We start from the raw sequence: 57671 nt of genomic DNA, 5'->3' as shown, positions 1-57671 counted from the left end.
CGACCGCGGAGGCAAGGGCGCGCAGCAGGACTTCGCCGTCCTGCGCGTGCAGCCGGAGGACAAGAGCGGCGGCAAGTCGCTGCAGGAGACCGTGGACGGGTCGGCGTTGAAGGTCAACTTCGGTACGCCGCGCGTGAAGTCGCTCAGCAACCTCACCGCCGTCGGCTACCCGGCCTCGCCCCCGTTCGACGGCGCGAAGATGTTCAACTGCACGGACAAGCCGGGACGCCTGACGCTCGACACCGCGCAGCCCACGATGTACCGGATCGGCTGCTCCATGACGGCCGGCGCCTCGGGCGGCCCCTGGCGCGACGCGAGCGGGAAGTGGCTGCTCTCGGTGACCTCGATCGGCCCCGTCACCGGTGACTGGCTCGCCGGCCCGCGGCTCGGCAAGGAGGCCAAGGGCGTCCTCGACGCCGTCAGCCGGGCCGGCTGACCCACAGGGCTGCGTTCTCCCGGGTGGGGACGCAGCCCCGTCGCGCCTCGAACTCTTCGGAAACAGAAGGAAAATCATTCATGCCACACACTTACGGGGGACGCGGTTCGCGGGGCTTCAGGCCCACGCTGACGGCGGCGGTGCTCGTGGCGGCGCTCGCCGTCACGGTGACCGGGTGCGGCTCGGACGACGAGCCGGAGGCGTCGGACGCGGGCGCCTCGGAGCAGCCGGCGAAGAACGGCAAGGGGGCCGGCGACGAGGACCTGGGGGTACCGGACAAGCTTCCGGAGAGCCTCCCCACCTCCATGGAGGACCTCGACGCATGGCGGGACGGGGCCTGGAAGGAGTGGGACCGCGACGAGTGGCTCAGGGAGGCGGCCGACTTCGTCAACCCGTACATCGAGGACCACTGGAAGCCGTCCCGGATGAGGAAGGCCGAGGAGAACGAGAAGCGCGTCGCCAAGGACGTCGCCTCGACCTCGGCTCAGGGCAAAACGGACCCCGAGCCGCGCGCCACACGCGCCGTGGGCGTCTCGGCGCCGTACACGAGGAACGCGGCGCCCACGGGCAAGATCTTCATGGAGACGCCGAAGGGGCCGATGGTCTGCTCGGGCACCGTCGTGCAGGACCCGCGGAACCCGGGCAGGTCCAACCTGGTCGCCACCGCGGGACACTGCGTCCACTCCGGCAAGAGCGGCGGCTGGCTGCGGAACATCTCGTTCGTCCCCGCTTACAACGACCGCGGGCTCTCCGCCGCCGAACTGCGTACGGCGCAGCCCGAGCAGGTCGCGCCGTACGGTGAGTACTGGGCCGAGTGGGCGCAGACCACGGCGTACTGGATCAAGAACGGGGCCGCGGTCGGCGGAGGCGGCTCGCAGCAGGACTTCGCGGTGCTCCAGGTGAAGTCGGTCGGCCAGGACGGCAAGTCCCTCGAGGAGACGGTCGGCGCCGCTGTCGCGGTCAACTTCCAGGCGCCCGACGCCGATCGGGTCAAGGGCGTCAGCGCGTACGGCTACCCGGCGGCGCGGCCGTACGACGGCACCAAGCTGTACCGATGCACCGATCGGCCCGGCCGGCTCACCATCGACCCGTCGCAGGCGCCGCTGCACCGCATCGGCTGCACCATGACGGGCGGCTCCTCCGGCGGCGGCTGGCTGATCAACGGCAAGCGCGGCAAACCGGAGTTGGTCTCCGTCACCTCCATAGGGCCGAACCCGGCGCGATGGCTCGCCGGGCCGCGCCTGGGCGAGGAGGCGAAAGGCGCTTTCGAGGCGATCAGCAAGCGGTATGCCGGCAGGAACTGACCTTCCGCGCGACAGAAGGGGCCGCCCTCCCGGGCGGCCCCTTCTTTGTCGCTCGTCAGCCCACCGGCTCGAACTTCCGCAGCTCCGCGGCGAGTTCCTCGTGCACCCTCGCCTTCAGCTCGGTGCCGTGCTCCGTGTGCTCCTCGGAGAGGACCTCCCCCTCGCCGTGGACGCGGGAGACGAGTCCGCCCTCGCTGTAGGGCAGCAGCACCTCCACCTCGACGGCAGGGTGCGGGAGTTCGGCGTCGATCAGGGTCTGCAGCCGCTCGACGCCCTCTCCGGTGCGCGCGGAGACGACCACCGCGTGCTTCTCGGCGCGCAGCAGCCGCTGCACCACGAGCGGGTCCGCGGCGTCCGCCTTGTTGATGGCGACGATCTCGGGCACCGACTCGGCGCCCACGTCGCGGATCACCTCGCGGACCGAGGCGAGCTGCTCCTCGGGTGCCGGGTGCGAACCGTCGACGACGTGCACGATCAGGTCGGAGTCCCCGACCTCCTCCATCGTCGAGCGGAACGCCTCCACCAGGTGGTGCGGCAGGTGCCGGACGAAGCCGACGGTGTCGGCGAGGGTGTAGGCGCGGCCCGACGGGGTCTCGGCGCGGCGGACCGTCGGGTCCAGGGTGGCGAAGAGGGAGTTCTCCACCAGCACCCCGGCGCCCGTGAGGCGGTTGAGGAGCGAGGACTTGCCGGCGTTGGTGTACCCGGCGATCGCGACCGACGGGACCTTGTGCCTCCGGCGGTCGCGGCGCTGGACGTCGCGGCCCGTCTTCATGTCGGCGATCTCGCGCCGCATCTTCGCCATCCGCTCGCGGATGCGCCGGCGGTCCGTCTCGATCTTGGTCTCACCGGGACCGCGCGTCGCCATGCCGCCGGAGCCGCCACCGCCCATCTGCCGCGAGAGCGACTGCCCCCAGCCGCGCAGCCGCGGCATCATGTACTGCATCTGTGCCAGCGCCACCTGTGCCTTGCCCTCACGGGACTTGGCGTGCTGCGCGAAGATGTCGAGGATGAGCGCGGTGCGGTCGACGACCTTCACCTTGACGATGTCCTCGAGGTGGATCAACTGCGAGGGGCTCAACTCGCCGTCGCAGACGACGGTGTCGGCTCCTGTGCCCAGGACCACCTCGCGGAGCTCGTCGGCCTTGCCCGAGCCGATGTAGGTCGCCGGGTCGGGCTTGTCACGCCGCTGGATGACGCCGTCGAGGACGTGCGCGCCGGCGGTCTCCGCCAGCGCGGCGAGCTCGGCGAGGCTGTTCTCGGCGTCCCGCACGGTGCCCGAGGTCCAGACACCGACGAGCACCACGCGCTCCAGGCGCAACTGGCGGTACTCGACCTCGGTGACGTCCTCCAGCTCGGTGGAGAGCCCTGCGACGCGGCGGAGCGCGCTGCGCTCGGAGCGGTCGAGCTGCTCGCCGTCCCGCTCGCCGTCGAGGTCATAGCTCCAGGCGACGTCCTCTTCCATCAGGGCGTCGGCTCGGCGTTGCTGGTCGGCGAGGCGCTGGCCGTGCTGTGGAAGGGAGGGGTTCGTCAAGTGGAGATCCTTAATCTCGTCGAGAGACGCCCGGCGGCTCCGGCCGAGCGATACGGCGGTGACCGTCGGCGGGCACCACCCCGTGCTACAGGAACGCCCGAGCGGGCGGGATGATTCCCCGCGCCGGCCGCTCCTGCCGCCCCTGGGGCGGCCCGACCGATGGTGGCACGTCGCCTCCGCGGAGTCACCCGGATTTGCACGGCCCTGCCCCGTACGCGCGCTCAGCGGTCGGCCGGAGTGGGGGCGGCCCGCGAGACGTCGTAGACGCCCGGGACCCGGCGCATCGCGCGCATCAGCTCCGGAAGCTCTGCGGCGTCGGGGAGTTGCAGCGTGTAGGTGTGGCGCACGCGCTGCTCGCGCGGGGGCTCGACCTCGGCGGCGAGGACACGGGCACCCGCGGCCGCGATCACCTCGGTGAGGTCGGCGAGGAGGTGCGCGCGGCCGAACGATTCGGCACGGAGCGTGACCCGGCACCCGGCCGCCCCCCTGCGCCAGCGGACGGGGAAGGCGGAGCGCCCGGCCGAGGTCATGCGCACCGCGGCCTGGCAGCTCTCGCGGTGGACGGTGAACCCGCCGCCGCGGACGGCGAAACCGGTGACGGCGTCGGCCGGCACCGGGGTGCAGCACCCCGCGAGCCGTACCGGTGCCTCGGGGCGGTCCGCGATCTCGGGGGCGTCCTCCGCCTCGAGTTCGGCCGCGGGCGTCGGCTGCGGAGTGATGCCCTCAGGAGAGGTCGCGGGGAGCGGTTCCGCGCTCGGGCCGTGCGTCGACAGCCACTGACGGATGGCGATGCGCGCCCCGGGGGTGCGGGCATGGTGCAGCCACTCGGGGGAGGGTCCTGAGGCGGTGTGGGCCTCGGAGTGGTCGGTCTCCAGGATCGGTTGCACGGCGTCGCCGTCCTGGAGAACCGTATGGAGCGGCGCCAGGCGGCCGTTGACGCGGGCGCCGATGCACCGGTGCGCGGCCTCACCGAGCGCCGCGTAGGCGGCGTCGACGCAGCTCGCCCCCTCCGGAAGGGGGAGTCCGCCGGCGAGCTCCAGCGGACCGTCGGCGCTCTGGGGGACGCAGTAGACGGTGATCTCGCGGTCCTGTGCGAGCTCCTCGCGCAGCTCGTCCCAGAAGGTGTCGGGGTCGGGGGCGTGGCTCTGCCATTCCAGCAACCGGCGCAGCCAGCCTGGCCGCGTCGGGTCGGCGCGCTCGGCCCCTTCGCCGTCCTCCGCCGCGGGCTCGGTGTCCGGGTCCCCGAGCGCGACGACGCCTGCCTCGGCCACGCGGTGCATCCGCCGGGTGCGTACGAGGGCCTCGACGACCCGGCCGCACTCGTCGGCGAACGCGGTGTGCAGGGACTGGTAGAGGTTGAACTTCGGCGCCGCGATGAAGTCCTTGAACTCACTGATCAGCGGCGTGAAACAGGTGTGCAGCTCGCCCAGGACGGCGTAGCAGTCGGCGTCCTCCTCCACGAGCACCAGCAGGCGCGCGAGGTCGCACTCGCCCAACTCGCCCCGCTTGCGCACCAACCGGTGGACCGAGACGGTGTGGCGCGGTCTGATCAGCACCTGCGCCGCCACTCCGGCCTCGCCGAGCACCCGGCGCACCGCGGACGCGATGCCGGTGAGCGGGTCGGGGCGCTCCGTGTGCGTCTCGATCAACTCGCGGGCTCGCGCGTACTCCTCGGGGTGGAGGACCTTGAAGACGAGGTCCTCCAGCTCGCTCTTGAGCGCCTGCACTCCGAGCCGCTCGGCGAGCGGGATGAGGACGTCCCTGGTGACCGTGGCGATCCGGGCCTGCTTCTCCGGGCGCATCACGCCGAGGGTGCGCATGTTGTGGAGGCGGTCGGCGAGCTTGATCGACATGACGCGCACGTCGCTGCCGCTGGCGACCAGCATCTTGCGGAAGGTCTCCGACTCGGCGGCCGAGCCGTAGTCGACCTTCTTCAACTTCGTGACGCCGTCGACGAGGTGGCCCACCTCCGCGCCGAACTCCTCTCGCACCTGGTCGAGTGTCAGCTCGGTGTCCTCGACGGTGTCGTGGAGCAGCGACGCCGTCAACGTCGTCGTACCGGCGCCGAGTTGGGCGAGGAGGAGGGTGACGGCGAGCGGGTGGGTGATGTACGGCTCGCCGCTCTTGCGCATCTGGCCGCGGTGGGAGGACTCGGCGAGGAGGTAGGCGCGGCGGAGCGGGTCGAGATCGGCTCGGGGATGGTGCGCCCTGTGGACCTTCGCCACGTGCTCCAAGGCGTCGGGCAGCGTTCCCTTCGCGGTGCCGGCGAGCACCGCAAGCCTGCCGATCCTCCGCAGTCCGCGTACCGCACTCATCGGCACCTCCGCTTGCAGACTCCCCCGTGCTGGTGCCGCTCGATGCTACCCGCCCGGCGGTATGCGCTCGGCCGTCCTCCGAGGTCGGACAGCAAGTCGTCACCCCAACGTGGGACGGCGCATGGACGCTCGTACGAGACGCTCAGCGTGCGGCGGCGAGCCACTCGGCGTCGAGCGCCCCCTCAGCGACGAGCACTGCGGGCCCGGTCATCTCCACGGTGCCGTCGGGGAATTCGGAGATGACGAGGCGGCCGCCCGGCACGTCGACCGTGTACGTCGCGGTCGAGCCGTCGCGCACCGGGTCCGCGCCGTCCCTGCGGGCTGCGGCGACCATCACGGCGCAGGCGCCCGTGCCGCAGGAGCGCGTCTCCCCCGAACCCCGCTCGTGCACCCGCAGGGCGACGTGGCGGGGGCCGCGGTCGACGACGAACTCCACGTTGACGCCCTCGGGGTAGGCAGCCGCCGGCTCCACGACGGGCGGCTCGGTGAGCGGGCCGGCCTGCGCCAGGTCGTCGACGAAGGCGACCGCGTGCGGATTGCCCATTCCGACCTTGTGTGCGGGCCACTCGCGCTCGCCGACCCGCACACGCACGCCCGGCTCCTCGGGAAGCTCCGCACGCCCCATCGCGACGGTGACCTCGCCTGCGTCCTTGCCGAGGCGGACCCGGCGCACCCCGGCGCGCGTGGCGACGGCGACGCCGCCCTCGCCGACGAAGCCGGCGCGGTAGAGGTAGTGCGCAAAGACGCGGACGCCGTTCCCGCACATCTCGGCGACGGAGCCGTCGGCGTTGCGGTAGTCCATGAACCACTCGGCCTCGCCCGCGAGTTCGGCAGCCTCTGGGTCGGCGGCCGAGCGGACGACGCGGAGCAAGCCGTCGCCACCGATTCCGGCACGGCGATCGCAGAGCAGCCGCACCTGCGCGGCGGTCGGCTGCCACTCGCCTTCCGGGTCGGGGATGATGACGAAGTCGTTCTCGGTGCCGTGCCCCTTGAGGAACGGAACGCCCTGCGCAGTGCTCACGCGTCCGATCGTAGGACACGGCCGGAGGTCAGCGAAGCCGGGCGATCCGGAGCACCGCGAGCGCGACGACGGTGCAGAAGAGGAGCGCGTACAGCGCCACCGCCCGCCAGTCGGCGCGCTCGGGCCCACCGCCTCCGGGCATCCCCGGCCACCGGTGCCCCACCCGGCGCGCGGCGACGAGCGCACCGCCGGCGGCGCAGCCGCACAGCAGCAGCCCCAGCATCGAGACGACGGCGCCCGAGCTGCCGCCCGGCTCGAAGGCGAGCGGGAAGGCGAACATCAGGGAGCCGAGTGCCGCGAAGACGACTATCGGCGCAAGCTGCCAGACGCGGAGCTTGCGGCGTGGGCGGAGCTCCTGCGGCTCCAGCTCCTCGGCGTCCTGCCCGCCCTCCGGCTCGGCCGACAGGGGTTCGGGGGCTGCGTCGCCGAGACGCGGCTGCTCGGGGAGGCCCCGCCGGGAGTAATCCGTACCGGGCCCGCCGGCGCCCGCCCCACGGGGGCGGTCCGTGCGGGCCTCGCCGTTGTCACGAGGGCCGGCCACCATCGCCACACGCCCTCCCAACTGCGGCTGCCCAACCTGGAACCAGCTCGATGATGGCACGCCTGAACAGCTGTCCTTGACGCCCGGAGCGTCCCGATGCCATGACGTGATCAGGCTGTGACCGCCGCTGAGAGAAGTGCGGCCGCACGGCCGAAGAGTTGTGCGCGATCCTGCTCCGCGCCGCTGAGCCAGTGCACGCGGGGGTCGCGGCGGAACCAGGAGTCCTGGCGCCGTGCGAACCGCTTGGTGGCGCGTACGGTCTCCGCGCGTGCCTCCTCCTCGGTGCACGCCCCGGCGAGCGCGGCGAGGACCTGCTGATAGCCGAGCGCGCGGGAGGCGGTGCGTCCCTCGCGCAGGCCACGCCGCTCCAGCTCGCGCACCTCCGCCACGAGGCCCGCCTCCCACATCCGGTCGACGCGCGCCGCGATGCGCGCATCGAGCTCGGGACGCGGGACGTCGACGCCGAGTTGGACCGTCTCGTAGACGGACTCGTGGCCCGGCAGGTTGGCGGTGAACGGCCGGCCGGTGATCTCGATGACCTCCAGCGCACGGACGATTCGCCGCCCGTTGCTCGGGAGGATGGCGCGGGCCGCTTCCGGGTCAGCGGCGGCGAGGCGCGCATGCAGCGGTCCGCTGCCGCTCTCGGCCAACTCCCCCTCCAGACGGGCGCGCACCTGCGGGTCGGTCCCGGGAAACTCCATCGCGTCGATCGCCCCGCGTACGTAGAGACCGGAGCCACCGACGAGCACGGGCACCCTGCCGGCCGCACGCAACCTGTCGATCTCCATGCGGGCGAGGCGCTGGTACTCGGCGACGCTCGCGGTCTCGGTGACCTCCCAGACGTCGAGGAGGTGGTGCGGGACCTCGCGGCGCTCCGGGGCCGTGAGCTTCGCCGTGCCGATGTCCATGCCGCGGTAGAGCTGCATCGAGTCCGCGTTCACCACCTCGCCGCCGAAGCGGAGGGCGAGCTCCGTCGCCAGGTCGGACTTTCCTGCTGCCGTCGGGCCCACTACGGCTACGACGGGCGGTGCGGGGCGGTTCTGCTTCACGGCGGCGTTCACACAATAAAGTCTCGCAAACTTCACCCGCCGCCGTGGCCGAGCGGCCGATCGCTACGGAAACCTGACGCCAACTGGAGAAGCGGAGGGCGCGACCAGTCCGTACATTGTCTTCGGAAGGTGCACGACCAACGCACGCAACGACAGCGAGGGGACCCGCCGTGGGCTTCATGGACAAGGTGAAGAGCGCGCTTCAGCAGCACGGGGACAAGGTCCAGCAGGGCGTCGACAAGGCTGCCGACATGGCCGACTCACGCACCCAGGGCAAGTACAGCGACCAGATCAAATCCGGTGCGCAGAAGGCCAAGGACGCCGCGGGCAAGTACGCGGACGAGGGTAAGGACGGGCAGTCCGGCGGCGAGCGGGGCAAGGAAGGGGAAGCCCAGCGCGGCACCGACGGGGAGCAGAGCGGGGGCGAGCGCCGGGGCGACGGCGCCTGAACCACCGCCCCGGCACCGCCTTCACGACCAGGAGGCGACGAAGTACCCCACGCCGTACGGCGCTTCGTCGTGGAGCAGCCGCCCCGAGAGGTCGGCGCCCTGTGCCGCGCCGGCGAGCACCTGCCAGCTCGAGCGCCCCGACGCGCCCAGCTCGTAGGCGAGTTCGGCGTCGAGAGCGAGAACGGAGGCCGGGTCGGCGTCGCCGAGGGCGCGGGCGGCGTCGGCGTCGAAGGCGGCGGCCCGCTCGTCGAAGTAGCCGGGGGCCTTGACGGTGCGGCAGTTGGAGCCGTCGCCCAGGACGAGGAGCGCGAGGCGGTCCCCCGCGCCCGAGCCGACGAGGTCCTGCCCTGCGGCTGCGCACCGCTCCGGGGCGAGCGGCTCACCGACCCCGAGCCCCTCGACAGGTGCCGCACTCCACTCCGTCCGCTCCAGCAGCCAGGCGCCGACGGCGAGCGACGGCGGCAGCTCCCTGCCCTCCGCCGCGCCCTTGCCGAGCCGGACGTCCAGGTCGACGCCGAACCCGCGGAACGAGCCGGGAGCGCCCTGCGGGTAGCTGCCCCGCGCGAACTGCTCGGCGGGGCCGAGGACGACGAGGCGGTCGGGCCGCGCGGCGGCGAGCACCGCGAGGGCGTCGTAGCAGGCGGCACGGGCCGCGTCCATCTCGTGGGCGGCGCCTGCGGCGACCTCGGGCACGAGGAGCGGCGGGCACGGGCATACGGCGGCAGCGACAAGCATGGCGGGCAGCTTAGAGGCAGCGCGTCCCGCGGCCCACACGCCGGGAGCGGCATTTCCCGTGCCCGGCGACGGCGAACGCCGGGCGCGGCAAGGGCGAACGGCTCCGGTGGCAAGCGGCTCCCCGTCCCCCTGTCGTGTGAGGCAGCGGGAGCGCGCCTTACCTCGAAGGGTTATCCGTACGATTTGCGACGGCACGCAGCACCCCGTCGCCACCAACTGCCGGGCGTGCGACGGGGCTCAGCGCTTCAGTGGGTGGTGCAGCAGCCCTCCGCCGCCGGCAGGGGCTCGGGGACGCCGACCTTCGGCAGCCCGAGGAGCACCCCGCGCCCGTCGTCCTCCGGGCCTGCCTGGCGCCGCTCCCAGGCGTCGCCCGCGCGGGTGCGACGGACCGGTCCCACCGTGCCCTCGGCGAGGAGGTGGTGCGGCGCCGCGTAGGTGATCTCGGCGGTGACCATGTCCCCTGGGCGCACGGGTTCTTCGGGGCGGGTGAAGTGGACGAGCCGGTTGTCGGGGGCTCGTCCGGAGAGGCGGTGCGTGGTGTCGTCCTTGCGGCCCTCGCCCTCCGCGACGAGCAGTTCGACGGTGCGGCCGACCTGCTTGCGGTTCTCCTCCCAGGAGATCTCCTCCTGGAGCGCGACGAGTCGCTCGTACCGCTCCTGGACCACCTCCTTGGGGACCTGCCCGTCCATCTCGGCCGCCGGCGTCCCCGGCCGCTTGCTGTACTGGAAGGTGAAGGCCTGCGCGAAACGGGACTCGCGGACGACGTGGAGGGTCTCCTCGAAGTCCTCCTCCGTCTCGCCGGGAAAGCCGACGATGATGTCGGTGGAGAGCGCGGCGTGCGGCATCGCGTCGCGGACCTTCTCGATGATGCCGAGGAAGCGCTCCTGACGGTAGGAACGGCGCATCGCCTTCAGCACGCGTGAGGAGCCCGACTGGAGCGGCATGTGGAGCTGCGGCATGACGTTGGGGGTCTCGGCCATCGCCGCGATGACGTCGTCGGTGAAGTCGCGGGGGTGCGGCGAGGTGAAACGCACGCGCTCCAGCCCCTCGATGCGGCCGCAGGCGCGGAGCAGCTTGCCGAACGCCTCGCGGTCGCCGATGTCCTGGCCGTACGCGTTGACGTTCTGACCGAGGAGGGTGATCTCCGTGACCCCCTCGGCGACGAGTGCCTCGACCTCCGCGAGGATGTCGCCCGGCCTGCGGTCCTTCTCCTTGCCACGGAGCTGCGGAACGATGCAGAAGGTGCAGGTGTTGTTGCACCCGACGGAGACGGAGACCCAGGCCGCGTAGGCGCTCTCCCGGCGGGTGGGAAGGGTCGAGGGGAACGCCTCGAGCGACTCCGCGAGTTCGACCTGCGCCTCCTCCTGCACCCGTGCGCGCTCCAGCAGGACCGGCAGCTTGCCCACGTTGTGGGTGCCGAAGACGACGTCGACCCACGGCGCCTTGCGCACGATGGTCTCGCGGTCCTTCTGCGCCAGGCAGCCGCCGACGGCGATCTGCATGCCGGGCCGTGCCGCCTTCTTCGGCGCGAGCTGGCCGAGGTTGCCGTAGAGGCGGTTGTCGGCGTTCTCGCGTACCGCGCAGGTGTTGAAGACGACGACGTCTGCGCCGTCCGCATTCTCGGGTGCGCGCACGTACCCCGCGTCCTCCAGCAGGCCGGCCATCCGCTCGCTGTCGTGCACGTTCATCTGGCAGCCGAACGTGCGCAGCTCATAAGTCTTCGCAGTCATCTCAGTCGACAGGGTACGCGGTGCGAGCGGCCCTCAGGTCCCCGTCCTGCGGACCGGTGCGGGCGGTCGGCAGAAGCAGGCGTTTCCCTTCGGTCGCCGGGCTGGCAGTATCCGTTGGCATGATCGATCTCCGCCGCCCCGGGCGCTCCGCGCCGCCCGTACCGCGCACCCGCCGCCCGCGGCGTGCGCTGTGGGTGTGCGCCGTCGGCGCCGTGGTGCTCGGGGTCGTCGGCTGGCTGCTGCTGCCGGCGCGGGAGGCAGGGCCGAGCGGCACCGTCACCTTCGCCACCGGCGTGCGGACCGGCGTCTACGAGAAGTACGGCAAGCTCCTGCGCGACCGGCTCGACAAGGACCTCCCCGACGTCGACCTCCGGCTCGTCCACACCCAGGGCTCGGTGCAGAACCTGGAGAGCGTGGCCACGGGCGACACCGAGTTCACCGTCGCGGCCGCCGACGCCGTCGCCACCTACCGGGACGAGGAGCGGCCGGGCGCCGAGCGGTTGCGGGCGTGCGCACGGCTCTACGACGACTACATGCAGCTCGTCGTCCCCGCGGACTCGAAGGTGGAGAGCGCCAAAGACCTCGGGGGCCTGCGGGTCGGCGTCGGCGAGGAGCGGTCGGGCGTGAACCTCGTGGCGGGGCGGCTGCTGCGCGCCGCGGGGCTCGCGGGCGAGGAGGACCTGACGAGGGTGCACACGGGGATCGACCGGATGCCGGGGCTCCTCGCGGCGGGAGAGCTCGACGCGTTCTTCTGGTCGGGCGGCCTGCCGACCGACGCCGTCCGGCGGCTCGCCGACCGCACGGACATACGCCTCGTCCAACTCGGCGACCTCGTCCCGAGGTTGCACCAGCAAGAGCCGGAGACGCGGCACTACAGGTCGGCCGTGATGCCGCCGGACGCCTATCCCGAGGTGCAGCAGGGCGAGTCGGTGAAGACCGTCGCCATCGCCAACCTGCTGGTGACGACGGACCGCAGCGACCAGTCGCTCACCGAGGGGCTCACGCACGCCGTCCTGCGCAACCGCGACGAGATAGGCAAGCAGGTGCACGCGGCGCAGAAGGTGGATCTGCGCACCGCCATCTACACCGATCCGCTGCCACTCCACGAGGGGGCGCAGCGGTACTACCGCTCCGTGAAGCCGTGAGCCGGAGGACGCCTGCCGGGGCGCAAGTCGGCGGCGGGGCCTGCGGTTGCCCGGGAGTCCGCTGGGAAGACTGGGCGGAGCCGTAGCGGAGGAGCTCACTCATGCACGACGACCGCACCACCGTCGAGGCCCGGTTGACGCGCGTGCTCGACGAGCGGCTGAGGCCGGCCGTCCACGCCAGAGCCTGCGCGCTGGAGGTGGCGCGGTGGGAGGCGCCCGGCGAACCGGTGCCCGTGGCCGAGGCGTTGGAGGCGGTGTACGAGCCGGACGCTGCCGGCTCCGCGTGGGGGCCGGCCTGGGGCACGACGTGGTTCCGGGTGCGGGGGCGCGTGCCGCGGGAGTGGGCGGGGCTGCCCGTCGAGGCGGTGCTCGACCTGGGGTTCGAGCGTGAGATGCCGGGCTTCCAGTGCGAGGGGCTCGTCTATCGGCGTGCGGAGGGCGGCGGCGCCGCGCCGGTGAAGGGACTCCATCCGAAGAACTCCCATGTGCGGGTGGCCGATTCGGCCGTGGGCGGGGAGGAGATCGAGCTCTACGTCGAGGCGGCCTCGAACCCCGTCGTCAACTCCCCGCACACGCCCACCTACGAGGGCGACAGGCTTACGGCGAGCCACCGGCCGCTCTACCGGCTGGGGCGGATGGACCTCGCCGTCTTCGCGGCCGAGGTCTGGGAGCTCGTCCTCGACCTGGAGGTCGCCGACTCGCTCATGCGGTCCCTTCCGGTGGCGGACGCCCGTCGCTGGGAGCTGCTGCGCGCGGCCGAACGCGCCCTCGACGCCGTCGACTTGGCGGACGTCGCAGGCTCCGCGCCCGCGGCGCGCGCCGAGCTCGCAGAGGTGCTATCCGCGCCAGCGCGCGCCTCCGCGCACCGGATCAGTGCCGTGGGCCATGCGCACATCGACTCGGCATGGCTGTGGCCGCTGCGCGAGACGGTGCGGAAGGTCGCGCGTACGGCGTCGAACGTGGTCGCGCTGATGGAGGAGGACCCTGGGTTCGTCTTCGCGATGTCGCAGGCCCAGCAGTTCGCCTGGCTGAGGGAGCACCGCCCGGAGGTCTACGCGCGGGTGCGCCGGCAGGTGGAGAACGGACGCTTCGTGCCCGTCGGCGGCATGTGGGTGGAGTCGGACACCAACATGGTCGGCGGCGAGGCGATGGCCCGCCAGTTCCTCTACGGAAAACGGTTCTTCCTCGACGAGTTCGGCATCGAGACACGCGAGGTGTGGCTCCCGGACTCCTTCGGCTACACGGCCGCGCTGCCGCAGCTCGTGCGCCTCTCGGGCGCCGACTGGTTCCTCACGCAGAAGATCTCCTGGAACCGCACCAACCCCTTCCCCCACCACACCTTCTGGTGGGAAGGGATCGACGGCACCAGGGTCTTCACCCACTTCCCGCCCATCGACACCTACAACGCCGAGCTCACGGGCGACGAACTCGCCCACGCCGCAGCCAACTTCCGCGAGAAGGGCGCCGCCGGCCGCTCCCTCGCCCCGTTCGGCCACGGCGACGGCGGTGGCGGTCCGACCCGCGAGATGCTCGCCCGCGCCGCGCGGCTGCGGAACCTGGAGGGCTCGCCCAAGGTCGAGGTGGAGAAGCCTGCGGCGTTCTTCGAGGAGGCGTACGCGGAGTACCCGGGCGCCCCCGTCTGGCAGGGCGAGCTCTACCTGGAGCTGCACCGCGGCACGTACACCTCGCAGGCGAAGACGAAGCAGGGCAACCGCCGGAGCGAGTCGCTGCTCCGCGAGGCGGAGCTGTGGGCGGCGACGGCCGCCGTGCGCACGTCCGAATACGCCTACCCGTACGAAGAATTGGAGCAGTTGTGGAAGACGGTACTGCTCCACCAGTTCCACGACATCCTCCCCGGCTCCTCGATCGCCTGGGTCCACCGGGAGGCGCGCGCGACGTACGCGCGGGTCCACGCCGAGCTGGAGGAGATCGTCGCCGGCGCGCAGTCGGCGCTCGCCGGGCAGGGTGACCGCACCCTCGTCTTCAACGGTTCACCCCACCTCCGCCACGGCGTCGCGGCCGGAGGCGCCGCGCCGCGCTCCGGCGCGCGGGGCGCGGTGGAGGCCGCCCGGCGGGCGGACGGCGGTTGGGTTCTCGACAACGGGCCGATCCGCGTCGAGATCGACGCACGCGGGCTCGTGGTCTCCGTCGTCTCCGACGCGGACACCCCCGCGTCCCGCGAGGCGCTCGCCCCGGGAAGCCCGGCCAACCTCCTCCAACTCCACCCCGACTTCCCCACGTTCTACGACGCCTGGGACGTCGAGGAGTACTACCGCAACCGGGTCGCGGACCTGACCCTCGCCGACGCGGTCGAACTGGTCGAGGACGGGCCCGAGCGCGCTGAGGTGCGCGTGGAGCGCTCGTTCGGTGGTTCGCGCGTGGTGCAGACGATCGCGCTGGGCGCGGAGGAGTGCGCCGTCGAGTTCACCGCCGAGATCGACTGGCACGAGAGCGAGACCTTCCTCAAGGCCGCCTTCCCCCTCGACGTGAAGGCCGAACGCTCCGCTTCCGAGACCCAGTTCGGCCATGTCTTCCGCCCGACCCACACCAACACCTCCTGGGACGCCGCGCAGTTCGAGATCTGCGCACACCGCTGGCTCCACGTCGAGGAGCCCGGCTGGGGCGCGGCACTCGTCAACGACTCGACGTACGGGCACGACGTCACCCGCGAGGTGCGCGCCGACGGCGGCCACACGACCACCCTGCGCCTCTCGCTGCTCCGCGCCCCGCGCTACCCGGACCCCGAGACCGACCAGGGCAGCCACCGCCTCGCCTACGCGCTCGTCCCGGGCGCCTCGCTCGGGGACGCCGTCCGCGAAGGGCACTGGGCGAACCTGCCGGAGCGGAGGGTGGTCGGCGAGGGGGCGCCGGTCGAGCCGTTGGTGGCGCTCGGAGCCGCGGCGGGCAGTCCCGGCGAGGTCGTCGCCGAGGCGGTGAAGCTCGCGGAAGACCGCAGCGGCGACGTCGTCGTGCGCCTCTACGAGGCGCGCGGCGGGCGCGCGGCGGCGGAGCTCACGCCGGGGTTCGAGGTCGCGGAGGCGTACGCTGCCGATCTGCTGGAGCGGCCGCTCGGAGCGGCTCCCGACGCACCGGGGTGCGAACTCACCGATGGACGTGTGCGGTTGACGCTGCGCCCCTTCCAGATCGTCACGCTCCGGTTGGTGCGTTCCGCGGCAGGCTGAGGCGTACGAGGAGGCCCGGACGCTCGGCTGCGTCGGCTGTGCCGGCCTGGTCGGCTGTGTCGTCCGCGGAGTGCGGCGACCGCTCTCCGTCCGCGTGTTCGTCACCGCACGGCGCGGGGAGCCCCTCGCGGGCCGGGCCGAACTCGATGCCGGCCCCGCCCGCCGCGAGCAGGGCGCGCGCGATGGAGAGGCCGAGGCCCGAGCCGGAGACGTTCTGGTGACGGCCGCTGCGCCAGAACCGGTCGCCTATGCGTTCCAGTTCGTCCGCGTCGAGTCCCGGGCCCTCGTCGGTGACGTCGATCCGCACCCGGTCGCCGTCCGTCTCGGTGCGGACCGTGACCGTCCCGCCCTCGGGCGTGAACTTCACCGCGTTGTCGATCACCGCGTCGAGTGCGCTGGAGAGCGCCACCGGGTCCGCCCACCCCGTCGCGGCCCGCTGCCCCGCGGTGCGCAGCCGCACCCCCTTGCTCTCGGCGACGGGCAGCCAGCCGGCCGCGCGCTCCGCCGCCTGCTCGGCGACGTCGGTGAGGCGGAGGTCGGCCGGGCCGTGCTCGGCGACGGCGAGGTCGAGGAGGTCGTCGAGGACGCGCGCGAGGCGCTTGCCCTCGGCGCGTACCGACGCCATCTCTGCACTGTCCTCGGGGAGTTCGAGCCCGAGAAGCTCGATCCGCAGCAGCAGCGCGGAGAGCGGGTTGCGTAGCTGGTGCGAGGCGTCGGCGACGAAGGCGCGCTGCTGCTCCAGCACCTCCTCCAGATGGTCGGCCATGTCGTTGAAGGAGCGCGCCAGGCTCTTCAGCTCGGGCGGTCCACCGGACGCGGCGACACGGGAGTTGAGCTTTCCCGTGGCGATCTCGTGCGTGGCACGGTCGAGGATGCGCACCGGGCGGAGCACCCAGCCGGTGAGGCGCAGTGCGGCACCGACGGCGAGCAGCATCGCCGCGCCCTCGCCCGCGGCGATCACCACCCAGCGGTGGAGGATGCCGGAACGCATCGCGTCGGTCGGCGAGTCGGTGAGGACGACGGCCGCGACGTCGCCGTCCCGCGTGACGGGCGAGGCGACGGCGATGCGCCCGTCCTGCCAGGGCCACACCTGTCGCGGGTCGTGGCTGCGGCGCCCGGCGAGCGCCTCGGCGAAGGCGCGCCGGCCGTCGCCTTTCTGCGGCACGCTCCAGGTCTCGGGCGCGGTCGCCATCGCGTCACCGTCGCGGTAGAAGACACCGGCGCGGATGCCGTAGACCTCGTGGTACCGGTCGAGTTCGTGCTGGAGGGTGGCGAGCCGCTCCCCCTGGCGGTCGGCCTCCGTCACGAACTGGGCGAGCGCCGCGAAGCGCGCCGTGTCGTCGATCCGGTCGACGACGACGCGCTGCTGCTCCGCTGCCGCCTGGCTGACGGCGAGCGGGAAACCCAGCGCGATCAGCACCCCGGCGAGCAGGATGAGCAGAAGCGGAAGCAGGCGGCTGCGCACGTCCGTACCTCAGTGCTGCTCGGGCGCGGCGAGGCGGTAGCCGACGCCTCGCACGGTCTCGATCAGCGTGGGCAGCCGCAGCTTCGAGCGGAGCGAGGCGACGTGGACCTCCAGGGTGCGCCCCGTCCCCTCCCAACTGGTGCGCCAGACCTCGCTGATGATCTGCTCCCGCCGGAAGACGACGCCAGGGCGCTGGGCGAGGAGCGTGAGGAGGTCGAACTCCTTGCGCGTGAGCGGCACCTCCTCGCCGTCGACGACGACCTGCCGGGTGGCGGTCCTGACGACGAGCGGGCCGAGGCGCAGCTCCTCGGCACCGCCCTCGCCTGTGTGGCCGCCTCCCTCCTCGGGGGCGGCGCGGCGGCTGACGGCGTGGATGCGGGCGAGGAGTTCGCCGGTGTCGTACGGCTTGACGACGTAGTCGTCCGCGCCCAGGTTGAGGCCGTGTATGCGGGAGCGGACGTCCGCCCGCGCCGTCACCATGATCACCGGCGCGGCCGTCGTGGCGCGGATGCGTCCGCAGAGTTCGAAGCCGTCCTGGTCGGGGAGGCCAAGATCGAGGAGGACGACGCCGAAGGGTTCGCCGCCGGTACCCGGCAGGAGGTGGTCGAGCGCCTGCTGGCCGTTGCGTGCCTGGGCGACGTCGAAGCCGTGGCGGCGCAGCACCGCCGCGAGCGCGGCGGCCACATGGTCGTCGTCCTCGACGAGCAGCAGTCTCATCGTCCCGGCCTCCTTTCACGGCCTTGCACGGTCCCCCGTCGCCCCACGCCCCGGGGCGCCGTCCCGCGCGCGCTGCGGCGCCTGCGCCGCAGCGCGGAGGATGTGACCTGGGTCGCTTCCCGGAACCGAGGACTGCGCCCGTACGTGGGAAGAGATACGGGGACGTACAGGCGCGGATGCGGACACTGCATCCACGCCGATCCGGCGTGACGAGTCAAGGGGGTTCCGGTGGCACGGAGGTATCCGTTATACAGCCGGTACGGCTGGCGGAGCAGCGAGCTCGTGCCCTGTGCACCGCTTGCCGGGCGCGAACCGGTACGACCCGCATGGCGCATCGCTCCCCCCTTTGTGCCCCCTTCGCACCGGAAGGGCGGTTGAGCCCGAGAGATCCCACCGACCTCGATCCCCCTTCGTCCGGGACGACTTGACCCCGACGACCCGCCTCGCCGGCCTTCACCCAGAGTGCCCGGTTGCGGCCAGATCGTTATGCTCAATTTCCGCTCAGATGTAATGACGCTGATGGCGACAGCTCACTAGGGTCCTCGCAACCGACGAGGACGGAGCTACACGCCGATGAGCGAAGTATCGGTGCCCCAGGACGCCGCGGGAGCCCAGTCGACGGCGGAGAAGCTGGTCGTACTGGAGGGGGTCAACAAGCACTTCGGTGCACTGCACGTGCTCCAGGACATCGACCTGGCCATCGCCCCTGGCGAGGTCGTCGTCGTCATCGGCCCCTCGGGTTCGGGCAAGTCCACGCTGTGCCGCACCATCAACCGCCTGGAGACGACCGACTCCGGCAGCATCACGATCGACGGCCGCCCCCTGCCCCAGGAGGGGAGGGAGTTGGCGAAGCTGCGCTCGGACGTCGGCATGGTCTTCCAGTCGTTCAACCTGTTCGCGCACAAGACCGTGCTGGAGAACGTGGTGCTGGGCCAGACGAAGGTCCGGAAGATACCCAAGGCCGAGGCCGAGAAGAAGGCGATGGCGCTCCTCGACCGCGTCGGCGTCGGCAGCCAGTCGCAGAAGTACCCCGCGCAGCTCTCCGGCGGGCAGCAGCAGCGTGTGGCGATCGCCCGCGCACTGGCGATGGACCCGAAGGTGATGCTCTTCGACGAGCCCACCTCGGCCCTCGACCCCGAGATGATCAACGAAGTCCTCGAGGTCATGCAGCAGTTGGCCCGTGAGGGGATGACGATGGTCGTCGTCACCCACGAGATGGGCTTCGCGCGCTCCGCCGCCAACCGCGTCGTCTTCATGGCCGACGGGCGGATTATGGAGGAGGCGACCCCGGACCAGTTCTTCAGCAATCCGCGCAGTGAGCGGGCCAAGGACTTCCTCTCGAAGATCCTCCACCACTGACGCCGGCCTACAGAAGACCAAGCAAGGGATACTCACATGAAGCTCCGCAAGACGGCCGCCTCGGCGGCTGTGGTCCTCGCGCTCGCCGCCACCGCAGCCTGCGGCGGCAAGGACGGCTCCGCCGGCGACGAGCAGGGCGGCAAGACCGACAAGAAGGCTCTGCCGACCTACAAGGTCGCCGAGAACGTCGACGTCGACTCCCCTGTGGTCAAGAAGGCGCAGAAGCGCGGCACGCTGGTGATCGGCGCCAAGGCCGACCAGCCGTACTTGGGCTTCCAGGACCAGTCGACCAAGGAGTACTCGGGCTTCGACATCGAGGTCGCCAAGATGGTCGCCGCCGACCTCGGCTTCTCGCCGAAGAAGATCAAGTGGGAGACGGTCGACTCCAACGCCCGCGAGCAGGCGGTCCGCAAGGGCGACGTCGACCTCATGATCGGCACCTACACGATCAACGACGAGCGCAAGAAGCAGATCGACTTCGCGGGACCGTACTACGACGCCGGCGCTTCCCTCCTCGTACGCAAGGACGAGAAGGACATCACGGGCCCGGACACCGTCAAGGGCAAGAAGGTCTGCTCGATCGTCGGCTCGACCCCGCTTCAGACGATCAAGGAGTCGAAGTACGGCGCCAAGGTCACCGAGCTCGCCAAGTACTCGGACTGCGTCAAGCAGTTGATCGACGGCCAGGTCGACGCCGTCACCACCGACGACGCGATTCTCATGGGCTACGCCGCCGACAACCCGAAGAAGCTGAAGGTCGTCGGCGACACCTTCAGCGAGGAGCCGTACGGCGTCGGCCTCAAGAAGGGCGACAAGGCGCTCCAGAAGGCCGTCGCGGACGCCCTCGAAGCGCACCAGGAGAACGGCGACTACAAGAAGGCGTTCGAGGCGACCCTCGGCAAGTCCGGCTCGGACTTCGAGGAGCCCCCGGCCCTCCAGGAGAAGTAACGCGGCACGGGGCGCCTTTGACCGGGCGCCCCGCCCCCGCTCGCACAGCCTCCTGCCGATACGCGGTGACCCGGCCGGCAGCGAACGGCCCCCGGCCACGCCCCCTTGGGCAGCGCGGCGGGAACACCCGGCGCCGAACCGACCGGCGCCCCTGCACCCCTGCCCGAACGCTGCCGCACTCCCGCCCCGCGGAAGACGAGACAATCCATGAACGTACTCCTTGACCACCTGGACCTGTTCCGGGACGGGTTCCTGGGAACCCTCGCGCTGACCGGAGCCAGCGCACTCATAGCCCTGGTGCTCGGCATCCTCATCGCCGGCTGCCGGGTGTCGCCCGTGCCGCCGCTGCGCGCCTTCGGCACCGCCTGGGTCACGCTCCTCCGCAACACCCCGCTGACGCTGCTGTTCCTGGTCGCCTTCTTCGTCGTCCCGCAGGTCCTCTTCCCCGGGATCAACTCCTTCGTGCTGGCGATCTGCGCGCTGGGCGTCTACACCTCGTCCTTCATCTGCGAGGCGATCAGGTCCGGGATCGGCACCGTGGCGCTCGGGCAGGCCGAGGCCGCGCGCAGCATCGGGATGACCTTCATGCAGTCGCTGCGGATTGTGGTCCTCCCCCAGGCGACCCGCGCCGTACTCCCGCCGCTGAGCAGCCTGTTGATCGCCCTGACGAAGAACTCCGCCATCGCGGGCGGGTTCAACAACGTCGACCTCTTCAACATCCAGAAGACGCTCAGCAACGACGGCTTCAACATCCTCGTCATCTTCTTCTGGATCACCCTGGCGTACCTGATCATCACCTTCGCCATCAGCGGCATCTTCCGCCTGCTGGAGCGCCGTCTGGAGGTCGCCCGATGAGTGCCAGCGTGCTCTACGACGCACCGGGCCCCAAGGCCCGGGCGCGCAACGTCGTCTACACGGTCCTCGGCTCGCTGCTCGTCCTGGGCGTCCTCGCCGTCATCGTCTGGCGGCTCCACAGCCAGGGCCAGTTCAACCCCGAGATGTGGGACATCTTCAACTACTCGGGCATCCGGCAGAACATCCTCGACGGGCTCCTGGCCACGCTGAAGGTCTTCGCCCTCGCGGGGCTGTTCTCGCTGCTCTTCAGCGTCGTGCTCGCCGTCGGGCGGCTCTCCGACCACAAGCCGGTGAGCTGGCTGTGCACGGGCTTCATCGAGATCTTCCGCTCCGTGCCGCTGCTGATCACGATCTTCGCACTGTGGATCGGCATCCTCGACAACCTCTGGTCGGACGTCTTCCACCTGCCGGGCAGCATCGCCATCAACCCGATGTGGGCACTGGTTCTCGGCCTGACGATCTACAACGCGTGCGTGCAGGCAGAGGTGCTGCGCGCCGGCGTCAACTCGGTGCCGAAGGGACAGGCGGAAGCCGCGTACGCACTGGGCATGCGCAAGACGCAGGTCATGACGACGATCCTGCTGCCGCAGGCGATCCGCGCCATGCTTCCGTCGATCATCAGCCAACTGGTGGTGACGCTCAAGGACACGTCGCTCGGCTACATCATCCTCTTCCCCGAGCTGTTGCAGACGGCGCGACTCATCTCCTCCAACACCACCATCGACGGCGACTACCCCTACGTGCCGACCATCATCGTGATCGGCGCCATCTACATCGCCCTGTGCCTCGCCCTCTCGTCGCTCGCCAACTGGATCGAGCGCCGGGGCCGACGCGGCAAGACCGGGATCACTCCGGCAAAGGCGGAGGAACCGGCCGAGGAGGCGGCGGTCTGACACGGAGCCGACGCTCTCTACCCTGTGACACCGCGAGGCGGCAACCCCCCAACGGGGCTGCCGCCTCGCTCACTTGACGCCTGATCCCGCAGTAGGTTGCATACCGCGTGTGATCGTGCACCGGGCTCCAGGAGCCGCCACCGCCCCACCCCGCAAGCGCCACCTGGGCTGTGAGGTCTCCTAGCCGTGAACCCGGTGATCGTGGTCGGCGCCGGCCCGACCGGACTCGCCCTCGCCCTCGCCCTCGCCCGCCACTCGGTCCCCTCCCTCGTGCTGGAAGCCGCAGAGAGCCCCCCGGAGCCGCGGGCCGCCCGTACCTGCCTGCTCAGGCCCGACACCGCGGCCCGGCTTCCGCCCCTTCCCGCGTTGCACTGGAAGGGATTGCAGGTACGCCGTCGCAACCAGCTCATACGGCGCGAACTCCTCGACGCGGACGACGAGGAGAGCAAGGAGACCAACTCGCCCTCGCACGCGCTCGCAAGCAAGGCACCGCTGCACCTGCCGCAGCACGCACTCCAGGAGACGCTGCGGGAGGCACTGCGCGCGGAGGAGTGCGTGCACTTCCTCCCCGGGGCCCGCCTCGAATCCCTGGAGCAGAACGACTACGGCGTCACGGCACACGTGGCGGGCGCCGACGTCCCGCCGCAACAAGGCAGTTACCTCGTCGGCTGCGACGGCGCGCGCTCCACCGTGCGGAAGCTCCTCGGCGTCCGGTTCCCCGGACGCACCTCGGTCGAGCGGCACGCCGTCGCCACCGTGCGTACGCGGCTGCCCTGGGACGACGAGGCGCTCCTGCACCGGGACCCGGGGGGCGGCACCGTCGAGGTCCTGGCGCGTCCGCTGCCCGGCGAGCTCTGGCGGCTCGACTGGCTGCTCCCGCCGCGGGGCGAACTCGTCACGCCCGAAGAGCTGTTGGACCGCGTCCAGGAGACTCTCTCCCGCTGGCACCGCTTCTCCGGAGCTGCGCCTTCCGGAGGCCGGTCGCGGGGCAAGGACGGCGACGGCCAGGCCGGGCCGTACGAACTCGTCGACACGGGGGTGCACACGACTCACCAACGGCTCGCCCGGCGGTGGCGCACCGGACGGGTCTTCCTCGCGGGGGACGCCGCGCACCAGTTGGGGGCGCTCGGTGTCCAGCAGGTCGACGAGGGGCTGCGGGACGTGGGAAACCTCGCCTGGAAGCTGGCGCTCGCCTGGCGGCGCGGAGATGCGGCCGCCGAGGACGAAGGGTGCCAACGGCTCCTCGACAGCTACGAGTCGGAGCGCCGCAGCGCCGTCGGCGACCGGCTCAGGGCCGTCGACCAAGCCCTGCCTCTCGTGCGTCGCGGCGGCGGCCTGAGGGCGCTGCTCGGGACGGGAGCACGCACGCACCTGGAACTCCTCGCCGACACCCAGCTCGGCCGCGGCATGCTGGGCGCCCCTGCCTCGTACGCGGGTTCGCCGCTGATGCCGGTGAAGGGGACCGTCCCTCCGGCTGCGTGTTCCACGACGCCCGGCGCGCTCGTCGAGGACGTCGAGGTCACCGCGCTCGACGGGCGACGCGGTCGGCTTCACGAGCGGCTCTGGGGAGCCGGTGGCGACCTGCTCGTCGTGCTCGTCGCGCCGGGGACGCGCGTCTGGGACAGCCGGCACTGGCTGTCGGCCGGGATGATGCCCCAACTCGCTGCGGCCGTGGAGAGGTTGCCGCTGCGCGCACAGTTGGTCGTCACCGAGGGGTACCCGGGCGCTGCCGCCCACACGGTGCTCGTCGTACGGGCCGACGGCCACCTCGTGGCGGCTCTCCCCGGCGGACGCGACGCGGAACTGCGCACCTGCGCCGACGCCGTACGAGGCATCACCGCCGCCCACCGCATGCTGGCGGGAAGGAAGCCCACGGGACGCCGCGGCTGAACCACTCACAAGCGGAAGACGAAACGAGCATCCGGACCGCCGCCGCCTCCGAGCGCTGTGCATCGCGGCGGCGGCTCCGGGCGCGACGCCATCGGCAGCCCGTTGCATCCGTAGCTCCGAGGCCGGCCGCCTGCGGTAGACGGCTTCCCGGACCGATCCCTCAAGTCCTGGGCGCGGCGCCGTCAGCGCGAGGGGGTCCGGCACCGATGGGCAACGTTGAGCGACCCACGACCGTCAACGGACCGGCACAGTGTCGGACTTCGAGCAGACGCCCTCTCCTGCCGCGTCGGGACGCTAGCTGTGTCGACCACGTGCGCCGTCGGCCGCGGCTGCGAAACATCTGCCGGAGGTCAGCGCTCGACGTCAGGATGTACGGCGTTGCTCGGAACTGACCTGCCGGCGCTCGACTACCCGACTGCTTCCAGCAGGGGCAGCCATACCTCGTCGACGATCTCGACGATCGACTCGTCGGGCAGCGCGTCCATCGTCATCAGCAGGTCGTGGCGGACCAGGTCGAAGGCGAGGTTGAGAACGCGAGTCGAGCGCGGCACGTCGGAAAGTTCGCCACGCTCCACAGCGCGGCCGACGATCACCTGGAGCGGGGCGGACGGGCTGGACGGACGGAGAGAGTCACGCAGGTCGTGGAAGCTGGTACCGGTGTCGCGGAAGTAGTCGGCCAGTTGGATGCACATGACGACGACGTTGCGGGCCCGGTCGGCGTTGAGGCGGCGCAGGAAGGTGATCGCGTCGTCGCGGAGGCGTCCGGTATCGGGGATCTCGACCGGCTGCCAGTTCTTGGCGAGGGTTGCCAGCAGCAGGTCTTCACGCTGTGGCCAGCGTCGGTAGAGCACAGGACGGCTCGTTCCGGCGCGGGTGGCGACGGCTTCGAAGGTGAAGCCCGTGTACCCCTGGTCGACGAGGACTTTCCAGGCGGCGTCGAGGATGGCGTCCTCCAGAGCTCGGCCTCGCCGCCGGGTCCCGGTCGCACCCTTGCCGGCATGCTGTTCTGTCCGTGCCTGCGTCCTGCCGTTGTCGCCCATGATCCCCTCACGGTTTAGATCCGCTTGCGTATCTAAACACTCCTGCCTAGTCTTTCCGAAGCCATTAGATACGCGAGTGCATCTTATGTCGTTCTCGACGGCTCCAACTCCTCAGGCCGACCGCTGCAGCGGCAGCCGGCGGTATTGACGCGTTCAACGTCGGTGGCCTCACCGGCTCGCGCCACGAACTACGGAGAGACCCATGTCCATGATCAACGCAGCCCTGGTGGAATCGTTCGACGAGCCGCCGCACTTCCGCTCCGTCCCCGAGCCCGTGGCAGCCCCCGGCCAGGAGGTGGTGGACGTGCTGGCCGTCGGCGTGCATCGGGCCACCCGTGCCATCGCCGCGGGTGAGCACTACGCCAGCGCGGACGCGCTGCCGGCCACCGCGGGCGTCGACGCCGTCGTTCGCCGGGCCGACGGCAGCCTCGCTTTCGTCTTGGCGCCCCGGACTGGCACGCTGGCGGAACGCATCGCCGTCGACCCCGCGTACGCGATCCCGGTGCCCGCCGAATCTGACCCCGCGGTCCTGGTCGCCACCATGAATCCGGCCCTGTCGTCGTGGGTCGCCCTGCGCGACCGAGTCCCCTTCACCACGGGGCAGTCGGTTCTGGTGATCGGTGCAACAGGCAACGCCGGCTCTATGGCCGTCAAGGTCGCCAAGTACCTCGGTGCCGGACATGTGATCGCTGCCGGCCGCAATCAGGCCCGACTGGAGGAGCTGTTGTCCGAGGGCGCGGACGAGACCATCGCCCTCACCGACGCCTCGGACGCCTCGGACGCCTCCGCAACGACCTACGCCAAGGTCGCAGCCGACGTCGACGTGGTCATCGACTACGTATGGGGACCACCCACCGAACTCGCCATGCACGCCATCCTCCAGGCGCGCACCGACCACACGCGCCTGCTCGACTGGGTGCACACCGGCGGTATGGGCGGCTTGGACATCAACCTGCCCAGCCACGCCCTGCGCTCCAACGCCCTCCGCATCCAGGGCAGCGGATTCGGCTCCATCGCCCTCGAAGCCTGTGCTTTGGACGAACTGGCCGCAGCCATCGCCGCCGGCGCGATGACCGTCCGGCCCCGTCCGTTCCCGCTCGCCGAAGTCGAGCGTGCATGGGCGCACCAGGATGCATACGGCGAACGCACCGTCATCGCCTTGTGACGCGAACCCCTCTCTCCTGAGGCCGCCGACCAGCAAGTCGGCGGCCTCGCGAACTCCGGAAACCAAGCGGGCGGGGACGACCGCAACGTCGTACCGCCCCGCCCGCTCCCGTCCATTCCGACCACGACACGACCGTTGCACGTGCCCTGACGGACAACGACTCCTGCTACAGACCCAGGGCGTTCGTCGGAGTCCGAGCACCGCAGGCATCGTCCGCACACGCACCCGACCGAACCGTCCGCGGACGAATGGCCAAAAGCAAACCGCCCAATCGCTCTCTGCTCGACGGATGGGCGTACGCCCGTACTCCAGCAACGCCGACGCCACCGACGCTCGGGCGGATTCCTCCGCACAACTGCACCGCTGCCGCACCGCGCTCGGCGGCCGGCCGCCCCTCAGCCGCATGCACAACTCTGCAGGTCAATACAGGTAGCACGCACGCCACTTCCAGACTCCGGGTCTCCCGCTCACAAGCAGCACCCTCCGCACCCGAGGCGGGGCACCTCGTCAACTCCCTTGCTCCTCTTTGGAAGCTGGACCCCTCGGCACCGGGGATATAAGACAGGGGCCGATCAGCGACGCCATCCTTGCAAGCACCCCGCTCAACTCCCCGCGAGCGCCCACGAAACGCCTCCCCGAACGCGGGGCCGCACCATGCCCGCGGCCCGCGGAGCTTGCTGAATCAGATCAACTCTCCGACAGTCCCCACTCCCCCGTCTCCTCCCCTTCGGCCTCCAGCGCTTCACGTACGACGCGCAGTGCAAGCCCCTCGCTGTACCCCTTGCGGGCGAGCATCCCAGCGAGTCTGCGCACGCGCTTCTCGCGCTCCAGGCCCTCCGTCGACCGGAGCTTCCGCTCCACCAAGGCGCGGGCCCGCTCCTCCTCCTGACCGGTGTCGAGCTGCTCCAGCGCCTCGTCGATCGCCTCCGACCCGACGCCCTTGGTGCGCAGTTCCCGCGCCAGCGCCCGCCGTGCCAGACCGCGGCTGTAGTGGCGGGACTCGACCCAGGCCGTGGCGAAAGCCGAGTCGTCGACTAGGCCGACTTCCTCGAAACGGTCCAGGACCTCCCCTGCCACCTCCTCGGGGATCTCCTTCTTCCGCAGCGCCTCGGCGAGTTGGCTCCGAGTGCGCGGGGTGCCGGTGAGCAGCCGAAGGCAGAGGGCGCGCGCCCGCTCGGCGGGGTCCGACGGCTCCGCTGGACCGCCGCTCTGCTGTCCCCCCTGCTCCTCGCCTCCCGCACGGGAGCGCCGCCGCCCGCCGCCGGTCGTACGCGGTGGTCCCACCCCGGCCCTCGACGGAACGGGACCACCGCTGTCCTGGGAGCCGTCCCCGAACTGTTCGCCCGGAGCGGCTCGTTCCTCAGGGGGCCATGGCTGCGGCGGAGCCAACGGCCATTCGCTGCGCCGGGTCACCGAATCAGCTCTTGGCCGCCGCGGCCTTGGACGCCTTGCTCGATTTCGTCGACTTCGCCGCCGGGGTCGGTGCCGGCACCGCTGCGGGCTCCGCTTCCGGCTCACCGCCGCCTGCGGCGGCATCCGCTCCCGGTTCGGCCGCGGGCTCCTCGGGCTGCACGCCGATGCCGAGCTTCTCCTTGATCTTCTTCTCGATCTCGTTGGCGAGATCCGGGTTGTCCCGCAGGAAGTTGCGGGAGTTCTCCTTGCCCTGGCCGAGCTGATCGCCCTCGTAGGTGTACCAGGCCCCCGACTTGCGGATGAATCCGTGCTCCACCCCCATGTCGATCAGACCGCCCTCACGGCTGATCCCCATGCCGTAGAGGATGTCGAACTCGGCCTGCTTGAACGGCGGTGCGACCTTGTTCTTGACGACCTTGACCCGGGTGCGGTTGCCGACCGCCTCCGTGCCGTCCTTGAGGGTCTCGATCCGTCGGATGTCGAGCCGGACCGAGGCGTAGAACTTGAGCGCCCGGCCACCTGTGGTGGTCTCCGGAGAGCCGAACATCACGCCGACCTTCTCGCGGAGCTGGTTGATGAAGATGGCGGTGGTCTTCGACTGGTTGAGCGCACCGGCGATCTTCCGAAGCGCCTGGCTCATCAGACGTGCCTGGAGACCGACGTGGCTGTCGCCCATCTCGCCCTCGATCTCGGCACGGGGCACGAGGGCGGCGACCGAGTCGACGATGATGAGGTCGAGCGCGCCGGACCTGATCAGCATGTCGGTGATCTCCAGCGCCTGCTCACCGTTGTCCGGCTGGGAGAGGATCAGCGAGTCGGTGTCGACTCCGAGACGCTTGGCGTACTCGGGGTCGAGAGCGTGCTCCGCGTCGACGAAGGCGACGGTGCCGCCCGCCTGTTGGGCGTTGGCCACCGCATGCAGGGTGAGTGTCGTCTTGCCCGAGGACTCCGGACCGTAGACCTCGACCACGCGGCCGCGCGGCAGCCCGCCGACTCCGAGCGCGACGTCGAGAGCGGTCGAGCCGGTGGGGATGATCTCGACCGGTTCGTTCGGCCGGTCGCCCATGCGCATCACGGCGCCCTTGCCGAATTGCCGTTCAATCTGCGCGAGCGCGGCGTCGAGCGCCTTCTCGCGGTCGGTTCCTGCCATGGGTGCCACCCGGTTGTTTGCTTGAGTCGATCGCTTCACGTCCACCGACGCTAGCGCCTGCCACTGACAACCAGCCCGGCGACGTTCCCGGCAGACCTCCGCCGGAGCCTCCGAACCGACGCTGCAGACCTCGCCGGAGACCCCATAAGAATCGATGTTCGATTTTTGCGTCAAGCTGCGCCCCGACCCCTGTGGACAACTCCGTCACCCCCAAGTGCCCCCGCACAACGGCCACCTGGGCCTCGCACCACCGAGGCACCTCACCCGCCCCGCCTCTAGCGACGCCTCCCCGCAGTACCCCGCCCGCCCCTCGGGGCCACAGCCCGCACCGACCTCCTCCACCTCGTACCTGCGCACGTATGCCCCGACGAACCCCTGCAACGTCGCCGTGGCCGGGATGGCGACCAGCACACCGATCACCCCCATCAACGCGCCCCGGCCACGACCGAGCCGAAGGCGACCGCAGGGTGGATGTCCACGGTCCGTGCGGTGATCCGCGGTTGCAGCAGATAGTTCTCGAACTGCTGGTACACGACGACGAAGACGAGCACCCACAGCGCCGTCCAAGGGCCGACGGTGAACCCGATCAGCATCGGCAGCGCACCGGCGAGGTAGGTCCCCACCACCGGCACGAACTGCGAGAGGGCCCCACCCACACCGCGAGCGCGGGCGCGTACGGCACTCCGAGAAGTTCGAGGAAAACGTAGTGCGCCACCCCGGAGACAAGGGCCAACAGCACGCGCGAGTAGAGGTATCCGCCGGTCTTCGCGACGGCGATCTGCCAGGCGCGCAGGACGTCCTCCTGGCGACGGGGCGGGAGGAGAGAGCAGAGTGCCCGCCGCAGCCGGGGCCCGTCGGCGGCGAAGTAGAAGGTGAAGAGGCAGGTCGTCAGAAGCTGGAAGAGGCCGCCGAGCAGGGTCGCGGAGATCCCCCAGACGTTCCGCGCGCTCTCGGAGAGCCGCCGCCTGACCCAGTCGGACTCGACGAGGTCGCTCCGCAGCCGCCGCGTCTCCAACTCGGTGCCGAACGTGGAGTTGACCCAGTGCAGGACCGACTCGACGTATCCGGGGAAGCTCTGCGCGATCCGCGTCACCTGGTCGACGAAGACGGAACCGAGCGCCGTGAGGAACCCGGCGGCGACGATCAGCAGCACGACGAAGACGAGTGCCGTCGCCGGGCCGCGCCGCATGCCGCGAGCGGCGAGCCGGTCGACCGCAGGCTCCATGGCGAGCGCGAGGAAGAACGAGACGAGGACGTCGAGAAGGAGCCCGAGCGTGCGCTGGAACGCCCAGCCGAGCAACTGGTAGAGCCCGACGAGGAGAAGCGCGACCACGATCGCCCGCGGCAGCCACTCCGGCATCGCGTGCGCGCCGGCGCGTGCAGCGCGCGCCCGGTGTGCGCGCACCCCGGCGGACCCGCCTCCGGAGGGCGACCGGGAGACCCGGCTCAACGAATCGTCAGGAGCACCCAGGGGAGGAATACTGACGCACCGGACAAACCGCTCGGCGGTCGACGCACCCGCGGCCCGGAGGCGTCACCTCTTGTCGGCCGGCACGTCCATCACCGCGCAGACCACACGCCAGACCTCCTTCGCGTCCCACCCGGCGTCGAGCGCCTCGTTGACCGTCCGCCCGCCGAGTTGGGACATGACGTGATCGCGCGCGAAGGAGTCGGCGTACGCAGCACCGAAGTACTCCGTCATCCGCTCCCAGAAGACCGTCAACCGCATGCACCCAGTATCCCTGCCGAAGCGCCGCTCAACCGACGAGCATCCGCACGCCCGCGGTCACCCCGACCGCCACGGCGACGACGAGCAGGAACGGCGCCCGCGCCAGCAGCGCGACCACCGCCGCGCCGAGGCCCGCGGCCCTGGCGTCGAGCACGACGTGGGTCCCGTCGGCGAACCCCTGCTGTCCGACGAGCGCGGCGAGCAGCGCCACAGGAAGGAGCGCGGCGAGCCGCTGCACCCAGGGGCGGTCCAACAGCCCCTGGGGGACGCAGAGTCCGAGGAGCTTCGTCGCGTAGCAACCGAGCGCCGTGACGCCCACGGCGATCCACACGCCCATCAGTCGGCCCGCCTCTTGCTCCGCAACCCGACGACCCCGGCGAAGAGGAGGACGAGCGGAGCCGCTGCGGCAGCAGCGAGGACCGGGACCCCGGCGGGGAGTACCGGGAGCAGCGCCAGCCCGAGCACCACCGCGAGGCCGGCCGTCGCGCGTTCCGCCCCGCCGCGGAGCATCGGCGCCAACAGCGCGAGGAAGACGGCAGGGCCCGCGGCGTCGAGCCCCCAGCGTGCGGTGTCGCCGAGCGCCTCGGCGCCCAGGCAGCCGGCGAGGGTCGTGAGGTTCCACACCGCGAACACGCAGGCGCCGGTGACCGTGAAGCCGATCCGCGACCGGCGCCGGTCCGGCTGCGCGAGGGCGACGGCGGAGGTCTCGTCGATCACCCAGTGGGCGGCCGCCGGCAGCAGTGCGCGCGGCAGCCGCAGGACGGTGGCGAGACGCAGTCCGTAGAAGGCGTTCCGCACACCGAGGAAGAGCGCGCCGGCCGCCGCCGTGAACGGGCCTCCGCCCGCGGCCAGCGCGCCGACGAGGGCGAACTGCGAGGCACCGGTGAAGACCAGGAGGCTCATCGCGCACGCCTGTACCGTCGACAGGCCGGCCCCCGCGGCCGTCACCCCGAAGGCGAACCCGGAGAGCCCGACCGCCAGTCCGACGCCGACCGCGTCCCTGACGACGGCCCGATCGCCCGCACTACGTGCTCCCTGCTCGCCGGCGACCCCGTCGTACGTACTGTTCCTGCTGCTCATGGGGGGACGCTAGGCACAGGCGACCGGCGCGGTCTTGTACGTTCTTGCGCTGGCGCACGCCCTCTTCCCCGTGCGTAGGCCCCGGGCGGCACCCCCACGATCCGCGCGAAGTGACGGCCGAGGTGCGACTGGTCGCTGAACCCGACGGTCGCCGCCACCTGCGCGGGCGGCATCCCCTCGTCGAGGAGTGACCTCGCCGCGCGGACGCGTGCGTCGGTGAGCCAGGCGTGCGGCGGCATGCCGTACTCGGCGCGGAAGCGGCGGAGCAGGGCGAAGGTGCCGGTGCCCAGCTCGCGTGCGAGCTCTTCAAGGGTCGGAGGAGCGGTCATCCGCTCGCGGAGGGCCGCCCGTGCCTCCTCCGCCGTCCGCGCTCCGGCGCTGCGCACCGTGCGCCGGGGCAGCGGTCCCGCGTGCCGGCGGAGCAGGGCGGCGAAGGCCACTCGCATCAGAGTGTCGGCGGCGAGCGGGTCCCCCGCCTCCGCGACACGGTGCACCCGTTGGACCATGCGCGCGGTCGACGGGTCGTGGACGACCGGCTCCAGGAAGCCGGGCGTCCCGTCGATCGCCGACGTCTCCCTCGCCACCTCCTCGACGAGCGCCACGTCCGGGTAGAGGACGCTGTAGCGCCATCCCTCGGGGACGCCCGCGTGGCCGGTGTGCGGGGTGTCGGGATTGAGCAGCACGAGCGCGCCCACACCTGCCGTGTGCGCGTCCGAACGGAGCCGGAACGCCTCGACGCCCTCGGTCACCGCGGCGATCACGTATGTGTCGTGGGTGTGGCGCGCGAAGCTCTTGCGGACGTACCGCGCCTCCAGCAGATCGACGCCGGAGAGCCCCGGCGGACGCCAGAAGCGTGCGCTCTCCTCGGCCGCTGACGTGTGTGCCATGGCCTCATTCTGGGCCGGGCGTCCGCACCCGCGTCGCCGGGTCGGGCGCTCGTCGCGTCGGTTGTCAGTGGCGGGGTGCACGATGGGCGGCATGGCTCAGAATCCTCGGCCGTCCGCGCTCGACGCCTTCTCGCCGGCCACCCGCGCCTGGTTCGGCGGTGCCTTCAGCGCGCCGACGGCCGCGCAGGAGGGCGCCTGGCGTGCGCTGCAACAGGATTCCGACGCCCTCGTCGTCGCGCCCACGGGCTCGGGCAAGACCCTCGCCGCCTTTCTCGCTTCCCTCGACTCGCTCGCCGCCGCCCCTCCCCCGGCCGACCCGTTGAAGCGCTGCCGCGTGCTGTACGTCTCGCCGATGAAGGCCCTCGCCGTCGACGTCGAGCGAAACCTCCGCAGCCCGCTCACCGGCATCCGGCAGGAGTCCGTCCGCCTCGGCCTGCCCGAGCCGGAGATCCGCGTCGGCGTGCGCTCGGGCGACACCCCCGCCACCGAGCGCCGCTCGCTCGCGCGGCGGCCGCCCGACATCCTGATCACCACCCCCGAGTCGCTCTTCCTCATGCTCACCTCCGCAACCCGCGAGGCACTCGCCGGCGTGGAGACGGTGATCCTCGACGAGGTGCACGCGGTGGCGGGCACCAAGCGCGGCGCCCACCTCGCCCTCTCCCTCGAACGCCTCGACGAGCTGCTGGAGCGGCCCGCCCGCCGGATCGGCCTCTCGGCCACGGTCCGCCCGGTCGAGGAGGTGGCACGGTTCCTCTCACCGCAGCGCAGTGCGGAGGTCGTCCAACCGCCCTCCGGCAAGGAGTTCGAGCTCTCGGTCGTCGTACCGGTCGAGGACATGGGCGAGTTGGGCGCCTCGCCGGCCCAGGAGGCGGGAGCCGAGGGCCCCGGCGGCGGCAGCAAGCCGTCGATCTGGCCCTCCGTGGAGGAGCGGATCGTCGACCTCGCCCAGGCCCATCGCTCGACGATCGTCTTCGCCAACTCCCGCCGGCTCGCCGAGCGGCTCTGCAACCGGCTCAACGAGATCGCGTACGAGCGGGCCACGGGCGAGACGATGCCGCAGGACGAGTCCCCCGCCGAGCTGATGGGCGGCTCCGGCGCGGCCAGAGGCGCGCCTCCACTGCTCGCCAGGGCGCACCACGGCTCCGTCTCGAAGGAGCAGCGGGCCCAGGTCGAGGAGGACCTCAAGGCGGGGCGGCTGCCCGCCGTCGTGGCCACCTCCAGCCTCGAACTCGGCATCGACATGGGCACGGTTGACCTCGTGGTGCAGGTCGAGTCGCCTCCTTCCGTCGCCTCGGGGCTCCAGCGTGTGGGCCGCGCAGGGCACCACGTCGGCGCCGTCTCCGCCGGCGTCGTCTTCCCCAAGTACCGCGGCGACCTCGTGCAGTCCGCCGTCGTCACCGAGCGGATGCGCGAGGGCGCGATCGAGGCGCTCAGTATTCCGGCCAACCCGCTCGACGTCCTGGCCCAGCAGCTCGTCGCCATGACCGCCGTCGACACCTGGGACGTCGGCGAACTCCTCGCCGTCGTCCGCAGAGCAGCACCGTTCGCCTCGCTCCCGGAGTCCGCGTACACCGGCGTTCTCGACATGCTCGCCGGCCGCTACCCCTCCGACGCCTTCGCCGAGCTGCGCCCGCGCCTCGTCTGGGACCGCGTCGCGCAGACGGTCACCGGCCGCCCGGGCGCCCAGCGGCTCGCCGTGACCTCCGGCGGAACCATCCCCGATCGCGGCCTCTTCGGCGTCTTCCTCGCCGGCACCGACCCGAAGAAGGGCGGTGGCCGGGTCGGCGAACTCGACGAGGAGATGGTCTACGAGTCGCGCGCGGGGGACGTCTTCACGCTCGGCACCACGTCCTGGCGCATCGAGGAGATCACGAGGGACCGCGTCCTCGTCACCCCGGCGCCCGGTGTACCGGGACGCCTCCCCTTCTGGAAGGGCGACCAACTGGGCCGTCCCCTCGAACTCGGGCGTGCGCTGGGCGCGTTCGTCCGCGAGGTCGGCGCCGCTGCGCCGGAGCAGGCGCGCGAGCGCCTCCGCACCACGGGGCTCGACGACCTCGCCGTCGACAACCTCCTCACCTACCTCAAAGAGCAACGGGAGGCCGCGGGCCACCTGCCCGACGACCGCACCGTCGTCGTAGAGCGCTTCCGCGACGAGCTGGGCGACTGGCGCGTCGTCGTCCACTCCCCCTTCGGCGCCCAGGTCCACGCCCCCTGGGCGTTGGCGATCGGCGCCCGCCTCACCGAGCGGTACGGCATGGACGCACAGGTGATGCACGCAGACGACGGCATCGTCCTCCGTCTTCCGGACGCCGACCTCCTCGGCCTCGACCTCCTCGACGAAGCCCCCGGCACCCAGGCGCCCGCGGCCGACGCGGAGCAACCGCCCGTCGGAGTCGCCGACGTCCTCTTCGACAAGAACGAGGTCGACGACGTCGTCACCCAGCAGGTCGGCGGCTCGGCGCTCTTCGCCTCGAGGTTCCGCGAATGCGCCGCCCGTGCCCTGCTGCTGCCGCGCCGCAACCCCGGCAAGCGCACCCCGCTCTGGCAGCAGCGCCAGCGCGCCTCCCAACTGCTGCAGGTGGCGAGCGAGTTCGGCTCCTTCCCGATCGTGCTCGAAGCGGTCCGCGAGTGCCTCCAGGACGTCTTCGACGTCCCCGGCCTCGGCGCGCTCATGGGCGACATCGAGGCGCGCCGGGTCCGCGTGGTGGAGGTGACCACCCCCGAACCCTCACCCTTCGCGCGCTCCCTGCTCTTCGGCTACGTTGCCCAGTACCTCTACGAGGGCGACAGCCCTCTCGCCGAGCGCCGCGCCGCCGCCCTCTCCCTCGACTCCCGGCTTCTCGCCGAACTCCTGGGCCAGGCGGAGCTCCGCGAACTCCTCGACGCCGACGTACTCACCGAACTCGAACGCGAGTTGCAGTGGCTCCCAACCGCGGAGCGCGGCCCCCGCATCAAGGACCCGGAGACCGTCGCCGACGCCCTCAGAGTCCTCGGCCCGCTCGCCGAGGAAGAGTTGACGGAGCGCGGCGGCACCCCGGAATGGGTCGCGGAGCTGGAGGCCGCCCGGCGTGCGATCCGCGTGCGCATCGGCGGACGGGAGCACTGGGCAGCGATCGAGGACGCGGGCAGACTCCGCGACGCCCTCGGCGTCGCCCTCCCCGTCGGCGTCCCCGAAGCGTTCACCGAACCCGTCGCCGACCCACTCGGCGATCTGCTCGCCCGCTACGCCCGCACCCACGGCCCGTTCGTCTCCGCCACCGCCGCCGAGCGCTTCGGGCTCGGCACGGCGGTCGCCGAGGGCACACTGCGGCGCCTCGCCGCGGACGGGCGCCTGGTGCAAGGCGAGTTCCACCCCTCGGGCGCCGGCCAGGAATGGTGCGACGCCGCCGTGCTCCGCAGACTCCGCCGCCGCTCCCTCGCCGCTCTGCGACACGAGTTGGAACCGGTGCCCCCGCCGGCGCTCGCCGCCTTCCTCCCCCAGTGGCAACAGCTCCACACCCGAGGGCTGCGCGGCGTCGACGGCCTGCTCCGCACCGTCGAGCAGCTCCAGGGCGCGCCCGTCCCCGCCTCCGCGCTGGAGAGAGTCGTCCTCCCCAGTCGCGTCGCCGACTACGCCCCACCGATGCTCGACGAACTCACCACCTCCGGCGAAGTCCTCTGGGCCGGCGCCGGAAGCCTCCAGGGCAAGGACGGCTGGATCGCCCTCTACCCGGCGGAGACGGCCCCGCTGTTGCTCCCCCCTCCGCACCCGCTCGAACTCGATCCGCTCCACCTCTCGATCCTCGACGCCCTCGGCGGCGGCTACGGCCTCTTCTTCCGCCAGATCGCCGACCAAGTCCGCGCCACCACGCAACCCGACGCCACCGACCCCCAACTCGCCTCGGCACTCTGGGATCTGGCGTGGTCGGGGCGGATCAGCAACGACACCCTCGCCCCGCTCCGCGCCCTTCTCGGCTCCGGACGCACGGCAGGCTCCACCGCCCACCGCGCCAAGCGGTCCACGCCCCGCGGGCGGTACGGCTCACTCACCGCGGCCCGCGGCACCGGCCGCCCCACCGCCTCGCGCACCGGCCCGCCCACGGTCGCCGGACGCTGGTCTCTGCTCCCATCCGCAGAGAGCGACCCGACGCTGCGCGCACACGCGCTCGCCCGCACTCTCCTCGACCGGCACGGCGTCGTGACGCGCGGCGCCGTCACGGCCGAGGGTGTGGAAGGCGGATTCGCCGCCGCTTACCGGGTGTTGAGCGTCTTCGAGGAGAACGGCCAGGCGCGCCGTGGATACGTCGTCGAGGGCCTGGGCGCGGCGCAGTTCGCCATGGACGGAGCCGTCGACCGCCTCCGCGCGGTGAACACGGCCAGGGAGCGCGCGGCCGACGAGACCACCCCGCAACCGCCCGGCACCGCCCCGGTCCGCGGCCTCGTCCTCGCCGCCGCCGACCCCGCCAACGCCTACGGTGCGGCGCTGCCCTGGCCCCCTTCGCCGTCCGGCACCACGCACAAGCCGGGCCGTAAGGCGGGGTCCCTGGTGGTCCTCGTCGGCGGTGAGTTGGTCCTCTACGTCGAGCGCGGCGGCAAGACCCTCCTGGCCTGGCCGGGCGAAGGCGAGGAAGGCGAAGCCGACACCCGCGCCGAGGAGCGTCTCAACGCCGCGGCCGAAGCCCTCGCCCGCGCGACGACGGAGGGCGCCGTCGGCAGCCTCACAGTGGAGCGCGTCAACGGCACGCCCGCCCTCTCCTCCCGGCTGGGTACCGTCCTCGAGTCGGCCGGCTTCCACGCGACGCCGCGCGGTCTGCGCCTCCGACCGACGTGAGTACGGGCCCGGGGTGCGTGGCTGCACCGTCCGTCGAGGGTGACGCACTACCCGGAAGGAAAATTGCACCGGTACTCATGAGCCGCAAAAACGGCACAAGTCGACCCGTCGAAGGCCACGGAAGGAACGCAACCTACGACGCCCCACGGCCTGCCCGGTCCTCCGCCCTGGCCCGGAGCAGCAACGCGACCCAGCTACGGTAGGGCCTCCAGCCGTCAGCGAGTGCGGCCAACCGCTCGCAAGGGGCGTGGTCGAGGCCGTATGCCTCAGCCATCGAGGCGTGCAGTCGCCGCTCGTGGAGGGGAAAGACGTCAGGGTGCCCGGCACCCCTGACCAGGATGAGCTCGGCGGAGAAGGGGCCGACGCCCGGCAGGGCACGCAGCGATTGCAGTGCGTCCTCCACGGGCATCGCCCGCAGATGCGCGGCGTCGAGTTCGCCGGCTGCGGCAGCCTCGGCGACTCCGTGGAGCCGCTCCGTCTTCACCGCGGTGAGCCCGAAGACGGGTCCGATCTCGCGCAGCACGGCCGGAGTGGGAAAAGCGTGCAATGTCTCACCTGCGACCTCGACGCGCTGCCCGTACTCCTCAGCGAGCCGTGCCTTGGTGACGGCAGCCTGGACCATCCGAACCCGCTGACCGATCACGGCCCACGCCGCGGCCTCATAGGGCGAGTGGAAGCAGACGGGCCGCAGCCCCGGGTAGTCCCTCATGAGCTCGGCCACGACGGGGTCCCGGTCGGAGAGCCGGGCGAAACCGCTCCCGTCCACATCGAGAGAGGATGCGTGCGAGCTGCGCCCCGACCGCCCTGCCGCGCTCCGACCCGGCCGATACGGCTACGGCCCGCCCCTCGGTGCGGACGGTGCACTCCGCCCGCACCCTCCCCGGGACGCCGTCGTCCTCGTCCTGGCGCACCGCGGCGGCCACCACCGAGCGGCCGTCGTCTGCGGGAAACGCCAGGCGGAGGACTCCGTCCGCCGCGTGGTCGTAGCGAGCTGGCGTGAAGCCCTCCAGGAATCGGATGCTCGCCCCGAGGGAGAAGGGTCCCGACGGTGTGAACGAGAGGGCGGTCATGTCAGCCTCCGTGCGCGGTGATGGCGTATCCCTCGGGACCGGCAAAGGTGAACGCCCGACCGAAAGGGGTTTCCCGCGGCGGGCTGACGATCGGAACGCCGGCTGCGACGAGTTGGTCGTGGAGTTGCTGAGCGTCGTCGGTGCGGAACCACAGTGCTGTCCCGAGGCCGGGGCGTGCGACGTCGTCGAGGTCGACGCCGGGCAGCGGCTCCCGAACGGCGAACGGGATCGGTGCGGTGCGGAAGACCACCGCACCCGGAGGCGAGGCGGGGGCCCTCCGCAGTCCGAGGTGTTTCTCGCAGAAGACCGCGGCTGCCTCGACATCGCGTACCTGCAGGGCGATGAAGTCGGGCCCGTCGACGGTGGCAGTCATGGTTGCTCCTCGCTGATGTCAGGACTTTGACATAACTGACCGTACGGCCGATTCCTCGACGTGTCAAAATCCTGACATGCAGAACTCACAACCGGCCGAACCGCCCCACCCCGCGGCGGACGTCACCGAACACGTCGGGTACCGCCTCAAGCGCGCTCATGCAGCCCTGCGCAACGCGATGGACAGAGCACTGAGGGAGCACGACCTGACGGTGCCGCAGTACTCGTGCCTCGAACTCCTCGCCCTGCAACCGGACATGTCCAACGCCGAACTCGCCCGCCGCGCGTTCGTGACACGTCAGTCCATGAACGTCGTCCTCCGCGGCCTGCTGGACGCCGACCTGATCACCCGGCCGACCACGGCCGACCACGGCCGCGCCCGCCCCGCCCGCCTCACAGAAAGGGGACGCAGGCGACTGGAGGACGCCCGGTCGACCGTCTACGCCGTGGAACGGCGCATGACAGAGGCTCTGCCGCAGTCGAGACTGACGGCGCTCCTCGACGACCTCGACCACCTGGCGGAAGCCTTGGACGGATGACACCGGCCCCTCGACCGAAGCTGCGACGATGACCGCATGCCCGAAGGAGACACCGTCTGGCGCACCGCCCGCCAACTCCGCGAAGCGCTGACGGGACGCCGGCTGGTACGTACGGACTTCCGGGTCCCCCGTCTCGCCACGACGGACCTCGGCGGCCGCGAGGTGACCGATACCGTGCCCCGCGGGAAGCACCTCATGACCCGGCTGGAAGGCGGACTCACGCTCCACTCCCACCTCGGCATGGACGGCTCCTGGAGGACCTCCGCGACCGGGACGCGGCCACCGGGCGGCCCGGAGTACGAGGTCCGCGCCGTGCTGGTGACAGCCGAGCGGACAGCTACCGGCTTCCGGTTGCCGGTCCTCGAACTCCTGCGCACGGAAGCGGAGTCGACGGTCGTGGGCCACCTGGGTCCCGATCTGCTGGGCCCCGACTGGGACCCCGAGGGCGCTCGTCTGCGTCTCCTGGCGACCCCGGAGCGACCGCTCGCGGAGGTCCTGCTCGACCAGCGCAACCTGGCGGGTGTGGGCAACGTCTATGCCGCCGAACTCTGCTTCATGGCGCAGACCTCCCCCTTCCACCCCGTGGGCGACCTGCCCGCCCCGCTCCTCCCCCGCCTGCTCACCACAGCGCACCGGCTGCTGGAGCAGAACAAGGACCGGCTCACCCGCTGCACCACCGGAGAGCGCAGGCGCGGCAGAGAGCTGTACGTCTACAACCGCCGCGGCGAGCCCTGCCGCCGCTGCGGGACACCGATCGCCACCGCCGAATACGGTCCGCCCGGCCGTACGCGCACCATCTGGTACTGCCCCCGCTGCCAACCCCCGCCTGCCAAGCCGTAGTTCGGACCGACGCCTCAAGCCTCCGTGCACACACGGAACTTGCCGCTCAGCACCGACGACGCAGCAGCTCCCGCCTGCCCTTGCCTGCCGCCCCGCGGAAGGCACGCATCCGTATCCTCCCGCGCCCGGTGACCGCGGCAGCGTGCACCGGAAGCAGGCTGATTCCCCACCCCCCGGCGGCGACCGAGGCCGCAACCGGCCCGCCCTCGCCGAGAGCCACGCGCCACACCGCGCACCCCCACACCAACGCCGCCATCGCACCGAGCACACAACGCCCCCAGAACACGGGGCCCACACCAGCCATGCAGACACCTCCATGTACCGGAGCACCGTCGCTCTCCATGCTCCCGCACCCTGGGTGCCGGCGCGACCACACACCGAAGCACCCCGGCCTCACGCGCGCCCCCGTAGCCACCCGGGCGCACACGGACGAACAGGAGCGACGGCGCACGACCGCAGCGCACGACGATCACCGGCACCGGCCCGGCCGGGAGTCCCAACGCCCGCCGAGCGGAAGGGAGAAGACAGAAAAGTCCCGCCGGGAAACTCCCGGCGGGACCACGGACTCCCGTCCGCTTCGCTCGTCTGCTGAACGCGCGACTCAGGCCGCTACGACATCTACCGCCTCGGTCGGCGCCTTGATCGTCACGCGCTCTTCCGGAACTCCTGTGACCGAGGTCACCGAGAGCGGGTTCAGCACGGGCCGCATCGACGGCACCGGGTCGCTCGCCGCCGCGGACTCCGCGAGCTCGGCGAGGGCCAGCTCGTCGCTGACCTCCCTCATGAGCTCGGACATCCGGACATCGAGCGCCTCACAGATCGACGACAGCAGTTCGGATGAGGCTTCCTTCTGGCCACGCTCGACCTCGGAGAGGTAACCGAGCGAGACCCTCGCGGACGAGGAGACTTCGCGCAGGGTCCTGCCCTGGCGCTGGCGCTGCCGACGCAGCACGTCACCCAACAGGCGACGGAGCAGAATCATCGGTGCTCCTCCCTCTCAACGTGCGGCGTCTTCCTCAGGCTTTCGGCGACTGGCTCCATGCCCCTCCAGCCGTCAGGCTCCACCGTACCGTCTCCGGCTCCGCCCGTGCGGGGAGCGATGCGGTGTTCACTCAGGGCTGCAAACATCCATTCCCTTCGGCCTGTTCCCGGTCGCTCCCGTGGTATTCGCAACAAGTCTGCTGTGGAGCAGTTCCAGCCCCCCGCGGACGGAAAGCATCCGAATCGCCTCCCTGTCGAGTCCCTCGTCTACCCGGAGCCGCGCGGCGACAACCGGGCCCTCCGACCCCGCGACGGCAACGAAAACGGTACCGACCGGGTGCCCGTCCTGTGGCTCCGGACCGGCGACTCCGGTAGTGGAGACGCTCCAGTCGGCGTGCAGGATGCTCCGCACGCCTGCGGCCATCTGCCGCGCAACCTCGGGGTCGACGGCTCCGCGGTCGCGCAGCAGCTTCTCGTCCACCCCGAGCAGCTCCCGCTTCACCGCGGTCGCGTAGGAGGTGACCGAACCGCGGAAGACCTTGGAAGCCCCCGCAGCGGCCGTCAGTTGGGCGGCGAGCGCACCGCCCGTGAGCGACTCGGCGACGCCGAGGGTCTCTCCCCGCTCCCGGAGCAGCGCGAACACGGCCCGTGCCGAGTCGTCCGCGTCCCCCGAGGCCGCTCCGTCGGCGCCTGCCGCGCTCACCGCGGCTCCGGCGGGAGCGCCTCGGCCCCCGCGTCCCCGGTCACCTGCCGCCCGGCTCGGCGTAGCTGCACCGCCTGCCGCACGTAGTCGAGCCCGGTGGCCACCGTGAGCACGACGGCGACCGCCATCACCCACCACCGCAACGTCGCCAGCGGCCCGGTCAGCGCGAGCACGTACATGCCGACACCCACGCCCTGGGTGAGCGTCTTGAGCTTGCCTCCGCGGCTTGCAGGGATCACCCCGTGCTTGATCACCCAGAAACGCATGAGCGTGATCCCCAGCTCTCGCAGAAGGATCACGCCCGTCACCCACCAGGGGAGGTCGGAGAGGACCGAGAGACAGACCAGCGCACTGCCCATGATCGCTTTGTCCGCGATCGGGTCGGCGATCTTGCCGAAGTCGGTGACGAGGTTGTGCCTGCGCGCCAGCTCGCCGTCGAAGAGATCGGTGATCATGGCGATGGTGAACGCCGCCCAGGCGAAGGAGCGCCAGACCGGGTCGTGCCCGCCCTCGGCGACCATCAGCAGGACGAAGCCCGGTACGAGCAACAGCCGCGCCATCGTGAGGATATTGGCGATGTTCCATAGGCTTACCGTGCGGACCGCCGTCGCGCCCGTCCCTTTGGCTACGGGTTTCCCGCGGCCGGCGGCACCGGCGGCCGAGGCCGACATTCCGGTCATCCCGCCGCCTCCTCCCTGGTCACCCGCGGGATGCCCGCGGCACCCTCGGCGCCCTCGCCCTCCTCGATCGGCTCCGCGACGAGATCGACGCCCTCCGCTGCCACGGCCCGCGCCTCGACCATACGACCGACGGCCAGTTCGTGTCCGCCGCTCTCCGGCGATCCGAACCCGTCGAGCACGACCACACCGTCCGTCTCGGGAGCCTGGTGCGCTGCCCGGCCGACAGGGCCGTCCTCACTGTCGAAGGACTCGACGAGCACGCGCAGCCGTTCGCCGACGCGCTCCTCGGCCCGCTGTGCCGTCAGCTCCTCCGCGAGTCTGGAAACGCGGGAGAGACGTTCAGCCACCACCTCGGGGGCGTTCTTCTGCTCGTACCCGAGGGCCTCTGTGCCCTCCTCGTCGGAGTAGCCGAAGACGCCGACGGCGTCGAGCCGGGCAGCAGCGAGGAACCGTTCCAGCTCGGCCACGTCCTCCTCCGTCTCCCCGGGGAAGCCCACGATGAAGTTGGAGCGCACGCCGGCGTGCGGCGCCTTCGCCCGGATCGTCTCCAGCAGGCCGAGGAAGCTGTCGGTGTCGCCGAACCGACGCATCGCACGGAGGACGCCGGGCGCCGAGTGCTGGAAGGAGAGATCGAAGTAGGGCGCCACCTTCTCCGTGCCGGTGAGGACGTCGATCAGCCCCGGCCGCATCTCGGCCGGCTGGAGGTAGCTGACGCGGAGGCGCTCGATCCCGTCGACGTCCGAGAGCTCCTGGAGCAGCGTTTCCAGCAGGCGGATGTCCCCGAGGTCCTTGCCGTAAGAGGTGTTGTTCTCGGAGACGAGCATGACCTCGCGGACGCCCTGCGAGGCGAGCCACCGCGTCTCGTTGAGGACGTCGGAGGGGCGGCGTGAGAGGAACGAGCCGCGGAAGGACGGGATCGCACAGAACGAGCACCGACGATCGCACCCCGAGGCGAGCTTCACCGAGGCGACGGGACTGCTGCCGAGCCGCCGACGCAACGGAGCCCGCGGCCCGGAGGCCGGGGCCACCCCCTCGGGCAGGTCGGAAGGCTCCGACTCGTCCCCGTGTCCGGGGACCGCGACCTGCGCCTCCTGCCGCTCGACGGGGCTGACCGGAAGCAGCCGGCGCCGGTCGCGCGGAACGTGGGGGGCGTGGACACCGCCGGAGACGATCGTGTTGAGGCGGTCGGAGATGTCCGTGTAGTCGTCGAAGCCGAGGACGCCGTCGGCCTCCGGGAGGGCCTCGGCGAGCTCCTTGCCGTAGCGCTCGGCCATGCATCCTACGGCGACGACGGCCTTGGTCGTCCCGTGGTCCTTGAGGTCGTTCGCCTCCAACAGGGCGTCGACCGAGTCCTTCTTGGCGGCCTCGACGAAACCGCAGGTGTTCACGACGGCGACTTCGGCGTCCGAAGCGTCCTCTACGAGGTCCCAACCGTCCGCCGCCAGGCGGCCGGCGAGCTCTTCCGAGTCCACCTCGTTGCGGGCGCAGCCGAGAGTGACGAGGGCAACGGTGCGGCGTTCGGGCATGGGCTCAGCCTACTTCGTCCCGTCCGCCCCACCTGCCGCGAGGGTCGCCACTGTCGACGGGAACTGCTCCGATCAACCCGCCTCCGGGTCGCCGGGCGTGTAGCTGACCCGCTGCACCTGGCCGAGTTCGCCGACGTCCTCGACCTCCTTGCCGTTGACGAAGAGCTGCACGCCTCCCGCGTTGCCAAGGACGAGGCTGAGCCGCTTGTCGTCGGTGAAGGTCTTCGATTCGCCCTTCTTGAGGACACCGTCATGGATCACGCGGCCGTTGTGGTCGCTGGCGGAGATCCAGCTATTCCCCTCCACCGCCGTCATCCGAACGGTGACCTTGTCGGCGGGAGCCTGCGCGACGGCGCTGTCGGACGGCTTCGGGTCGGCCTCCTCCGAGGCGCTCGGTGCGGGGCTGCCCGTCGGCTGCGCGGGCGTGGACTCCTCGTCGGCAACGGACTTGGGCGCCTCACTGTCGCCCCCGCTGAAGAGCGTGAACCCGACGAAGCCGACGACGGCCACGATCGCCGCGACCATCGCAGCCGTCCAGTTCGGCCGGCGCGGCTCGGGCTTGATGCGCTCGGCCTCGAAGAGCGCGGCGGGCGGCGTGGGGGCCGGGCGTCCTCCGTGCTCCTCGTCGAACTGCGCGACGAGCGCGTCGCCGTCGAGGCCCACCTCTCTGGCGAGCGTGCGGAGGTGGCCGCGGGCGTAGACGTCGCCGCCGCATCGGCTGAAATCGTCCTGCTCGATCGCGTGCACGATGGGAACGCGCACCCGCGTGGACGAACTGACCTCGTCCACGGTCAGCCCTGCGTCGACACGGGCCTGCTGGAGGGCTCGACCGACCGAAGGCCGGTCCTGGTCGGGTGAGTTGCCGATGGACACGGGGGCGCCTTTCGAGCGTGTAGCCACCTGCCGGAGGTTCAGTCTAGGGGCGGGGCGAAAGGGTGGGGCAAGTCAGCGGACCGACTTTGTCCGCCATCCAGGGCCGCGCAGCGACCGCCCCTCGTTCCGTACCCGCCCTTCTGCCGCTTCTCTCACCAACTTGACGTATCAGCGCAGGAAAAGGTTGCTCCCGTCCCCCTCCCGGAGGAAACGGCCCCTCGCTTCACGCCTCGCCGCGGATCACGGCCAGCACCCCTTCGAGCTCGTCCGGTTTGACGAGCACATCCCTCGCCTTGGACCCCTCGCTCGCCCCGACGACGCCGCGCGACTCCATCAGGTCCATCAGCCGGCCCGCCTTGGCGAACCCGACGCGCAGCTTGCGCTGGAGCATCGACGTCGAGCCGAACTGCGTGGAGACCACCAGCTCCGCCGCCTGGCAGAGCAGGTCGAGGTCGTCACCGATCTCCTCGTCGATCTCCTTCTTCTGGCTCTGTCCGGCGAGCACGTCCTCTCTGAAGACGGGGGTCATCTGCTCCTTGCAGTGGGCGACGACCGCCTGGACCTCCTCGTCCTTGACGAACGCGCCCTGCATGCGGATCGCCTTGTTGGCGCCCATAGGCAGAAAGAGACCGTCGCCCTTGCCGATCAGCTTCTCGGCCCCCGGCTGGTCGAGGATGACCCGGCTGTCCGCGAGCGAGGAGGTCGAGAAGCCCAGCCGGGAGGGGACGTTGGCCTTGATGAGGCCGGTGACGACGTCCACGGACGGCCGCTGTGTGGCGAGCACGAGGTGGATGCCGGCGGCCCTGGCGAGCTGCGTGATGCGGACGATGGCGTCCTCGACGTCGCGGGGCGCCACCATCATCAGGTCGGCGAGCTCGTCGACGATGACGAGCAGGTACGGGTACGGCGCCAACTCGCGCTCGCTGCCCTCCGGTGGGCTCACCTTCCCGTTGCGGACCGCGTGGTTGAAGTCGTCGATGTGGCGGAAACCGTACGCCGCCAGGTCGTCGTAGCGCAGGTCCATCTCGCGGACGACCCACTGGAGAGCCTCCGCCGCCTTCTTCGGGTTGGTGATGATCGGCGTGATCAGATGCGGGATGCCCTCGTACGCGGTGAGTTCGACGCGCTTGGGGTCGACGAGCACCATGCGCACGTCGTCCGGCGTCGCCCGGACCATCACCGAGGTGATGAGGCAGTTGATGCAGGAGGACTTTCCGGAACCCGTCGCACCGGCCACCAGGATGTGCGGCATCTTCGCGAGGTTCGCCGAGACGTAGCCGCCCTCGACGTCCTTCCCGAGCCCGACGAGCATCGTGTGGTCGTCGCCCACCGCGTCGGCAGAGCGCAGGACATCTCCGAGATTGACCATCTCCCGGTCGCTGTTGGGGATCTCGATGCCAACAGCCGACTTCCCCGGGATCGGGTTGATGATCCGCACGTCCGGACTCGCCACCGCGTAGGCGATGTTCTTCGCGAGCGCGGTGATCTTCTCGACCTTCACGCCGGGGCCCAGCTCGATCTCGTACCGCGTGACCGTCGGGCCGCGGGTGAAGCCGGTGACGGCGGCGTCCACCTTGAACTCGCTGAAGACCTGGGTCAGCGAGGCGACGACCTCGTCGTTGACGGCGCTGCGGCTCAGCCCGGGGCCGCCGCGCTCCAGAAGGTCGAGCGAGGGCAGCGAGTAGCTGATGTCTCCCGCGAGTTGCAGTTGTTCCGCACGCGCGGGCAGCTCCCCGGGATCGGGCGGCGACGGGGCCTTCGTCAGGTCCGGTACGGAGCCGCTCTCCTCCGGTTTCTCCTCGCCCCGCGCCCCCGGTACGGCGGCGGCCTTGCGGCTCTGACGGCCCGTCGAGACGCCGCTGGTGAGCCCCGCGACGAGCGGCGAGGGCTGGACGCCGTGGAGCACCGCCCCGTCGAGCGAGGCGGCAGCCGCCGCGGCGACGTCGACCGCGTCGGGCGCCTGCTCCCCGTCCTCCGCCTCGGTACGGCTCCGCGCCGGGCGCTTGCGGGTGCGGCGGTTGTCGAGCGCCTCCTTCTCCGCGAGCGACGGATCGACGTACTCCTTGCGCATGTTGTGCTTGGCCGGGCGCGCCGGCTTCGGCTCGGGCTCGTCCTCCTCCGGCTCGGAGAGCACGCCCAGACGCACGCAAAGAGCGTGCAGGCGCTGCGGGATGGCGTTCACGGGGGTCGCGGTGACGACGAGCAGACCGAAGACGGTGACGAGGATGAGCAGCGGCACGGCGAGCACTTCGCCGACGCCGAGAACCAGAGGTCTCGACGCGCCCCAACCGATCCAGCCGCCGGCGTCCCGCATGGCGTCGACGCCCCGTCCGCGCCCCGGCGCACCGCAGGCGAGGTGCACGAGACCGAGCGCCCCCACCACGAGCGCCGAGAGCCCGATCACGATGCGGCCGTTCGCCTCCGGCTTCTCCGGGTGCCGGAACAGCCGCACGGCGATCACGCCGAGCAGTATCGGAACGAGGAGGTCGAGGCGACCGAAGGAGCCCGTGATGAACGTCGCCACCAACTCGCCGACGACACCCTCCATCTGCGACCACGTACCCGCCGCCACGATGAGCGCCAGCCCCAGCAGGAGCAGAGCGAGACCGTCCTTGCGGTGGGCGGGGTCGAGCCCCTTCCCGCTTCGGCCTATGCCGCGGAAGACCGCACCCACACCGTGCGCCAGCTTGCGTCCGACACGGCGGGTGCGGGACACGGGTACCGGCTTCTTGGCGGCAGCCTTCTTGGCGGCGGGCTTCTTGGCGGGGGCCTTCTTCGCCGGTGCCTTCTTCGCGGCAGCCTTCTTCGCCGGGGGCTTGCCGGCTGCCTTTCCGGTTCCGGACGTACGTGAGGCCATGGGGGTGAGGTTACCGTCACCGGATGGCTGAGGCACGGACGCCGGTGTGCGGTAGCCGTGCGGTCAGGGGGTGTTGGGGCGGCTGCGACCCATGGGCCGACTCGCCGTCAGGTCGCCGGCGCGCGTCAGTTCTGGGAGGGCACCTGCTGGGACGGGTCCCCGCCCGCGCCCGGGCCGAGGGCGTCAAGTGCCCTGCGCAGCCCGGCGAGTTTGCGCTCGAGGTGGACGGCCGTCGCCGCGCTGGCGGCGTCGGATGCATCGGTGAGCTGTTTGGTGAGGACCTCCGCCTGCTCCTCGACGGCGGCCAGCCGCGCGGAGAGCTCGAGGAGCAGGCCGCCCTGCCCGTCCTCCGCAGGCTCCTCCTCGGCGCCGTTCTGTCCCTCCACCTGCATCCGCAGGAGCGAAGCCTGCTCCCGCAATTGGACGTTCTTCATGTAGAGGTCGACGAAGACCGAGACCTTGGCGCGCAGCACCCACGGGTCGAACGGCTTGGAGATGTAGTCGACGGCGCCGGCCGCGTATCCGCGGAAGGTGTGGTGCGGACCGTGGTTGATGGCGGTGAGGAAGATGATCGGGATGTCCCGGGTGCGCTCCCTGCGCTTGATGTGCGCCGCCGTCTCGAAGCCGTCCATGCCGGGCATCTGGACGTCCAGCAGGATCACCGCGAAATCGTCGGTCAGCAGCGCTTTGAGCGCCTCCTCCCCTGACGATGCCCGCACCAGCGTCTGATCGAGCGCAGAGAGGATGGCCTCCAGCGCCAGCAGATTCTCCGGCCGGTCATCGACCAGGAGGATCTTGGCCTTCTGCACCATGGCCCGTCCTCCTCGCCCCGGCAGCCTTTCGGACGCCGCCCCTGGGGCGGCTTCCCTGAGACTGCCGCCCATCCTTGTGCCGGTCATGGTAGCTCCACCCGACAGCCGCCACACCCTGTCACCGTCATGTCACCGCGAAGTGACCGGTGACACATACCGGAAACGCCCCAGGCGACCGGGACGTTCCCGGTCACCAGCGCTTCCACACCCCTGAGCACCTCCCTGCACACATGCGTTGCGTGCGTACCGCGCGTAGACACCGAGGCCGACGGGCACGCGTCGCGGAACCATGCCCCGTGTGACCACACTGAGTCAACGCGGCCGCCTCTCCCCGGTCGTGCCAACTCCCCTTGAGCGACACCGGAGTTGCGTCGATCGGCGTTTCGCCCGACCTCCGTCAGCCCCGTCACTCGGGTTCCGCGCCCATTCGGCACAGAACCCGCCCAACACCGTGTCATATTCACCCCGCACTAATCCACCGCCTCATCACAGTCAGCAGGTGCTCGGTGTCCACGGGCTTGGTGACGTAGTCGGAAGCGCCCGACTCGATGCTCTTCTCACGGTCCCCCTTCATCGCCTTCGCCGTCAGCGCGACGATGGGCAACCCGGCGAACTGCGGCATCTTCCGGATCGCCGCCGTCGTGGCGTAACCGTCCATCTCGGGCATCATGATGTCCATCAGCACGACGGCCGTGTCCTCGTGCTGCTCCAGCACCTCGATGCCCTCGCGCCCGTTCTCCGCGTAGAGCACCTGGAGACCGTGCTGCTCCAGCACGCTGGTAAGCGCGAAGACGTTCCGGATGTCGTCGTCGACGATGAGGATCTTGCGGCCCGAGAGCTCCTCGAACCGGCCGGGATCGGACTCGGCGTCCTCGTCGGCCCCGGGCTCGTCCGCCGGGTACTCCGCCTCGCCCGTGGGCAGTTGCTGAGCGGCGCCCTTCGGCTCGACGGCGAACGGTGCGGCGGTATGTGCGGCCGGGTCCTCGGGGTACTCGTCCGGCTCGACGGAGGCCGGCGCGTCGACGGGCTCCGCCGCTGCCGCGCTCGTCTCCGAGGCGGCCGTGATCGCGAGGGTCGTGCCCGCGTCGATCTGCCCGTACCCCTCGGGCGGCAACTCGGTGGGTTGCAGGGGCAGGTAGAGCGTGAACGTCGAGCCGCGGCCCGGCTCGCTGTCGGCGTCGATCTCGCCGCCGAGGAGGCGGGCGATCTCACGGCTGATCGAGAGGCCGAGCCCGGTGCCGCCGTACTTGCGGCTCGTCGTGCCGTCCGCCTGCTTGAACGCCTCGAAGATCACCTGCATCTTGCTCTGCGCGATGCCGACGCCCGTGTCAGTGACCGAGAAGGCGATGAGCCCGGAGTCGGCGTCCCGGAGCGAACCGTGCTCGAGCATCTGCTCCCGGATCGACTCGGGCACCTCCGCGTGCGCCGCCCTGATCACCAGCTCCACCGCCCCGAAGTCGGTGAACTTCACCGCGTTGGAGAGGAGGTTGCGCAGGACCTGCAGGAGGCGCTGCTCGTCGGTGTTGAAGGTGGGCGGCAGCTCGGGCGAGACGCGGACGGAGAAGTCGAGCCCCTTCTCCGCAGTCAGCGGGCGGAACGTCGCCTCGACGTAGTCGACGAGCTGCACCAGTGCGATCCGGCTCGGGCTGACGTCCATCTTGCCGGCTTCGACCTTGGAGAGGTCGAGGATGTCATTGATGAGCTGAAGCAGGTCGGAGCCCGCACCGTGAATGGTCTCGGCGAACTCGACCTGCTTGGGGCTGAGGTTCGCGTCCGCGTTGTCGGCGAGCAGCTTCGCCAGGATCAGCAGCGAGTTGAGCGGGGTGCGCAGCTCGTGCGACATGTTGGCGAGGAACTCGGACTTGTAGCGCATCGAGACCGAAAGCTGCTCGGCGCGCTCCTCCAGGACCTGCCGCGCCTCCTCGATCTCGCGGTTCTTGATCTCGATGTCGCTGTTGGTCTGGGCGAGCTGCTCGGCCTTCTCCTCCAGCTGCGCGTTCGACTCCTGAAGCGCGCGCTGCCGGTTCTCCAACTCCACGGAGCGCTCCTGGAGTTGCTCGGCGAGCTCCTGCGACTGCTGCAGCAGCAGCTCGGTGCGGGTGTTGGAGCTGATCGTGTTGACGCTCGTCGCGATCATCTCGGCGATCTGCCGGAGGAAGTCCTTCTGGATGTGCGTGAAGGGCTGGAACGAGGCGAGCTCGATGACGCCGAGCACCTTCTGCTCGAAGATCACGGGCAGCACGATCACGTGGGCCGGAGGTGCCTCGCCGAGCCCCGAGGAGATCTTCAGGTAGCTCGGCGGGGTGTTCTCGACGAGGATCGTCCGCTTCTCCATCGCAGCGGTGCCCACGAGCGACTCGCCGAAGCTGAACGTCGCCGGCATCGTCTCCGTCGAGAGGCCGTAGCCGGCCTGCATCAGCAACTCGTGCCCCTCCGTCGGCTCCTCGCTCGGGTCGACGCCGGCCGAGCCGCTCTCGTCGCCGCGAGCGACCGCCATGAAGAACACGCCGTGCTGGGCCGAGACGACCGGCGTCAGCTCACTCATGATCAGCTTCGCGACGTCCTTGAGATCGCGGCGGCCCTGCATGAGGCCGGAGATCCGGGCGAGGTTGCCCTTCAGCCAGTCCTGCTCCTGGTTGGCGTTGGTGGTCTCGCGCAGGTTGGTGATCATGGAGTTGATGTACGTCTGGAGCTGGAGGATCTCGCCCGCTGCCTCGACGTCGATGCGCACGTTGTGGTCGCCGCGGGTCACCGCCGTCGCCACCTCCGCGATCGCGCGCACCTGGCGGGTGAGATTGCCGGCCATCTCGTTCACCGACTCGGTGAGGTCCTGCCAGGTCCCCGCGACGCCCGGCACCTGCGCCTGACCGCCCAACTGCCCCTCGGTGCCCACCTCACGGGCGACCCGCGTCACCTCGTCGGCGAAGGAGGAGAGCTGGTCGACCATCGTGTTGATCGTCGTCTTGAGCTCCAGGATCTCCCCGCTCGCACCGATGTCGATCTTCTTCGTGAGGTCGCCCTTGGCGATGGCGGTGGTCACCTGGGCGATGTTGCGGACCTGACCCGTGAGGTTCGACGCCATGGAGTTCACCGACTCCGTGAGGTCCTTCCACGTGCCCGAGACGCCCGAGACGCGCGCCTGGCCGCCCAGCACACCGTCCGTGCCGACCTCGCGGGCCACCCGCGTCACCTGCTCGGCGAACGACGAGAGCGTCGTCACCATCGTGTTGACGGTGTCGGCGAGTTGGGCCACCTCGCCGCTCGCCTCGACTGTGACCTTCTTCGTCAGGTCCCCGTTGGCGACCGCAGTGGCGACCTGCGAGATGTTCCGCACCTGACCCGTGAGGTTCGACGCCATCAGGTTGACGTTGTCCGTGAGGTCCTTCCAGATCCCCGAGACGCCGCGGACCCGCGCCTGGCCGCCGAGCTTGCCCTCGGTGCCCACCTCCCGCGAGACGCGGGTCACCTGCTCGGCGAAGGAACTCAACTGGTCCGTCATCGTGTTGACGGTGGTGACGAGCGCGAGGATCTCGCCCTTCGCATCGACGGTGATCTTCTTGGAGAGGTCGCCGTCCGCCACCGCCGTCGTCACCTCGGCGATGTTCCGTACCTGCGAAGTCAAGTTGTCGGCCATGAAGTTGACGGACTGCGTGAGGTCCTTCCACGTACCCGAGACGCCCTTGACCTCCGCCTGGCCGCCGAGGATCCCCTCCGTGCCCACCTCGCGCGCGACGCGGGTCACCTGCTCGGCGAACGAACGCAACTGACCCACCATGGTGTTGATGGTGTTCTTGAGCTCGAGGATCTCCCCACGCGCGTCCACGTCGATGCTCTGCGAGAGGTCGCCGCGCGCCACCGCCGTCGCGACCTGGCTGATGTTGCGCACCTGCGCCGTGAGGTTGCTCGCCATGCCGTTCACCGAATCGGTGAGGTCGCGCCAGACGCCGGCCACGCCCGGCACCTGGGCCTGCCCTCCGAGCCGGCCCTCCGTGCCCACCTCGCGGGCGACACGGGTCACCTGCTCGGCGAACGAACTCAACTGGTCCACCATCGTGTTGATGGTGTTCTTGAGCTCGAGGATCTCGCCTCGCGCGTCCACGTCGATCTTCTGCGACAGGTCGCCCCGCGCCACCGCCGTCGTCACCTCGGCGATGTTCCGTACCTGCGAAGTGAGGTTGTTCGCCATGAAGTTGACGGAGTCGGTGAGGTCCTTCCACGTCCCCGAGACGCCGTCGACGCGGGCCTGACCACCGAGCCGCCCCTCCGTGCCGACGTCCCGCGCCATCCGCGTGACCTGTTCGGCGAAGGAACTGAGCTGGTCGACCATCCTGTTGACGGTGATCTTCAGTTCCAGCATCTCGCCGGAGACGTCGACCGTCACCTTCTGCGACAGATCGCCGTTGGCCACCGCCGTCGTCACCTGTGCGAGGTTGCGCACCTGACCCGTGAGGTTGTGGAAAGCGGTGTTGACCGAGTCCGTGAGGTCCTTCCACGTACCGGCCGCGCCCGGGACGTGTGCCTGCCCGCCCAGCGCGCCCTCGATGCCCACCTCGCTGGCGACGCGCGTCACCTCCGCGCCGAAGGCGGAGAGCTGGTCGACCATCGTGTTGACCGTGTGCTTGAGGTCCTGCATCTCGCCGGAGACGTCGACCGTCACCTTCTGCGAGAGGTCTCCGTTCGCCACCGCCTTCGTCACCTGCGCGATGTCCCGCACCTGCGCCGTGAGGTTGCGGAACGCCGCGTTGACCGAGTCCGTGAGGTCCTTCCACGTACCGGCCGCGCCCGGGACCTGGGCCTGGCCGCCGAGGCTGCCCTCGGTACCGACCTCGCTGGCGGCACGGGTCACCTCGTCGGCGAAGGTGCGCAGCGTCTCCGTCATCGCGTTGATCGTTTCGGCCAACTGCGCCACCTCGCCCCGCGCGTTGACCGTGACGCGCTGCGACAGGTCGCCGCTGGCGACCGCCGTGGTCACCCGGGCGATCTCGCGCACCTGCGAAGTGAGATTCCCCGCCATCAGGTTGACGGAGTGCGTGAGGTCCTTCCACACCCCGGCGACGCCCTGCACCTGGGCTTGACCGCCGAGGCTGCCCTCGGTGCCGACCTCGCGCGCGACGCGCGTCACCTCTGCCTGGAAGGAGGAGAGCTGGTCGACCATGGTGTTGACGGTGTTCTTCAGCTCCAGCATCTCGCCCGAGACGTGGACCGTGACCTTGCGGGAGAGGTCGCCCTTGGCCACCGCCGTCGTCACCAGGGAGATGTCGCGCACCTGCGCCGTCAGCCTGGAGGCCATCAGGTTCACCGCATCGGTGAGATCCTTCCAGGCGCCCGAGACGCCGCGGACCCGCGCCTGACCGCCCAATTTGCCTTGCGTACCGACCTCGTTGACGACGCGCGTCACCTCGTCGGCGAAGAGGTCGAGTTGATCGACGAGGCCGTTGACCGTCCGCCCAACCTTGAGGAACTCCCCGCGCAGCGGGTGCCCGTTGGTCTCGCCCGCCGGCGTGCGCAGCTCCATCCGCTGCTCCAGGTCGCCGTCCGCGACTGCGGAGAGCACCCGCCCCGTCTCGGAGACCGGCCATGCCAGGTCGTCGACGAGCGCGTTCGCCGCCTCCACCGAAGCGGCCCACGAGCCCTCGCTCGCGCCCGGCTGCAACCGCTCCGTGAGCTTCCCGTCGCGCCCCACTACGCGCCGTACCCGCGTCAGCTCGCTCGCGAGGTGCAGGTTGCGGTCCGCCACCTCGTTGTAGAGCGCGGAGATCTCCGCCAGCGGGCCGTCACCCGTGACCGTGAGCCGCTTCTTGAAGTTGCCGTCGCGCATCGCCGTCAGCGCGGTCAACAACTTGTCCAGTGCCGCCGCCTCGACCTCGACCGTTCCGCTCTTCCGGGAGCGTCCGCCCTTTGCACGCGCGGTTGTGCTGCGCGTTGCTGCGCCAGACTCCACTGTCCCTCCCGTACGGTCGACCGTTCCGCCCGGTCTTCCTCCGAGCCCTCCCAGTGTTTCACTACGACCGAACCCGGCGATAACAGTTCGGCAGCACAGCATGCGCCGCTTCCGGGACGCCGATGGAAATCACCCGCATCCGGCGGCCACACGCACTGCGAACGTAAGTAACCTGGCTTCCGGCTGTCCACTCCCCGGCCACGGCACAGGGGATACCTCCGCCGAGCCACCGGGTAGAGGCCACCAGGGACAGCGGTGCGAGCACAATGGGTAACGGAGGGGCGCTGCGTGACGCAGGAGCAAGGCGCCGAGCGCGAGACGATCACCGCGATCGGCGCGGGCGGGATCACGGCAGCAACCGCGCTGACGCCGCAACGCGTCGGCGCCGAAACGGACGGCGAGGACGCCAAGGGGAGGCCAGTGATCACCGCGCGGGCTGCGGCCACCTTCGAGCCAGTGGGACGCTCCGTCGCAGCCGCCCGCGGTTTCGTCCGCGACACCTTCCAGGGGTGGGGCCTCACCGAGGTCGTCGACGACGCCGTCGTCCTCACCAGCGAGCTCGTCACCAACGCCGTCGTGCACGCCGGCACCTCCGCCGAGGTCATCTGCCTCCTCGACGACGAGGGCGTCCGCATCGAGGTCGTCGATCGCTACCCGGAGCGCGAACTCCCGCTCACCGAACGCGTGCACCGGCCCAGCCCCGACAGCGAGGGCGGACGCGGCCTGCTGCTGTGCGCCGCGCTCGCGGCCCGCTGGGGCGTCGACTACACGGCCGCCGACAAGCGCGTCTGGTTCAGCCTCGCGCTCAACGAGCGCCCCGTGGGCACCCGCTCCGCCGGCCCACAGCTCCCCGACTCCGTCCTCCCCGAGGCCGACCGGTACGTCCACGTCGCCGTCGTACAGGTGGACAGCGAGGGCCTCATCAGCGCCTGGAACGAGGACGCCCGTCTCCTCTTCGACCACACCCCTGAACAGGTCATTGGCAAGCCGCTCAACGACTTCGTCGCCTGGCCGCACACACCCGGCACGAGCACCGGCATCGCGGAGGCGCTCCAGCTCTCCCGCTGGGAGGGCTCGTACGGCGTCCGCGGCGCCGACGGCAGGACCGTCCCCGTCTACGCCTCGCACCTCCGCGTCCGCGACAGCGACGGCGCTCCCTCGACCGTCTGCCTCCTGGTGCGGGACCACGAGCGCGCCGTCCTCCAGTCGCAGGTGCGCGCCCCCGCCGCGGAGTCCACCGAAGGACACGAGACCGCGACCGGCGTCGACCCGTTCGAGGTCTTCATCGGCTCCCCCACCCCCGACGACCTCGACGGCCTCCTGCAACGCACCGTCGAACGCGCCCGCGACATGCTCGACGGCGACGCCGCCTACCTGCTCCTCGCCACGGACGACGAGACCGAGCTCGAGGTCCGCGCCTCCACCGGGCTCCCTTCCGCGCGCCAGCGCTTCGCCCGCGTCCCCGTCGAGACCGGCAGCGGACGCTACGGCTCCGCGCGGATGCCCTCGGTCCACGAGGACCTCACCGTCGTCCCCGGTGCAGTGCCCCTCCTCTCCGGTACAGGCATGCGCTCCGTCGTGACGGTCCCGCTGAAGGTCGAGGGCCGTCTCACGGGATCGCTCGGCGTCGCGACGGAGGCCGCCGAGCGCTACACCAACGAGGAGGCGCTCCGCCTCCAGTTCGCGGCCGACCGCATCGCGCTCGCCGTCGAGCGAGCCCGCCTCACCGAGCTGGAACGCCTCCGCAGAGGCTCGCTCTCCTTCCTCGTCGAGGCGTCCGACCTGCTCGCAGGCACCCTCGACCGGGATCAGACGCTCGCGCTGATGGCCCAGATGACCGTTCCGACGCTCGCCTCCTGGTGCGCCGTGTACACGGTCACCGAGCCCGGTTCGGACCCGCAGCTCTCCTACGTCCTCCACGAGGACGAGGAGCGGATCGACAACCTCAAGGCCCTCCTCGCGAAGGTCGATGCGCCCGAACCCGTCCCGACGCCGGGCGCTCGCGTCTGGTCGGCGCCGAGCGAGGCCGCACGCTCGTCCGCGTTGCGAAACTCTCTCCGCAGCGTCGTGCTCCACGACGACGACTACCGCAGCACCCCCGGCACCACCCTGGCCACGGCGACCGCGGTGGGCGGCGAGACCGTGGTACTGCCGCTCGTCGCACGCAACCGCGTGATCGGCATGCTCACCCTCGGAAAGCCCACGGACGAACGCTTCCGCCAGGAGATCCTCGAACTGGCCGAGGACCTCTCGCGCCGAGCAGCCCTCGCCCTCGACAACGCCCGCCTCTACTCGGAGCGCACGGCGATCAGCCAGTCCCTGCAGCGCAGCCTGCTCCCTCCCGAGCTGCCCGAGGTCCGCGGCGTCGAGGTCGAGGTCATCTACCGCGCCGCGGGCGAGGGCAACGAGGTCGGCGGCGACTTCTACGACCTCTTCGAGATCGGTGACGGCGACGACAAGGCGTACGGCTTCGCCATCGGCGACGTCTGCGGCACGGGCCCCGAAGCCGCCGCAGTCACGGGCCTGGCCCGCCACGCCCTCCGCCTCCTCGCCCGCGAGGGACTCGGCGGCCCAGCCGTCCTCGAGCGCCTCAACACCGCCATCCTCGACGAGGGTGCCCGAAGCCGCTTCCTCACCCTCCTCTACGGAGAGCTACGCCCCCAGGACGGCGGCGGCGCCGAGCTGAAGGTGGTCTGCGCCGGCCACCCGCTGCCCCTTCGTCTCCGCCAGGACGGCACCGTAGAAACGGCTGCGGACCCGCAGCCCCTCCTCGGTGTCATGGAAGACCTGGAACTCTACGAACAGACGATCACCCTCGCCAGGGGCGACGTCCTCCTCTGCGTCACGGACGGCGTCACCGAACGCCGGGAAGGCACCCGCATGTTGGGCGACGACGGCCTGACAGAAGTTCTCACTAGCTGCACCGGCCTCAACGCCGGCGCCGTGGCGGCCCGCATCATGCGCGCTGTGGAGCGCTTCGCCAGCGACGCCCCGTCCGACGACATGGCCATCCTCGCCATGCGCGTCCCCGAGTGACACTGAGCAACGGGCCGGTGCGGCCGGTCCGTTGCCTCTGGATTCCCCGAACGTGAAAGGGGCCCCACCGGCTTGGTGGGGCCCCTTTCACGGACTCTTCGTTCTGTCTCGGAGAGCCCCAAAACGGAATCGAACCGTTGACCTTCTCCTTACCATGGAGACGCTCTGCCGACTGAGCTATTGGGGCCTGTCGAACTCCCGTGATCCTACCGCGAGTCCAACGTCCCAGTGAATTCCCTCCACCGGGTCGCACAGTGGGCTCCCATCGGAATCCGACGGAAGCCCACTGGCTTTAATGGTAGTTCGGCGGTGTCCTACTCTCCCACACACTCCCGTATGCAGTACCATCGGCGCAGAAAGGCTTAGCTACCGGGTTCGAAATGTGACCGGGCGTTTCCCCAACGCTATAACCACCGAAACACACACAACACCAACACACCCAACCCCCCCACAACAGGGGGCCGGTATGTGCTGTTCGTTGTTTCAGAACTGCACAGTGGACGCGAAGCCTCTATGGACAAGCCCTCGGCCTATTAGTACCGGTCAACTCCACCCCTCACAGGGCTTCCATACCCGGCCTATCAACCCAGTCATCTCCTGGG

At 71.0% G+C, this 57671-nt stretch carries 40 protein-coding genes, 1 tRNA gene, 2 rRNA genes and 2 pseudogenes (1 of these 45 running past the window's edge); 15 read left to right on the top strand and 30 right to left on the bottom strand.

Annotation, left to right across the window (positions count from 1 at the left end):
* Positions 1 to 436 carry the end of a trypsin-like serine peptidase gene (locus tag F603_RS0117485; RefSeq protein ID WP_051096255.1) on the top strand. Its footprint begins 785 nt before the window's first position, so only the last 436 of its 1221 coding nucleotides appear in the window; its start codon lies off the left edge, out of view; it ends in the stop codon at positions 434 to 436.
* Between the two features lie 80 nt (positions 437 to 516).
* On the top strand, positions 517 to 1740 hold the full coding sequence (locus tag F603_RS0117480) for a trypsin-like serine peptidase (protein ID WP_019547274.1): 1224 nt from the start codon (positions 517 to 519) through the stop codon (positions 1738 to 1740).
* 55 nt (positions 1741 to 1795) lie between these two features.
* Here F603_RS0117480 and hflX read toward each other — a convergent pair whose 3' ends face one another.
* The 5 genes from hflX to miaA all read right to left on the bottom strand — a co-directional run bounded on the left by hflX (position 1796) and on the right by miaA (position 8209).
* Entirely contained in the window at positions 1796 to 3271 is a 1476-nt protein-coding gene (gene hflX / locus F603_RS0117475; RefSeq protein ID WP_019547273.1) for a GTPase HflX, read from the bottom strand.
* A 221-nt stretch (positions 3272 to 3492) separates the two neighbouring features.
* The gene (locus F603_RS0117470; RefSeq protein WP_019547272.1) at positions 3493 to 5586 is read right to left on the bottom strand and encodes a RelA/SpoT family protein; all 2094 of its coding nucleotides are present in this window, start codon (positions 5584 to 5586) and stop codon (positions 3493 to 3495) included.
* Between the two features lie 142 nt (positions 5587 to 5728).
* Positions 5729 to 6607 carry a diaminopimelate epimerase gene (dapF, locus tag F603_RS0117465; protein WP_019547271.1) on the bottom strand — a complete coding sequence of 293 codons (879 nt, stop codon included), beginning with the start codon at positions 6605 to 6607 and terminating at the stop codon, positions 5729 to 5731.
* Between the two features lie 28 nt (positions 6608 to 6635).
* Positions 6636 to 7157 carry a hypothetical protein gene (locus F603_RS0117460; protein ID WP_019547270.1) on the bottom strand — a complete coding sequence of 174 codons (522 nt, stop codon included), beginning with the start codon at positions 7155 to 7157 and terminating at the stop codon, positions 6636 to 6638.
* Between the two features lie 101 nt (positions 7158 to 7258).
* Positions 7259 to 8209, bottom strand: a complete 951-nt coding sequence (gene miaA / locus F603_RS0117455; protein WP_019547269.1) for a tRNA (adenosine(37)-N6)-dimethylallyltransferase MiaA — start codon at positions 8207 to 8209, stop codon at positions 7259 to 7261.
* Positions 8210 to 8376: 167 nt separating this feature from the next.
* Between miaA and F603_RS0117450 the strand changes: the two genes are divergently transcribed.
* A complete protein-coding gene (locus F603_RS0117450) occupies positions 8377 to 8646 on the top strand; it encodes an antitoxin (RefSeq protein ID WP_245600819.1) in 270 nt (89 codons plus the stop codon).
* Positions 8647 to 8667: 21 nt separating this feature from the next.
* On the opposite strand, the gene F603_RS0117445 is transcribed toward F603_RS0117450, so the two are convergent.
* Both F603_RS0117445 and miaB read right to left on the bottom strand, forming a co-directional pair.
* Positions 8668 to 9381 carry a class III extradiol dioxygenase subunit B-like domain-containing protein gene (locus F603_RS0117445; protein WP_019547267.1) on the bottom strand — a complete coding sequence of 238 codons (714 nt, stop codon included), beginning with the start codon at positions 9379 to 9381 and terminating at the stop codon, positions 8668 to 8670.
* A gap of 245 nt (positions 9382 to 9626) precedes the next feature.
* Entirely contained in the window at positions 9627 to 11111 is a 1485-nt protein-coding gene (gene miaB / locus F603_RS0117440) for a tRNA (N6-isopentenyl adenosine(37)-C2)-methylthiotransferase MiaB (RefSeq protein ID WP_019547266.1), read from the bottom strand.
* A 119-nt stretch (positions 11112 to 11230) separates the two neighbouring features.
* Here miaB and F603_RS0117435 point away from each other — a divergent pair, with 119 nt between their 5' ends.
* Positions 11231 to 12256 (top strand): TAXI family TRAP transporter solute-binding subunit, encoded by a 1026-nt coding sequence (locus F603_RS0117435; RefSeq protein ID WP_019547265.1) that lies wholly within the window; start codon positions 11231 to 11233, stop codon positions 12254 to 12256.
* Between the two features lie 101 nt (positions 12257 to 12357).
* Positions 12358 to 15438: an alpha-mannosidase gene (locus tag F603_RS0117430; RefSeq protein ID WP_019547264.1), complete on the top strand. Its 3081-nt coding sequence runs from the start codon at positions 12358 to 12360 to the stop codon at positions 15436 to 15438.
* On the opposite strand, the gene F603_RS0117425 is transcribed toward F603_RS0117430, so the two are convergent.
* The gene (locus tag F603_RS0117425; protein WP_019547263.1) at positions 15404 to 16903 is read right to left on the bottom strand and encodes a sensor histidine kinase; all 1500 of its coding nucleotides are present in this window, start codon (positions 16901 to 16903) and stop codon (positions 15404 to 15406) included. The two genes, F603_RS0117430 and F603_RS0117425, sit on opposite strands and share 35 nt — an antisense overlap.
* Positions 16904 to 16912: 9 nt before the next feature.
* The gene (locus F603_RS0117420; RefSeq protein ID WP_019547262.1) at positions 16913 to 17620 is read right to left on the bottom strand and encodes a response regulator transcription factor; all 708 of its coding nucleotides are present in this window, start codon (positions 17618 to 17620) and stop codon (positions 16913 to 16915) included.
* Positions 17621 to 18193: 573 nt separating this feature from the next.
* On the opposite strand from F603_RS0117420, the gene F603_RS0117415 reads away from it, so the two are divergent.
* The 5 genes from F603_RS0117415 to F603_RS0117395 all read left to right on the top strand — a co-directional run bounded on the left by F603_RS0117415 (position 18194) and on the right by F603_RS0117395 (position 23565).
* Positions 18194 to 18979, top strand: coding sequence for an amino acid ABC transporter ATP-binding protein (locus F603_RS0117415; protein ID WP_019547261.1), 786 nt, complete (start codon positions 18194 to 18196; stop codon positions 18977 to 18979).
* A 36-nt stretch (positions 18980 to 19015) separates the two neighbouring features.
* Complete coding sequence (locus F603_RS0117410) at positions 19016 to 19927, top strand: glutamate ABC transporter substrate-binding protein (RefSeq protein ID WP_019547260.1); 912 nt, start codon at positions 19016 to 19018, stop codon at positions 19925 to 19927.
* Positions 19928 to 20134: 207 nt separating this feature from the next.
* Entirely contained in the window at positions 20135 to 20782 is a 648-nt protein-coding gene (locus tag F603_RS0117405) for an amino acid ABC transporter permease (protein WP_019547259.1), read from the top strand.
* On the top strand, positions 20779 to 21675 hold the full coding sequence (locus F603_RS0117400; protein ID WP_019547258.1) for an amino acid ABC transporter permease: 897 nt from the start codon (positions 20779 to 20781) through the stop codon (positions 21673 to 21675). Before F603_RS0117405 ends, F603_RS0117400 begins: the two co-directional genes overlap by 4 nt.
* A gap of 186 nt (positions 21676 to 21861) precedes the next feature.
* On the top strand, positions 21862 to 23565 hold the full coding sequence (locus F603_RS0117395; RefSeq protein WP_019547257.1) for an FAD-dependent monooxygenase: 1704 nt from the start codon (positions 21862 to 21864) through the stop codon (positions 23563 to 23565).
* Positions 23566 to 23972: 407 nt separating this feature from the next.
* Here the strand turns inward: F603_RS0117395 and F603_RS0117390 are convergent, their stop codons facing one another.
* Positions 23973 to 24605, bottom strand: coding sequence for a TetR/AcrR family transcriptional regulator (locus tag F603_RS0117390; protein ID WP_019547256.1), 633 nt, complete (start codon positions 24603 to 24605; stop codon positions 23973 to 23975).
* Between the two features lie 202 nt (positions 24606 to 24807).
* Between F603_RS0117390 and F603_RS0117385 the strand changes: the two genes are divergently transcribed.
* A complete protein-coding gene (locus tag F603_RS0117385) occupies positions 24808 to 25770 on the top strand; it encodes a quinone oxidoreductase family protein (RefSeq protein WP_019547255.1) in 963 nt (320 codons plus the stop codon).
* A gap of 687 nt (positions 25771 to 26457) precedes the next feature.
* Here F603_RS0117385 and recX read toward each other — a convergent pair.
* From recX to F603_RS0117350, 7 genes and pseudogenes are all read right to left on the bottom strand, one after another.
* Complete coding sequence (gene recX, locus F603_RS0117380) at positions 26458 to 27183, bottom strand: recombination regulator RecX (protein WP_211231098.1); 726 nt, start codon at positions 27181 to 27183, stop codon at positions 26458 to 26460.
* Positions 27184 to 27187: 4 nt separating this feature from the next.
* A complete protein-coding gene (recA, locus tag F603_RS0117375) occupies positions 27188 to 28333 on the bottom strand; it encodes a recombinase RecA (RefSeq protein ID WP_019547253.1) in 1146 nt (381 codons plus the stop codon).
* Positions 28334 to 28537: 204 nt separating this feature from the next.
* A pseudogene (locus F603_RS32305) lies at positions 28538 to 29693 on the bottom strand (AI-2E family transporter).
* 174 nt (positions 29694 to 29867) lie between these two features.
* Complete coding sequence (locus tag F603_RS0117365) at positions 29868 to 30062, bottom strand: DUF3046 domain-containing protein (RefSeq protein ID WP_016910062.1); 195 nt, start codon at positions 30060 to 30062, stop codon at positions 29868 to 29870.
* Between the two features lie 28 nt (positions 30063 to 30090).
* Positions 30091 to 30399: an AzlD domain-containing protein gene (locus F603_RS0117360; protein WP_019547249.1), complete on the bottom strand. Its 309-nt coding sequence runs from the start codon at positions 30397 to 30399 to the stop codon at positions 30091 to 30093.
* On the bottom strand, positions 30399 to 31142 hold the full coding sequence (locus F603_RS0117355; RefSeq protein ID WP_019547248.1) for an AzlC family ABC transporter permease: 744 nt from the start codon (positions 31140 to 31142) through the stop codon (positions 30399 to 30401). Before F603_RS0117355 ends, F603_RS0117360 begins: the two co-directional genes overlap by 1 nt.
* Positions 31139 to 32029, bottom strand: coding sequence for an AraC family transcriptional regulator (locus F603_RS0117350; RefSeq protein WP_019547247.1), 891 nt, complete (start codon positions 32027 to 32029; stop codon positions 31139 to 31141). Before F603_RS0117350 ends, F603_RS0117355 begins: the two co-directional genes overlap by 4 nt.
* Positions 32030 to 32111: 82 nt before the next feature.
* Here F603_RS0117350 and F603_RS0117345 point away from each other — a divergent pair, with 82 nt between their 5' ends.
* Positions 32112 to 36839: an ATP-dependent helicase gene (locus F603_RS0117345; RefSeq protein ID WP_019547246.1), complete on the top strand. Its 4728-nt coding sequence runs from the start codon at positions 32112 to 32114 to the stop codon at positions 36837 to 36839.
* Positions 36840 to 36972: 133 nt separating this feature from the next.
* Here F603_RS0117345 and F603_RS32300 read toward each other — a convergent pair.
* Both F603_RS32300 and F603_RS0117335 read right to left on the bottom strand, forming a co-directional pair.
* Positions 36973 to 37909: pseudogene (locus F603_RS32300) on the bottom strand (DNA-3-methyladenine glycosylase family protein).
* 1 nt (position 37910) lies between these two features.
* Entirely contained in the window at positions 37911 to 38282 is a 372-nt protein-coding gene (locus tag F603_RS0117335) for a VOC family protein (RefSeq protein WP_019547244.1), read from the bottom strand.
* A gap of 76 nt (positions 38283 to 38358) precedes the next feature.
* Between F603_RS0117335 and F603_RS0117330 the strand changes: the two genes are divergently transcribed.
* Positions 38359 to 38820, top strand: a complete 462-nt coding sequence (locus tag F603_RS0117330; RefSeq protein ID WP_019547243.1) for a MarR family winged helix-turn-helix transcriptional regulator — start codon at positions 38359 to 38361, stop codon at positions 38818 to 38820.
* A gap of 36 nt (positions 38821 to 38856) precedes the next feature.
* Positions 38857 to 39660, top strand: coding sequence for an Fpg/Nei family DNA glycosylase (locus tag F603_RS0117325; protein ID WP_019547242.1), 804 nt, complete (start codon positions 38857 to 38859; stop codon positions 39658 to 39660).
* A gap of 601 nt (positions 39661 to 40261) precedes the next feature.
* On the opposite strand, the gene F603_RS0117315 is transcribed toward F603_RS0117325, so the two are convergent.
* From F603_RS0117315 to F603_RS0117280, 8 genes are all read right to left on the bottom strand, one after another.
* A complete protein-coding gene (locus F603_RS0117315; RefSeq protein WP_016910055.1) occupies positions 40262 to 40642 on the bottom strand; it encodes a helix-turn-helix domain-containing protein in 381 nt (126 codons plus the stop codon).
* 126 nt (positions 40643 to 40768) lie between these two features.
* The gene (locus F603_RS0117310; RefSeq protein ID WP_019547240.1) at positions 40769 to 41344 is read right to left on the bottom strand and encodes a CinA family protein; all 576 of its coding nucleotides are present in this window, start codon (positions 41342 to 41344) and stop codon (positions 40769 to 40771) included.
* Positions 41341 to 42024 carry a CDP-diacylglycerol--glycerol-3-phosphate 3-phosphatidyltransferase gene (gene pgsA / locus F603_RS0117305; RefSeq protein ID WP_019547239.1) on the bottom strand — a complete coding sequence of 228 codons (684 nt, stop codon included), beginning with the start codon at positions 42022 to 42024 and terminating at the stop codon, positions 41341 to 41343. The genes F603_RS0117310 and pgsA overlap by 4 nt, the downstream gene beginning before the upstream one ends.
* Positions 42021 to 43550: a 30S ribosomal protein S12 methylthiotransferase RimO gene (gene rimO / locus F603_RS0117300; protein WP_019547238.1), complete on the bottom strand. Its 1530-nt coding sequence runs from the start codon at positions 43548 to 43550 to the stop codon at positions 42021 to 42023. Before rimO ends, pgsA begins: the two co-directional genes overlap by 4 nt.
* Before the next feature lie 72 nt (positions 43551 to 43622).
* A complete protein-coding gene (locus tag F603_RS0117295) occupies positions 43623 to 44423 on the bottom strand; it encodes a helix-turn-helix domain-containing protein (protein WP_019547237.1) in 801 nt (266 codons plus the stop codon).
* A 223-nt stretch (positions 44424 to 44646) separates the two neighbouring features.
* Positions 44647 to 47280, bottom strand: coding sequence for an FtsK/SpoIIIE family DNA translocase (locus F603_RS0117290; RefSeq protein WP_019547236.1), 2634 nt, complete (start codon positions 47278 to 47280; stop codon positions 44647 to 44649).
* 125 nt (positions 47281 to 47405) lie between these two features.
* Positions 47406 to 48092, bottom strand: coding sequence for a response regulator (locus F603_RS0117285; RefSeq protein WP_019547235.1), 687 nt, complete (start codon positions 48090 to 48092; stop codon positions 47406 to 47408).
* Between the two features lie 460 nt (positions 48093 to 48552).
* The gene (locus F603_RS0117280; RefSeq protein ID WP_019547234.1) at positions 48553 to 54033 is read right to left on the bottom strand and encodes a HAMP domain-containing protein; all 5481 of its coding nucleotides are present in this window, start codon (positions 54031 to 54033) and stop codon (positions 48553 to 48555) included.
* A 420-nt stretch (positions 54034 to 54453) separates the two neighbouring features.
* Here F603_RS0117280 and F603_RS0117275 point away from each other — a divergent pair, with 420 nt between their 5' ends.
* A complete protein-coding gene (locus F603_RS0117275) occupies positions 54454 to 57069 on the top strand; it encodes a SpoIIE family protein phosphatase (protein ID WP_026328495.1) in 2616 nt (871 codons plus the stop codon).
* 114 nt (positions 57070 to 57183) lie between these two features.
* Here the strand turns inward: F603_RS0117275 and F603_RS0117270 are convergent.
* The 3 genes from F603_RS0117270 to F603_RS0117260 all read right to left on the bottom strand — a co-directional run.
* Positions 57184 to 57256: transfer RNA gene (locus F603_RS0117270), tRNA-Thr, on the bottom strand.
* Between the two features lie 114 nt (positions 57257 to 57370).
* Positions 57371 to 57487 (bottom strand): 5S ribosomal RNA (rrf, locus tag F603_RS0117265).
* A gap of 95 nt (positions 57488 to 57582) precedes the next feature.
* Positions 57583 to 57671, bottom strand: a 23S ribosomal RNA gene (locus F603_RS0117260); the annotation flags it as partial.

Source organism: Streptomyces sulphureus DSM 40104 (assembly GCF_000381025.1).
Classification (GTDB): Bacteria; Actinomycetota; Actinomycetes; order Streptomycetales; family Streptomycetaceae; genus Streptomyces; species Streptomyces sulphureus.
Note: the sequence above shows the minus strand (reverse complement) of the source record. Positions and strands in the feature narration are given on the sequence as shown.

Excerpts from the sequence above, each read along its gene's own strand:
- F603_RS0117290 (WP_019547236.1), bottom strand. The coding sequence starts at position 47,280 with ATGGCCTCACGTACGTCCGGAACCGGAAAGGCAGCCGGCAAGCCCCCG.
- F603_RS0117415 (WP_019547261.1), top strand. The coding sequence starts at position 18,194 with ATGAGCGAAGTATCGGTGCCCCAGGACGCCGCGGGAGCCCAGTCGACG.
- F603_RS0117390 (WP_019547256.1), bottom strand. The coding sequence starts at position 24,605 with ATGGGCGACAACGGCAGGACGCAGGCACGGACAGAACAGCATGCCGGC.
- F603_RS0117345 (WP_019547246.1), top strand. The coding sequence starts at position 32,112 with ATGGGCGGCATGGCTCAGAATCCTCGGCCGTCCGCGCTCGACGCCTTC.
- F603_RS0117430 (WP_019547264.1), top strand. The coding sequence starts at position 12,358 with ATGCACGACGACCGCACCACCGTCGAGGCCCGGTTGACGCGCGTGCTC.
- pgsA (WP_019547239.1), bottom strand. The coding sequence starts at position 42,024 with ATGACCGGAATGTCGGCCTCGGCCGCCGGTGCCGCCGGCCGCGGGAAA.
- F603_RS0117470 (WP_019547272.1), bottom strand. The coding sequence starts at position 5,586 with ATGAGTGCGGTACGCGGACTGCGGAGGATCGGCAGGCTTGCGGTGCTC.
- F603_RS0117435 (WP_019547265.1), top strand. The coding sequence starts at position 11,231 with ATGATCGATCTCCGCCGCCCCGGGCGCTCCGCGCCGCCCGTACCGCGC.
- F603_RS0117445 (WP_019547267.1), bottom strand. The coding sequence starts at position 9,381 with ATGCTTGTCGCTGCCGCCGTATGCCCGTGCCCGCCGCTCCTCGTGCCC.
- F603_RS0117330 (WP_019547243.1), top strand. The coding sequence starts at position 38,359 with ATGCAGAACTCACAACCGGCCGAACCGCCCCACCCCGCGGCGGACGTC.
- F603_RS0117410 (WP_019547260.1), top strand. The coding sequence starts at position 19,016 with ATGAAGCTCCGCAAGACGGCCGCCTCGGCGGCTGTGGTCCTCGCGCTC.
- F603_RS0117450 (WP_245600819.1), top strand. The coding sequence starts at position 8,377 with ATGGACAAGGTGAAGAGCGCGCTTCAGCAGCACGGGGACAAGGTCCAG.
- F603_RS0117285 (WP_019547235.1), bottom strand. The coding sequence starts at position 48,092 with ATGGTGCAGAAGGCCAAGATCCTCCTGGTCGATGACCGGCCGGAGAAT.
- F603_RS0117325 (WP_019547242.1), top strand. The coding sequence starts at position 38,857 with ATGCCCGAAGGAGACACCGTCTGGCGCACCGCCCGCCAACTCCGCGAA.
- recA (WP_019547253.1), bottom strand. The coding sequence starts at position 28,333 with ATGGCAGGAACCGACCGCGAGAAGGCGCTCGACGCCGCGCTCGCGCAG.
- F603_RS0117355 (WP_019547248.1), bottom strand. The coding sequence starts at position 31,142 with ATGAGCAGCAGGAACAGTACGTACGACGGGGTCGCCGGCGAGCAGGGA.
- miaB (WP_019547266.1), bottom strand. The coding sequence starts at position 11,111 with ATGACTGCGAAGACTTATGAGCTGCGCACGTTCGGCTGCCAGATGAAC.
- F603_RS0117365 (WP_016910062.1), bottom strand. The coding sequence starts at position 30,062 with ATGCGGTTGACGGTCTTCTGGGAGCGGATGACGGAGTACTTCGGTGCT.
- rimO (WP_019547238.1), bottom strand. The coding sequence starts at position 43,550 with ATGCCCGAACGCCGCACCGTTGCCCTCGTCACTCTCGGCTGCGCCCGC.
- F603_RS0117350 (WP_019547247.1), bottom strand. The coding sequence starts at position 32,029 with ATGGCACACACGTCAGCGGCCGAGGAGAGCGCACGCTTCTGGCGTCCG.
- F603_RS0117405 (WP_019547259.1), top strand. The coding sequence starts at position 20,135 with ATGAACGTACTCCTTGACCACCTGGACCTGTTCCGGGACGGGTTCCTG.
- F603_RS0117335 (WP_019547244.1), bottom strand. The coding sequence starts at position 38,282 with ATGACTGCCACCGTCGACGGGCCCGACTTCATCGCCCTGCAGGTACGC.
- F603_RS0117400 (WP_019547258.1), top strand. The coding sequence starts at position 20,779 with ATGAGTGCCAGCGTGCTCTACGACGCACCGGGCCCCAAGGCCCGGGCG.
- F603_RS0117385 (WP_019547255.1), top strand. The coding sequence starts at position 24,808 with ATGTCCATGATCAACGCAGCCCTGGTGGAATCGTTCGACGAGCCGCCG.
- F603_RS0117360 (WP_019547249.1), bottom strand. The coding sequence starts at position 30,399 with ATGGGCGTGTGGATCGCCGTGGGCGTCACGGCGCTCGGTTGCTACGCG.
- F603_RS0117315 (WP_016910055.1), bottom strand. The coding sequence starts at position 40,642 with ATGATTCTGCTCCGTCGCCTGTTGGGTGACGTGCTGCGTCGGCAGCGC.
- F603_RS0117480 (WP_019547274.1), top strand. The coding sequence starts at position 517 with ATGCCACACACTTACGGGGGACGCGGTTCGCGGGGCTTCAGGCCCACG.
- F603_RS0117420 (WP_019547262.1), bottom strand. The coding sequence starts at position 17,620 with ATGAGACTGCTGCTCGTCGAGGACGACGACCATGTGGCCGCCGCGCTC.